This window comes from Rhodococcus sp. 27YEA15 (assembly GCF_049739425.1).
In the GTDB taxonomy this organism is placed as follows: Bacteria; Actinomycetota; Actinomycetes; order Mycobacteriales; family Mycobacteriaceae; genus Rhodococcus_F.
Window position 1 is genome coordinate 865,257 of the sequence record NZ_JBMHHW010000001.1, and the last position, 57,671, is coordinate 922,927.

Genomic DNA, 57,671 nt, shown 5'->3' on the forward strand with positions numbered 1-57,671 from the left:
GATGGTCGTCGGGGCGGGTGACGCACCGTCCGCGCCCTTGACGACGAGTATGTCGTGCTTCCGGCTCGCACCGGATCGGCAGTACGCGTGGCGAAACGGGGATCCCACGTACTCGGGTGGCATGCAGACGCTCGCTCCGAATGCGCTCTCGATCAACATTCGAGCTACCCGAAACGTGTCGGACTGCACCTTCAGCCATGCGGGCGGGCACGTGGACATGGAGTCGGTGTCGAACGCGGTGAAGATCGCTGCTGGGCTGGTCGGGACCGACGTCACGATGGAGACAGGTTTTTACTTCGGCGAGCAGTGACCAGCTCGAACGCTGAGCTTTCCCGGCACCCCCTACCCTTCGAAGCTATTCTTCAGTAAACAATCCGATAGACTGTTTTCGATACCGGAATGGGTCTTTCGGTCGAAACGGGTCCGACTCGGATCAACGCACACAGGCGGGGAGGAGGACACGGACATGGCAGGACTGAAGTTGCGTGTGCTGTACAGCGCAGGCGACCAGGTTTTGTCCAGCGTCAGCAACGCGCTGATCCTGTTTGCCATGGCCGGGCCCTCGTCCGTCAGTGCTTTCGGTCTTGCGATCTTGGTGTTCTCCATTCTCACCGCCGCCCTGGGTTTCGTGCGGGGCGCTGTCGGCACTCCCTTGCTGCTGATGAGCGCGTATACCGGGAAACGGATTCGTGCCGAGAGTGCCCACGCCGTCACGGCAGCAGCCGCGTTCGGGGTTCTCATCGGTGTCGTCGCGTTCGGTGTCGCGTTGGCCCTCCACGAACCGGCAGTGGGGATTGCCTATGCGGTTGCGGCCCCGGTGGTGCTGGCACAAGATGCTCTCCGGTTCACCGCGATGTCGATAGGGGAGCCGGAGCACGCGTTCTTCAGTGACGGATTGTGGACGCTGGTCGCGTTCGGCGTGTTGGTCGTGACGTGGATTCGACCGGACGCCCTGTCGATTACCCAGATGATCTGGCTCTGGACGGCGGCAGGCACACTCGCCCTGGGGTATTTGATGGTCAGGATTCGGGTTCTTCCGCGGTTGCGCGGGCTGTACCGCTGGTGGACGTCGTTCTGGACGCACCGAATCCGCTTCGGGTTCGAAAGCGGGATCGATCAACTGGCCGCGATTGTGATCGTGGCGATTTCGACGGTGTTCATCGGCACTGTCGCTGCGGCCTCGTTACGGGGAGCGGTCACAGTTCTCGGCCCGTTCGCGGTTCTTATCAGTTCGCTGCCGCTGATCGTGATCCCTGAATCCGTCCGTGCCGGACACACTCCCAAACAGGTGTGGAGTACTTTGCGCTACGCGGCCTGGCTGACGTCTGCGATGGCAGCGACAATCGGATTCGCAGCACCGTTTCTACCCGAAGTTCTCGGTCGTCTCATTCTCGGGGAATCCTGGGCCGAGGCCAGACACGTCCTGCCTTTCCTGGGGCTCGAGTACGCAGCTGTGTGCTGGATAGCCGGCGTCTACAACCTGTATCGCACACAGGGTGCCAGCGGACGTCTGCTCAAGATGCGGATCATCCAGAGCCTCACGGCAATCATGATCTGCAGTTCGGCTGCTTTCCTCATGAAGACCGCGGTCGGTGTGGCGATCGGTTTGGCGTTGTCCTCGATTCTCGTGGCGCTGTGTCTGGTCGTTGCGGCGCAGCGCACCGTCCGACGCACCGGCTCGGTGCCCTCGCGATCGCCGAACAAGCACCGTTCGTCCGGCGATCACACGCAAGCCGATGACCGACGACGAACCGGGACCGGCACATTGGCAGGGACGACGACATGAGTGTTCCGGTCAACAGGCGTAATGCGGACACCGCGTTCACCGAGTTCGACGCGCACCGCCGCGCGTCGCTCATGCCACCGCTGGTCGCGGTGTGGACTGCGGTGATCATGGTCGTCGTCGTGCCGTACACCGTCGTCTCGTTCACGCCGTCTCCTCCGAGTCGACTCTGGGTGATGGTGCTGGCCGTCACCACAGTCGCCGGTCTGCGGTACGCGTGGATCGTCGGAGAAGGCTTTCGTCGGTTGGTCGAGATGTCCTTCTGGGTGTTCACGTACGTGTTCATGGGACTGGCACCGCTCGCTCAGCTGCGTATGCGTGCGATTCCGCCGACGACGCCGCGAGTGGATCCCACTCTCAACGCGAGAGCGCTGATCATCGTTCTCGTCGGGATAGCGGCGTTTCTGGTGGGGTTGGTGATATCGGCTTACGTGTGGCGCAGGATCCGCGACACCAGGTGGGGAAACCCTGCCGGCGTCCGAATCGATCCGGTCCGAGTGTTGATTCTGGCAGCGTGTGCGCTGGTCGCCAACGCGTACTACATCAAGAAACTGGGAGTGGGAACGCTCCTGTCCAGCCGTAGCGCAGTCGTGGAGCAGGCCGGTGCGTCCCTCGGCCAGTCCACGGTCGCCAGCATCATCGGTGCGGTGGCGATGATGTCGTTGCTCGTGGCTTTCATCGCCACCGTCAAGTATCGCGACCAGAACCCTGCCGCTGATCGGTTGTACCTGCTGGTGATCGTGGTTCTCGGTGCAGTGTTGCTTCTCACCTTCAATCCGATCTCCAGTGCCCGCTATCTGTTCGGTACCGCTGCACTCGCGGTGGCCGCGCTGTTCGGGTTGTTTGCCACTCGTGCCAGGTTTCGGGTGGTCGCTCTGCTCGCCGTTGCTGCCCTCGTGCTCGTCTTTCCGCTCGCTGATGCCTTCCGGTACAGCACCTCAGCCCAGTTCAAGACAAGCTCACCGCTCGAATCGTTGACCTCGCCGGACTACGATGCCTTCGCCCAGGTCAACAACACCGTCAATTTCGTGAACAACCACGGTGTGACCGACGGTAAACAGGCCCTGGGAGTCGTTCTGTTCTGGATTCCACGGACCATCTGGCCGGGGAAGGCCACCGATACCGGAATCCTGCTCGCCGAGAGCCGAAATTACACGGTGAAGAATCTCTCGGCACCGCTCTGGTCGGAACTGTTCATCAACGGCGGATGGATTGCATTGATACTCGGCATGACCGCGTTGGGTGTTGTTGCCGGGGTGCAGGATCGGCGAATCGAGATCTCGTTGCGGCAAGCCAGGGCGCCTACCATCCTCGCGTGCATCCTCCCGTTTTATCTGATCATCTTGCTCAGAGGATCACTCTTACAGGCGATGTCCTACTTCTTGGTGATCGTCGGTTGTGCGCTGTTCGTCTCGCGGCGGGAGCGCGCGCATGGCTGAGTCGAATACGCTGTCGTATCGGCTGCGTAATCGCAGTCCACTCGAATACGTCGCGGTCGTTCTGGTACTGACGTTGGTGGTATGCGGTACGGTTTTGGCCTTGCGGCAGAGCGCCGCAGCCGAGAACGGGCGATCTACCACCCCGTCGGAACAGGTGATTGCGCGCATCCCGCCGGACACCGCACCGACGGCACTGTGGTTCGGTGACAGTTTCACCGCCGGTATCAACGGAATCGGGTTGGGCGCCTATCCGCGAATAGTGTGTGTGCGAATGGGATGGGAATGCAATGTCGACGCCCAGGGCAGCACCGGATTTCTCAATGACGGCGCGCCGGAATACCAGGGGACGACAACCAGGTTGGCGAATCGACTACCGACGTCCATTGCGCGTTACCGGGCGGATATCGTGTTCGTCGACGGTGGTAGGAACGACCTTCACATGAGTCCGGCGGAGTTGTTCCCCGCGATCGCAAGCTATGTCGACGCGGTGCGGAAGGCGTGGCCGAATGCGCGTCTGGTTCTCATCGTGCCCACATATGTGACACCGGTTCCCTACGAGGGGCACGACGGGTTCGTGGCGGCTCTCGACGAGTACGCCGCTACTGTCGACGCCACCGTGATCGATCCGGTCGCGGACCGATGGTACGACGACGTCGACCTGAAGTCGTTGACTTTCGAGGACGGTGTGCATCCCAACGCCGTCGGGAACGCCTTGATCGCGCAGAAACTGCTGGCGTCGTTGGCCGTGCGTGGTGTCATCCGCGACGGCGGACCGAACGGAGGGATCGTCAGATGAACCCGGCCGGATTTGTCGCCGTTTTGCGAGCCAGATGGATTGTCGTCGGTATCGCCTCGACACTGGGTGCGTTGGCGGGCGTCGTTTTCACTCTTCTCACCCCCACGACCTTCAGTTCCTCGACCCAACTGTTTCTGACGACACCGGGCTGGGGGTATCCGACGACTCTCGGAAACTCGGATTCGAGTCCGTTCCAGGGAGATCAATTCACTCAGCAACGAGCGGGCACGTACACGATGCTGGCAGAAGGATCCGACTTCATCGAGCGGGTGGCCGCCCGATTGGGCGAAAGCGGTTTTCACGGCGTGGAGGGCTTGTCCGTTCGGGTAGTGCCCGACACCGTGCTGCTCGAGATCACGGGCACCGCCGACAGCGCCGACCGGGCATTTCAGATCACCAACGCGGCGTCGGCGGAAATGGACGAAACCGTCCGTCGGCTCGAGACACCCAGCGGAACCCTGATCCCCATCGTGCAACCGTTGACCGTCGTCACCGCGAAGCCGGCGAGCGAACCCGCCGGCCCCGCCGCAATTCCGAACGTACTTCTGGGATTGGTCCTCGGATCGGCCTTCGGCGCCACCTGGGTGACGTTCGCTGCGGCACGGTCACGAAAGTTCACCGACGTGGGCCGGTTGGCTTCGTGGACAGGTTTACCGGTACTCGAGTTCGTCCGGCGCCCGCCCGTCGACGATCAGGTGGATTCGGACTCCCGAGGTTCTTTCGCCCGATTGCAGTTCAATCGTGAACTGATCGGCGGTGGTTCGGGTGCCAGGGAATCTCCCGTGCTGGTGACGGCAGCTGAGGAGGGACCGAACAGCGCGTACGTAGCGCAGGGAGTCGCCGAGGCGTCCTCGGCGCTCGGTTACTCGGTGGTGCTCGTCGACTGCGATTTCCGTACCCGACGTGCGCACGTCGAACCGGGAGTTACCGACATAGTTCTCGCGCACGCGGATCTCGAGGAGGTTCTGGTTCCGGCCCGACTGCAAGGGCCGGCCCGATTGACGTCGGGTTCGGCGACGGCGACGCCGGAGGCAGTGCTCGAATCCGAGTCGTTCCGCCGGTTGATGGGAACTTTGAGTACTCGTTACGATCGCGTCGTCGTCTTCGATTCGGGGGGGACCGAATATGTCGACTCGGGCCGACTGGTCCAAGTATGTGCCTCGGTCATCGTCGTGGTGGAGTCCAACTCCACGGAAAGACAGACGTTGGTTGGAAAGATCGACGATCTGAGGCTTGCCGGCGCGAGAATCGAAGGTTCCGTGCTAGTGGGAAATCCGAACGAGCATGAACGTCGGTCGGCTTTCGTCTCCGGTACGCAAGATGCCGCTGCTGTATCGGGCGCCGTCGGGACGACGGACAGACCCACCCCACCGCTAGAAGGAGACACGCGGACACGCCGGTCTCGAAGGAAGGCAAACACATGAACGCGCTCGGAAATGCCCGGCGAATCCTTGCCAGGGGGTGGGCGATACTTGTCTTCGGAGTACTGGGCCTCGCAATCGGCGTGCTGATTTCCATGGCCGGCCAGGCGTCGTACACGTCGACGACGGTTCTGTTCATCGGGTCACCGGTCAGTGCCGACTCGGCCGGCGCCTATCAGGGCGACCTCTTCTCACAGCAGCGGGCAGCTACCTATGCCCAGCTGTTCTCGAGCAACGATCTCGCCGTGAAAGTGGTTGACGATCTGAACCTCCCGATGAGTCCCCACGAGCTGGCCACACACGTGTCGGCGGCTGCGGTCGAGAAGACGGTTCTGCTCCAGGTGTCCGTCAGCGATTCGACGGCAGAACGGGCAGCAGACATCGCGAACGCGTACGCCAAGAACTTCGCTCAATACGTCGGCCAGTTGGAAAAGCCCAACGGCGGCGGTCAGCCGAACATGTCGGTACAGGTTGTCACCGAGGCCAATCCCGCGGATGCGACCGGTGGATCGAGTCTGGTGACCACTGCACTGATGGGGACTGTGGGCGGAATCGTCGTCGGAGCCGGGGTGATGATGCTCCTGCGTCGGTTGGACCGCTCGGTCAAGTCCGCGGCGATGATGACCGCGGTTGTCGACGGCCCGATACTCGCGACGGTTCCGGTATCTCCTTCGCGAGGATCTCGTGCACTTCAGCTACCTGGCGAGGGTTCGACTCCGTATGCGGAATCGGTCAGGAAGTTGCGGACGGCAATCGAATTCGCGGATTCGACCGCACCACTGCGCTCGGTACTGATCACCTCACCTCGCTACACCGAGCCTGCCGGCCTACTCGCGGTGGACCTCGCCGTCGTGATGTCGGAGGCGGGCCGGCGGGTGGTGGTGGTCGACGGTGACTCGAGATCGCCGAGTCTGGATTCGTACCTGGGTGTCAAGCCCGGGGAAGGTCTGTCCGATGTGTTGGCCGGATCGGCAACGCTGGAAAGCGTGCTGACCGAAGTTCCCGGACGATCGCTGACGGTGGTGACGGCTGGGTCGAAGCGTTTCGACTTCGGAGATGTCGTCGCATCACCGGAGACACAGAAGTTGTTCATCCGACTCAGAGAACAGTTCGACTACCTCATCGTTACCGGGCCGCCGCTGGCGATCTACTCGGATTCCGCGGTGATCGGGGCAGCTGTCGATGCCGTGGTGCTCGTTTCCTCCCTGGGCGTCTCCACTACGGAGGACGTGGAGATGTCGGTGTCCCTTCTTCGTTCGGCAGGTGCGAATCTGTTCGGAACGGTGTTGTCCGGCGGCAGGCAGGTCCGCGCGGAGGGTCGTCGCTCGTTGCCGGACTCCGGCGAGGCCACTCCGGACCAAACGATTGCGGATGACGTCGGTGCGGGCGAAGAAGGTCCGGTGAGTGCGTGGCCGCCGGTGAAGAGTTCGTCAGCGGCGTCGCATCGTAAGAAGGCCACGAGTCCGAATTCGGCCTCGGCACCGGCTGTCCCCGACGAGGTGCCCGATCCTGCGAAACTGCTGCTGCCGGCCAAATTGGCCGAGCCTGCCATGCGGGATCTGCATCTCGATTTCAACAATTGGGAGCCGGTGACGGACGAACATCGCTACACCCGGAGCGATGTGGAGAGCCCAACGGTCGTTTTTCCCCGTGTGACGGCGAACATCGTCGGAACTCGACCCGAGGGAGATCTCGACGGCCCCACGGTGGCTATTCCTCGATCGAAATTGAGAGTCAACGGCCGTGAGGGTGCCGACGGATCGGAAAGAGGAGTTGCCGAACCGTGACCGACAGGTATGATCGGCACGCCGAGTCGACGACGATCCGGGGAGGTTCCGCTGTCAGCCGTATTGCCGGATTTATTGCAGCGGAACGACGTTGAAGCCGGTCGATCACGATTTGGCTGACCGGCGTACAGGTTTGCGACGTGCGAGTCGGCGAACCAGGGGGTTGACGGGTTTCGTGAACGCAGACGGCCGAAATCGGAACGATTCGAGTAGTGAACGTTCGCCGGGTAGGTCGTCTCGTGTGGTGTCGGTCGGGGCGGTGCTCGTAGTGTCGGCACTGCTTGCGAGCGTGGGATTGTGGAGTGCGGACGGAGCCGTCCGATCCGGACACGTCGACGTGTCGTCTGCGCATCATCTGGCATTCGACGTTCCGGCGGACGGGCGACCCACCGACAAACTGGTGTTCGCCCATTACTTTCCGCCGTACCCCATCTCGATCGACAACAAGCCGTCGAGCACGGACTATTACGCGTCCGAATATCTCAGCCCGCGCGGGGAAGAAAGTGCGTACGCATCGGTGGGGGGATTTCTTCGGGACAGACCACAGCCGCGCAGCGTGTCCACCGATCCGGAGTGGAAGGTGCGCGATCTGGAGAACGAGGTTCGTCAGGCGATCGACGGCGGAATCGACGGTTTCACGGTGGACATTCTGACCAAGTCCTCGAATCCCTTGTGGTCGTCCTCGGTACCCGGTGATCTGCTGGCTGCAGCGGCGGCGGTGGACCCCCGCTTCAAGATCATGCTCATGCCGGACATGAACAGCGAACTCGGAGCGTTGGATCCGGAAGAATTGGCAGACGAACTGTCGCAGTACACTGCGGCGCCGGCGGTGTTCCATCTGCAGGACGCCAGGTTGGTGGTCTCGCCCTTCCTGGCGGAGCGACACGACCCGGCGTGGTGGTCGAGTTTCATGGATGTCATGAAGAACCGGTACGGCATCGATGTCGCCTTCGTTCCGATGTTCTTGGATTCCACCCCGAACATGGAGACGTTTGCCCCGATCAGTTACGGCATGTCGACGTGGGGTGGGCGAAACGCGGCATTCAATCCGGTGACCGATACCGGCGTGGGATCACCGATGGGTCAGGTGAATCGAGCACATCAGCTCGGTAAGGTCTGGATGCAGTCAGTTTCCTTTCAGGATGCACGGCCCAGTCAATCTGTCTTCGACGAGGCGGACAACACCGAGAATCTTCGAAACATGTGGCAAATCGCTCGGGACTCCAATAGTGAATGGGTGCAGCTGATCACGTGGAACGACTACAGCGAAGGAACGTCGTTCGCCCCGAGCGTCGGGCACGGCCAGGCACTTCTCGATCTGAACGCCTACTACGTCGATTGGTTCAAAGCGGGAGTAGCGCCGAACGTGACCCGCGATGCCGCCTACCTCACGTACCGAGGCCAGTTGTCGACGGCGCAGCCGTCCGATCCGTCGGCGTCGCCGATGGTTCTCCGGGCAGGTTCGGCGCCGGTGAGTGACACCGTGGAAGTTTTGACCTACCTCGTCGCGAGCGCAGCCGTGGAAGTCACCACGGGCGGAATCACCACCACATGTCAGGTCGGTGCCGGTGTGGACGTGTGCACCGTTCCGGCCGGGGTGGGTTCGGTGTCGGCCCACGTCGTCAGAGATGGCGTGCAGGTTGCCGTGGTCCAGGGACACTCCGAGATCACGTCCACTCCGGCGGTCCAGAACATGGAGTACCTGATGGATTCCAGCTCGAGGTGATCATCCACGCCGACCGCATGGATCTTCAGCAATCCGACGGTGGTGCTTCACCCCGGAAGCGGGCCTGTAGCCAGATGGCTGTCTCGGCCCCCGGATCCAAGTTGTTGTGGGTTTGCCCGGCGCGGACGATGTGCTGCACGGAATCGCCGAACGCACAGGCGTTGTCGACTGCGGTTTGCACCCACTGTGGTCGAATCGTCTGGTCCGCGTCCCCGTTGACCACCAGCAGTGGGCCGCCGGCCGGACGCTTGGGCAGTGCGATGGATTTCAGCCAGTCGCGCAGGGTCGACGCGGCTTCTGCCGTGCGCGGCTGTGTATCCGACGGATTGAGCAGTGCGGCTTGTTGGGCTCGTTGCTGCAACGCCGGTCCGGAGCACGCCAGCCACATGGCCGAGTTGGTTGCCAATTCACCGCCGAGATAGTTGGCGGGATCGATTCCCGGCCTGGCGGAAGCCAGCCCGGAAATGACGTAGGACATCATGATCTGCTGTTCGTGACTGAGCCATTGTGTCTCGGCCAGATCGACGAGTTTGGTCAAGTCGGCGGCGGGGGCCAGTGCCACCGAGCCCACGAATTTCAGTTCAGGCGCGTAGAAATCGGCCAGTTCCGCTGCCGCCCAGGTAGCCTGCCCGCCGATCGAGACACCAAGTCCGGCCCAACTTTCCGATGTACCCGGCACCAGCTCCCGGGCGGCACGAACGCCGTCGATGAGGTTGTAGGCACTGGTGTCCGGATCGAGATACGGATTGGTTCCACCGCCCGAACCGAGTCCTTGATAGTCGCTCATGACGACGACGTATCCGAGCTTCATCAGCGGAACGATCGTACTGGCGTATCCGAGCAGATCGGGGGCCGTCGACGGTCCGCATTCCGGGGCGAGACCGGTCGTGCCGTGGCCTACGGTGACTACCGGGCGTCCACCGGGTGGGCTGTCACCGTTCGGCACGAATACCGTGCCGGACACCGATGTCGCACTTCCGTCGATGCCCGACGTGGATCGGTAGACGATTTTCTGGGCAGTGGCGCCGACGTCGACGATCGTCGGATCGACGTCGTCGAAAGGCTCCGAGCTGACGAGTTGGCCGCGGACACTGGCCGCGGCGTCGCTGATGGTCGGTAGCGCGGCCGGTGTCGGGGTGGGGGCCGATGGTTCCGTCGCGGGAGCGCAACTGGCGAGAATGGCTGTCGCCGCAGCTGCGGCGACCAGAACCCCATGGACGGGTCGACGTGACTTCCGGTTGAGCCTGCCGGTCATACTTCGAGTCGCTCGTCGTCGCGGGTGTGTGTTTGTGCACTGCGATTGCCGAATGCGTCGAGGACGGAGATCATGATCTGTCGTCTTGCCTCGATTCGGGAGCCGCGGTGAAACAGATTGTGATCGCCCTGCGTGGAAATGATCTGTGGAGGATTCGACGTGGTGACCAACCGTGCGGCGCCTTGCTCGCCTCGATTGGCCTCGAACCAGGCCATGTCTTCGACGGCGAGCGAGACGGTGGTCTTGATTCCGCGCCGTGTCAACGTGCGAAGCATCGACTCGGGCGCGTTGGCCAGCCCGGCATAGCTCAGGCCGAGCCACACCCGATAGGGAATCAACTGCTGGGCAACCCGTCCGGCATCACGAATTTTCTTCGCTATCGAGAAGAGCCGATTTGCGACGTCGGATTCCATGGCATCGACGTGTGCCTTCTTGACGGGTGGGCGTCGATTGTTGACGGACCAGTTGACGACGTTGAACAGCATCACCGACCGGGCGCCTCGCCGGCTCGCGGCATAGGCGCTCATCCAGGCTCCTGAGCACATCCCGATGTGAATCCGTTGCAGCGGTGACGCTTCCAGTGTGTCGAGGATGTCGAGAACATTGCGACGTGCCTCCGGAGACACGATGGACGTGTTCTCGTCCGGGATCACGATGCCGCTGTCCCCGGTTCCGGTTCGGTCGAAGCGCATCGCGCGAACCCCGAATTCCGCTGTGGAACGCGCAGATTCGACCCACAGTCTGGCCGGGCCCACTCTGTGCTCGTTGGCAGTGTTGTGGAAAATCGCCGTCGGTGCCGTGATCGGGGTGGAACTGTTCGCGGTGGTGATGGCGAAAAGTGAACCGTCGGTGCGACGTTGGAGAGTCTCCCAGATCTCCTCGCCCGTCGATGTGGTCGCCACCTGCGCTGTGCTTGTGATCTGCGGTTGGACGACTGTGGTGTCGACGTCGAACCGGTCCGAGATCCAGGTCGAAATCCGCTCGACGTCGTACGTCGGCACCGACAGTACGAAGCTGCTCGGCGAGACGAACTGATTCTGCCGTTCCACGACGATGGTGTCTGCCCCCGAGCGTTCGATCATTCGTGTGGTTCGCGGTGACTCGGCGTTCTCCGGCCGAATCGCGGCAAGGACCTGGGTCGACGAGGAGGGTTCGAAGCGGGTGAGGTCCAGTCCTGACAGGTTGTCGACCGCTTCGGCGGCGAGCACGCCACCGATGACGGAGACACGATCGTCTTCGGTGTCGTCGGCACCGACCGTGATCCGGTACAACGACGTCATCTCTCGGACGTATGCCTTGCCGGAGATGATCGGATCCCACAAGACCAATGCGCGAAGGTCCCCGAGTGTGTCGGCGGTCGACGCTGCCAGCAGTGCCCCGGCCCTGAGGCCCACGACGGCAACGGACGAGGCGCCGGTGCCTCGGGCATAGGAAACAGCGGCCGCAACACTGGCCTGCCACTGGGAGACGGCGTTCGGATCGTCCTGGCGTCCGGCGGAGTCGCCTTGACCTGCATAGTCGAATCGGAGGGCGAGAAAGCCGCGGCCTGCCCAGTTCCTGTGCGAGTTGGCGCAGGCCACGGTAGGTGTTGATGTGTTCCTTGGCCAGTGGCGGACAGATGACCACCGCGCCCCGGACGGCGCCGTCGGTGGGTAGATGCATCGACGCGAACAGGGCTTTGCCATCCGGGCCGGGAATCCAGGACTCGATCGTGTGAACCCCGTCGGGAGCTTGGCGGTCCTTGCGGCCCCGTGCGGTCGCTTCGTCCAGGTGCGGCACGTGGGCTGCTACCCACGACCGCGTCATCCGGGTCATCGATTTGTTCAACGAACTCTCCACATGTTGGGTTCGGGTGTCAGTTTCGCGAATTTCTCCTACTTTCGGAGAATCCGGTAGGCTGCGCACAGTAGAGAACATACCGTAAGTACGTTTAGGTGCACGTAGACAGTCCTGTAGTCGGATGTGAGGTGGGCGCAGCGGTGAGTCCAGTTTTCGGTGCGTCGTTGGGTGCTGCATCGGTACGTATCGTCCGAGCCGAAACCGAGCCCGAAAACGGTGCCGAGGGTCACAGTCGATTCCTGGCCAGAACGGTCGATGCAGACGACGCGTCCCCGGCTCGAGTCGCCGCGGTGGCGCTCGTTGCAGCTGTGAACGGCGATACCGCCAAGATGGTGGTCGCCGTACCGGACGAGCGACAGAACGTCGCGTTCCAGTCCGAGCTTCGATCGCGCGGTGTCGAGCGGGTGGTGACCGTGCAGGAGGCTGTCGCCGTCGCCGAATTGGTGCGAGTCTCGGGAGCTGCCGACGAGTTCCGCCTGCTGATGGTCCTGGACATCGGACGCACCGGCCTGACCGTGTCGATGGTGGAGCTCGGGGCGACGGTCACGATGGCCAGCACGCGGTCGACCGCGCTTGCCGGGGACACTCTCGACGACGCTGTGGCGGGCATGCTCGAGGATGTGGCAGGCGCGGGGGACATCGACCCTCGAACGGTCAAGGAATTCCTTGCCGGCGGTTCGCACCGTGCGTACATGATTCCGTTGCCGGAGTCGATGTCGACACGTTTCGATGCCCTCGTCGGTAGGGAAGTCGAAGATTCTCTGATGATTGTTCGCGAGGTGGCGGCCAGAGCTCGCTGCGTGCCCGACGCCTTGGTCCTGGTCGGTGGCGGCGCACGGATCTCGCTCGTCGAGGGCCTCCTCGAACAGGAATTCTCGGTTCCGGTGATCAGCCCCGCCGAGCCCGAACTCGCCTCGGCGAAGGGTGCGGCTCTCATCGCCGAAATTTTGATGCAGGAGGCGCTGCCGGTTGCGCAGCGTAAGCCCGAGAACTCCATGGGTGTTCGGGTGAGCCCGATGGTCGAGGATCGCGGCACGGGTACCCGCGCTGTTGTCGATGCATCGTCGACCGGCGGCGACAACACGAAAATCGTCGTGGAGTCCACCGTGGACGACCGAAGCGTGGTCCGCACCGCCCAGGGCGGTGGCCTCGGCAGGATGCAGATCATCGTGGGCGTCGGCTTTTCCGTTGTCGCAGTGTGCAGCTTCCTCGCGTGGGTGCTTTTGCAGCCGTTCTCCGATCCGGTTCAGTCGGCACCGACAGATCCGTCGGTGAGCGAGATGGTGCAATCGACTCCCACCGAGGTGACGTCCGCACCGGAGTCGGGTACTGCCGACGCGGTCGATTCCTCTACCGAGTAGAACCGGGCGGAATCGGGTTCGGCGGGTTCACTCGACCGACGGGCCGACGGTCCTTGCGATCACGCGAACAGCGCCGACCCCCAATAGTCGCCGCCGCGCAACCCACCCGGACAGGCGAAGACGGCCGAACCGACGTGCTGGATGTACTCGTTGAGGGCGTCGTGGCGTGAAAGATTGAGCTGCATGGGTACGAACTGATCGATCGGATTGCGGCAGTAGGCGATGAAGAACAACCCCGCGTCGAGATGCCCGAAACCGTCGGACCCGTCGGTGAAGTTGTATCCGCGACGCAAGATCTCGATGCCGCCCAGTTCCTGGGCGGATGCCAGGCGCACGTGGGAGGTCGCCGGAATCACGTAGTCGTGGCCTATTTTCGAGTCCAGGTCGAGCTCGTCGAATTCGTCCTTGCCGCCCAGCGGTGCACCACTTCGCTTCGAGCGCCCGATGACTGCTTCCTGCTCGTGGAGCACGGCGCGATCCCACGGTTCGATGTTCATCCGGATGCGGCGAGCGACCAGATAGGAACCGCCGGCCATCCACGCCTGATCGTCGCCGGCGTCGACCCAGACGTGTTGATCGAGTAGTCCAGGCTCCTCGGATTTGAGGTTCGCGGTTCCGTCCTTGAATCCGAACAGGTTTCGCGGCGTCGCCTGTGTGGTCGACGTGGAAGAGGTGCGACCGAACCCGAGCTGTGACCACTTCACCGACGCAGTGCCGAACGCCACGCGAGCGAGGTTGCGGATGGCGTGCACGGCCACCTGGGGGTCGTTGGCGCATGCCTGGATGGCGATGTCGCCGCCGCTGCGAGCCGGATCGAGGTTGTCGGCCCGAAAGTGTGGAAGATCTTGCAGTGCTGCGGGTTTCCGGTCGGTCAGTCCGAAGCGTCCGTCGAAGAGCGACGGACCGAACCCGATGGTCAGGGTGAGCCGGGACGCGGTCAGGTCCAGGGCCTCGCCGGTGTCACTCGGAGGAGCGTAGGTGCCCGCGCCGGTCGCACCGTCCTCGGTGGCTTCCTCGCCGGCCGTCATGCGCTCTGCCATCGCCGTCCACGTCTGCAGCAACGTGATCAGATCGTCGCGCGAGGTCGTCGTCACGTCGAAGGCGACAAAATGCATACGGTCCTGGGCGGCCGTCGAGATACCGGCCTGGTGGTCGCCCCGAAAGGGTACCGCTCCGTCGCGGTCGTCGGTGCTCTCGCCGGCGGCGGTGGCCCGGCCTACGACGGCGCCGGCGCCGGCCAGCACGGCACCGGCGCCCACGGCACCGAACAATCGACGCCGGGACAGGCCGGTGCGCGTGTTCTCCGGCGTGGGCGTGCTCTGCGGTGAATCGGTCATCTATTGTCCTGCAACAACTTCCTGAACCTTGCTCACCTCGGCGGAGAGCGCGTCTATCTTACGGGAGAGGTCTTGGCGCTGCGGTTCGGTGACGGTGTCGTAGAAGACGAATCCGTCCCCCTGGCGGAACTGGGCGAGTGCGGTGTCGAGATCGGCGAAACGATCCGCGATGCGCTTGGCCAGATCCGGATCGCGTTCCTGCAGAATCGGGTTCAGAGCGGCAATGGCAGCTTGCGAACCGTCGACGTTGGCCTGGAAATCCCAGAGATCGGTGTGGGAGAAGATATCCTCCTCGCCGGTGATCTTCGAGTTCGCGATCTCGTCGAGCAGCCCCTGGGCGTCACCGGCGATCTTGGTGGGGTCGATCGTGTACGAATCGGCGTTGACCTGGTCGGCCAGGTACGCGATGTCCTCGGTCAGCTGGTCGGCAACCGCAGTGGTGTCCGGCTGGATGCCGGTGACCCACAGGTCTTTCTCCAGCCGGTGGAAGCCCGTCCAGGCCTGGCCGGGCTCGAGGTCCGCCTCGCGTAGATCGAGCTTGGGATCGAGTTCCCCGAAGCTCTCCGCTTCGGGTTCGATGCGCTCGTAGTAGGTACGTGCTTGCGGGAACAGCGCTTTGGCCTGGTCCACGTTGCCGGCTTTGACAGCTGCGACGAACTGCGCCGTCGTGTCCTCTAACGCGACGATCTGACTGCGAATGTATCGGCGGTAGCCGTCGGCAGCTTCGGCGAGCTGACCGTTCTCGTCGGTTGCGGCCTGGGAATCGCCGGTGACGACGAAGTCCTGGCGGATTCCGGTGCCGACCATGCCGGGCTTGCAGGCGAGCTGATACGTGGCGGCTTCGGGGAGGGAGACGATCAGCTGGCGGGTCAGACCTGGACCGATGTTCTCCACTTCGCCCATTGCGCGGTCACCGTCGGCGAAGACGTAGAACTCGGTGATCTTGCTGCCGTTGTTGGTCACCTGGAAGGTGGACGTTCCGGTGGTTCCCGTCTCGGCACTGACGTCGCAGGACGTATCCGTTGCCGTGACGGTGATGTCGCCGTCGGCGGCAGTCGACTTCTCGGTACACGCGGTCAGAGCGAGGGGAAGGGCCGCGGCCGTGGCCAGGAGCAGGATGGATCTACGCATGTCTGCAGTGCCTCTCAGGCTTGTTCGGTATCGGAAACGGGAACGGCACGATCGGTTGCCACCGCGGTGACCTTCGATTTCTGCGGCCGAAGAAACAGTGCGAGAACGACGACGAGGTAGACCGCCCACGCCGTGGCCTGCAGGACGGTCGGGTCGGGGCGGAAATTGAAGATGCCGGCCAGGACGGTGCCGTACCAGGTCGACGGGTCGTAGCCCGACGTCAGATCGAAGGCGAGCGATGATCCGCCCGGCAGGACGTTTCCGGTCTGGAGGGCTCGTATCCCGTACGAGAGGATTCCGGCGGCGACGACGACGAGGAAGATCGCGGTGTATCGGAAGAACGTCGTCAGGTTCAGTCGTAATGCCCCGAAGTACATGGCCACGGTGACGACGGCGGCTACCACGATGCCGAGCAGCAATCCGATCAACGGCCAGGAACTGCCTGCGGTGTTCTCCGCGTAGCCGACCATCAAGAGCGCAGTCTCCACCCCTTCGCGTCCGACGGCGAAGAAGGACAGGGACAAGACGGCGACGGGTCCGGCGATCAGGGCCTTCTCCATCCCGGCCTTGAGTTCACCGGAGATGTTCTTCGCGGCGGTGCGCATCCACAGGACCATCGCGGTGACGATGACGACCGCGACGAGGGAGGCGACACCCGCGATGACCTCGGCGGTCAACCCGTCGACGGTGGAGGTTCCGTAATGGATGACGAAGAAGATGACCGCCACCATGGCCACCGCGATCGCAACGCCGAGCCACACCCATTTGAGAGCGTCCTTACGCTCCGCTTTCACCAGGTACGCGGCCAGGATCATCACCACGATGGCGGCCTCGAGGCCTTCGCGGAGACCGATCAGGCCGCTGCCGAACAGTTGAGTGGCAACTGACGGTGTGCTCGCGGCAGCGAGTACCGGCACGGACACGATGGACTCCTGACATTCCGGTGCGGGCGGACGTGGCGGTGCGAGCGAGGCAAGGCCAGCCTCAACTCAGACGAAGATACTCCACAAAATGCTCGACGGCGTGTCTCACCAGCACTTTTGTATTTCTTTACCATTCGGATCCGGGCTGATCGGGCGTCGTATGGATGATGGACATGTGCATCGATACTCGGTTCGACGAAGAGGTCCGCGACGTCGGGCGAGCAGTGGCGTAGCGGTAGCTGTGTCCATGACAGTGATGGCGGTGTGCGTTTCGGCCTGCGGATCAGGCGCACCCCAAATCCCGATCCCGGACGGAATTCCGCCGGGTGTCGGTGCGCCGGTGCCGCCGATCGACATCAATGCCCCTGGCCGAAGCGCGAACCAGTTGGCAGAGTGGGCATCGGAACTCTCGGGAAGCACCGGGATCGGAAAAACCGCGCTCGAGGCATACGGATATGCCGCAGAGGTGATGACGGTGACGTTGCCGGGCTGTGGCATCGGCTGGACGACGCTGGCAGGTATCGGCAGCGTCGAGAGTGGGCACGGCACCCACGCCGGTTCGAGCGTCGCCGCCGACGGGCAGGTGACGCCGCCCATTCGTGGGATCGCGCTGGACGGCAGTCCCGGTGTCGCGGAAATTCCCGACACCGACGGCGGCGCTTTGGATGGCGATCCGGAGTTCGATCGGGCGATGGGGCCCATGCAGTTCATCCCGGAGACGTGGCGCCAGTGGGGCGTGGACGCCAACGGGGACGGCCGGGTCGATCCGGACAATATCGATGACGCGGCACTGACCGCGGCCAGATATCTGTGCGCGCGGGGCGGAGATCTCACCACCGCCGCCGGTTGGCAGCAGGCACTCATGGCTTACAACCTGTCAGGGGAGTACCTGACTCTGGTACGCGATCGGGCTTCGGCGTATTCGGTGGGGGTCCGACCACGGTCCTGACACATATGCAGGTGACGGCGATGACAGTGCGTCGATAAAGAACGGTGGAGCTCCTGCGGTTAGGCTGTGTGCTGGCACTACAGAGACCCGATGACCATCGGTAATTTCTGTCGACCGGCGGGGTCGAACCGAAGTGTCACGCACGCAGCGCGTGCCCCAATGCGAAGCCCATCGAAGGAGAACCACACAGTGGCCAGTATTGAGCAGGTCGGAGCTCGCGAGATCCTCGATTCCCGTGGTAACCCCACGGTTGAGGTCGAGGTTCTGCTCGAAGACGGAAGTTTCGCCCGGGCCGCCGTGCCCTCCGGCGCATCCACCGGTGAGCACGAGGCCGTCGAACTGCGTGACGGTGGCGCACGGTACGGCGGCAAGGGCGTCGAGCAGGCAGTCGAGGCGGTGCTCGGCGAGATCGCTCCCGCCATCATCGGTATCGACGCCACCGAACAGCGCACCGTCGACCAAGCGCTGCTCGACGCGGACGGTACCCCGGACAAGTCGCGCCTGGGCGCCAACGCGCTTCTCGGTGCTTCGCTGGCCGTCGCTCGCGCCGCTGCCGAGTCCTCGGGACTCGAGCTCTTCCGTTACGTCGGCGGTCCCAACGCCCACGTTCTGCCCGTGCCGATGATGAACATCCTCAACGGTGGCGCGCACGCGGACACCGGCGTCGACGTCCAGGAGTTCATGGTCGCCCCCATCGGAGCACCGAGCTTCAAGGAATCGCTGCGCTGGGGTGCGGAGGTCTACCACTCCCTCAAGTCGGTCCTGAAGGAGAAGGGTCTGTCCACCGGTCTCGGTGACGAGGGCGGATTCGCTCCCGACGTCGCAGGCACCAAGGAAGCACTCGACCTCATCACGGTCGCCGTGAACAAGACCGGTCTGAAGCTGGGCACCGATGTCGCGCTCGCCCTCGACGTGGCTGCCACCGAGTTCTACACGGACGGCACCGGCTACAAGTTCGAGGGCAAGAACCGCACCGCAGCCGAGATGGCGGCCTTCTACGCCGAGCTCATCGACGCGTACCCGCTCGTCTCCATCGAGGACCCGCTCGACGAGGACGACTGGGACGGCTGGGTCTCACTCACCGACCAGATCGGCGGCAAGGTTCAGCTCGTCGGCGACGACCTGTTCGTCACCAACCCCGAGCGCCTCGAAGAAGGCATCGTCAAGGGTGCGGCCAACGCACTGCTGGTCAAGGTCAACCAGATCGGTACCCTGACCGAGACCCTCGACGCCGTCGACCTCGCACACCGCAACGGTTACAAGACCATGATGAGCCACCGCTCCGGCGAGACCGAGGACACCACCATCGCGGACCTCGCCGTTGCCGTCGGCAGCGGCCAGATCAAGACCGGTGCTCCCGCCCGCAGCGAGCGCGTCGCGAAGTACAACCAGTTGCTGCGTATCGAGGAAAACCTCGGTGACGCCGCCCGGTACGCCGGCGAGGTCGCGTTCCCGCGTTTCGCGTTCGAGGCCTGACGAAGACGTAAGAGCAGGTAGGTGTCTGCACAGCGCGGTAAACCACGATCCCCCGGTGGAAGCCCGGGGGGTCGTGGTTCCCGTCGTGGGGACACCACTTCGCGGGCACGGCGAGAGGGCGGCAGGCGGACGCGGACGAGGGAATCGGCTACCCCGGCAGCGGAGTCCGCTTCGGTCGGTGGGGCGGCGAAGGTTGCCTCCCGCAAGTCGAAGCGGCCGGCCGGCAAGTTCTGGTCCAAGCTCCCCAGCTCCGACAACAAGATCTTCGGTATGTCCACCAGCCGGGCTGTCGTGCTTGCCGTTGTCGTTCTCATGCTTGCACTCACTTTGGCAGTTCCGTTGCGCACGTACATCACCCAGCGATCCGATGCCGCGCAGGTGGCGGCCGAACGTCGGGTGCTCGAAGACGAGGTCGCCGAGTTGCGGGGCCAGAACGACCGCTTCAACGACCCCGCTTACATCGAAGCGCTTGCCAGGGAACGGCTTCGGTACGTGAAACCGGGTGAAACGCCCTATCAGGTGCAGTTGCCCGGCGACTACAAAGAACCCGTGAAAGAGCAAGAAAAAGAAACCCCGCTGACAGGTCCGTGGTATCGCGATCTGTGGCAGTCGATCTCGGAGCCGGTAGTAGCGCCCGAGACGACGCCGGCGCCTGCTCTTCCGCCGCCGCCTCAGCAGCCAGAACTAGAAGGAGTACCCCCCGGGTGAGTAATCCGTCCGACAATTCCCCGCAGGTTCCCCAGGCGGACCTCGACGCCGTCGCTGCGCAACTCGGGCGTGAGCCGCGCGGAGTGCTCGACATCGCGTACCGCAGCCCGGACGGTACGCCGGGCGTCGTGAAGACCGCCCCGAAACTCCCCGACGGAACCCCGTTCCCGACGCTGTACTACCTGACCGATCCCCGGCTGACCGCCGAGGCCAGCCGCCAGGAATCGGCCGGCGTCATGCGCGAGATGAGTGAGCGGCTCACCCGGGATCCGGAGTTGGCCGCCGCCTACCGCCGGGCCTACGAGTCGTATCTCGCCGAGCGTGACGCCATCGAATCCCTGGGCACCGATTTCGCCGGTGGCGGGATGCCGGACCGCGTCAAATGCCTGCACGTCCTCATGGCCCATTCACTCGCGAAGGGCCCGGGCGTCAACCCGCTCGGCGACGAGTCGGTAGCACTGGCTGCGCACGGAAAGCTGCGGGGAACAGCGATTCCCGCCGACTGGCCCGGCATCGACGACGCCGCAGCGAAGCAGTGACTCGTCGCGTCGCCGCCGTCGACTGCGGCACCAACTCCATCCGCTTGCTCATCGCCGACGTCGGCGCGGACGGCGCTCTGACCGACGTCCGTCGCGAGATGCGGGTGGTCCGGCTGGGCCAGGGCGTCGACGCCACCGGGTCCTTTGCGCCCGAAGCCATCGAGCGAACTCGGGTGGCGCTCGTCGAGTACGCGTCGATGATCGAAGAAGCCGGTGCGACCGCAGTGCGCATGGTTGCCACCTCGGCAACCCGTGACGCCGCCAATCGTGACGACTTCTTCGCCATGACGCAGACGGTGCTGGGCGCAGTCGTCGCCGGGGCCGGAGCCGAGGTCATCAGCGGCGACGAAGAAGCCAGACTTTCGTTCAGCGGCGCTGTGGGTGAGCTGGATCCGTCGGAGGGTCCGTTTGTGGTCGTCGATCTGGGCGGCGGTTCCACCGAAGTTGTTCTCGGCGACGCCGACGGTGTGCAGGCTGCCTACTCCACCGACATCGGTTGCGTGCGGGTCACCGAGCGCTGCTTGCCGTCCGACCCGCCCACCGCCGAACAGGTGAGCGAAGCGCGGGCTTTCGCAACCGAGAAACTTGCCGAGGCATTTGCCGCCGTTCCGGTGGGGCAGGCCCACACCTGGGTAGGTGTTGCCGGCACCATGACCACGCTGGCGGCAATCGCGCAAGATCTTCCCGAGTACGACGCGGAGAAGGTACACCTGTCGCGGATCTCGTTCGACCAGTTGGCGGAGGTCTGCAACCGGCTGATCACCATGCCGCGCAGCGAGCGCGCTGCGTTCGGACCCATGCATCCGGGGCGCGTCGACGTCATCGGTGGGGGAGCGATCGTCACCACCGTCTTGGCCGACGCGCTGAGTGAGAAAGCCGGGATCTCCGAACTGGTGGTCAGCGAGCACGACATCCTCGACGGTATCGCACTCTCGATCGCCTGAGTTCGCCTGTACCACAAGACTATGCCGGATGGATTCCGGGAAATCGGTAGGGCCTCTCACCGGCCCGGAACCCACCCGCTAGTCTGAGACCGTCCCCGAGCAACCGGGGCGGTGAGCCCCTATAGCCCAATTGGCAGAGGCAACGGACTTAAAATCCGTCAAGTGTCGGTTCGAGTCCGACTGGGGGCACGCTATGCGCGCAGCATTCGAGTTCGTCTAGGTGCGACGCCGCACTGAGTGGGGTCGCGGGGCTCCTGCCCAGATCGGGCGAGCCGCGCAGACGAAGGCAGGTGGCCAGGTCGGTCGATGCTTCGTACACGATCGACCCTGCGAATACTACAGCTGTGACGACGGCCTATCGGGCGATCCGAATGAAGACTGTACCGAGAATCAGAAAAGCCGCCGTCTGCGTGAGCGAACGGCGACTTCTCAGGAATCCTCTGGGAGGAATGATTCGTCCAAGACAGTAGCGTGCGCGTGAGTCCATGTCGATATCGGGTGTGCTTGTCGCCGCTACTTCGAGAGTATCCCGAGATCGACGGGCGACAGCACAGCACGAAAGCCCACGTTTGTCGCGGAACACACTGGTGGTGTTCTGATCTGAATCAGAGCGGAACGATAATTCGCGCTGGCGGCGCTTGTGGAAATTTCAGTGAATTCGTACATACTCGTTCTATGGAGGCCGGTGAACTTACAGCGCTGTCGTTGTGCCTTTCCGCAGGGACGGTGATGTTGGTAGCGGTCGGGTTCTTCATGCCGAGGTTCATCGGCGATCAGCCGAGCGCTGTGATCGGGATACGAACGGCCGCAACGATGGCCACACCGCAGGCCTGGCAAGTCGCACACCGTGTCGCAGCGCCGTACCTGAGGCGCACGGGATATGTCGGCACGTTCGGCCTCGCCCTCCACCTCGTAGTGGCACTGGTGGTCGGGTTCGGGTCGATCTCGTCGGTGGTGACAGCAGTAGTCGCGTTCACTGTCGTGACGGCGATGCTCGTCGATGCAAGTCTGCGCGGAGACCGGGCCGCCCGCCCATGGGGTTAGCGCCACGGCATCCGACGATTCCACCAGGGAAGCGCTGACGGTGCGCCGTTTTCGACGGTCACGTCTCGGTAGCGATCGTCGAGTCGGGCCACCTCCGCCGCCAATCGATGGGCACGTCTGCCGCCGCCGCGGATCAGAGCTTCGAGACGAGCGCGAGGATCGTGCCGGACCTCGCCGTCACATGCCGGACATCCGGTGGGGCCGCTCTGGTCCTGCCACCGCGAGGCAGGAGGTTCGTTACCACGACGAACTCGGTCTTCGGTGCGTTGGACGTGGCTGCGCCATTCGGCCAGCAATTGCAGTGCCGCGCCGTCCGATCTGGGGGTGCGCGGTCGATGTCGCCTCATCGGCGGGAAAAGACTGAGGCCCGTTCGTGGAGAATTCTCATGTGGAACGCCGTGACGTGGCGCAGGCGGTGCAGGGACGGCCGAAATGCCGACGCGATCAGTGTAGCCGCAATGGTTTCGGTGCTGCGACGAACACTGAAGCTGAACGGTTCGTCGACGTCGGATCTGCGCACCAGCTAATCGGAGTCGAGAAGTTTCGTGGGATCGTCCTCACCTCGCCTGGCGGGTAACGCCGGCTCGGCCAGGTGGAAACCAGAAAAGATCTGTCACGGCGAAGCCGATCATCGAGAACCGGTCGTGCCCGCGAATACGGTACTGATGGCATCGAATTCGTTCCCGTCATGACTGTCGAACGCAATCAGTAGCAGCATTGACACCGAGAGAACTACCGATTGTGAGTGTGGTTTGCAGGATTCCGGCCGTGATACCGGTGCCCTGTAGTGCGGTACTCGACACGATGACGACGGAGAACGGGACGAGGGCAGTGCCGACCCCTAGTCCCTTCACCATGAGCTGCGCGAACATCCCTGTCGAGTACTCGGCGTCGGCGTCGAGCAGTGTCAGCCATCCGAGTGCCACGGCAACGACGACGAGACCGATCAGCCCGCGCACCTGGAGGTTGCTCGATTGCATGATCTTCTCGACAACCTGCGTTGCAACGAGAATGGACGCCGCGAACGGAAGAATCGAGTTATCGGTACTTCTCGTGCCTCCTGACCACGGCTCGGCCGCTCTGGTCACGGGCGGGATAGGCGAGCCTGCCATCGGTGTTGGCGTCAGATGAATCCGAGAGAGTGCGCTTTCGCGATCGCTTCGTCGCGGTTGTGCACGTCGAGTTTCTTGTACAAGGTTCGCAGCTGACTCTTGACGGTATTCGCGGAGACGTACAATTCGACGGCGATAGCTGCCGACCCCATGTTCCGGGAGAGGAAGGTCAGGACCAGCTGCTCCCGATCGGTCAGACTGACGATGTGTACGGATCGCGGAAATATTTCGAGCGCAGACGTTTCCATGAAATCGGCAAGGGCGCACGAGTGGGTCGGTGCCGCCGATTCCAGTCTATCGATATCTGTGTACGCGATGGTCGAGAAGGGTCGAAGCAGTCCCGTTTGATCTGCGATGGCACATGCTTTCGACCAGGCGTCGGACGCGCGAGATTCGTCACCCAGTTCGGCGTACGCAACAGCTTGGATCAACAGCGATTCCATATGCGCTCGGGGGTACGGCTCACCTGCCCAGTCGAACTGGTGGCACAGGGCGATTGCGGAATCGTTGTTTCCGGACCGTTGCCGCAGGCGTGCAACGGAAACCAACGTCCAAGGGTTTGCCGACGGGGTATCGACGGTGGCAGCCAGTGCCTCGGCCCGGTTGCCTTCTCCGAGCGCGATCAGCAGATCGATCTCGGCAGAGCGCATCAGTGGCAATGCGAAGGACGTGGGATTGCATTGCGCTGTATGAGCGGCAATGGTCCGGTGCAGTAGCGACAGTGCTGCGAACGCCTTGTTGCGGGCAAGCGCGAACTGGCTGTGCGCGTACACGACGAACGCCCACGATTCCCCCACCCAGAGTTCTTCGCTCGCGGTCGGATGGCCCAGTTCGGCGAGCGCGCGCTCCGCGGCGTCGAGGTCGAGGACGTCGACGGACGTCAATACTCGTGCCGTCAGACCGGCGACCTTGACTACCGGCTCCAGGTTCGTCTTCGCGCCCAGGTGTTTGTTCTCGAGGTCGGACCAGTATCGGGCCTGAGTGGGTTCGCCGACTATTGCCCAGTTCATCGCGACGATGCCCGCGGCGTTGCGGGCGGCGAAATCAAGACCGTGGGAGATGCTGCCCCAGTATGCTTCTCGCGCCTTGGCGCTCGAGTCTGTGAATCGGCCGGTCAATTGATACGTGACGGCCCACTGCATTCGCATCAGGGGGAGTTGGGCGCTGATCGACTCCGAATCATGCTCCAGGACACTCTGGCTGAGGACGATCAGGCGCCCGGTGGTCTGTGCTGCACGGTCGTACTCGCCGAAATGGATCTGCATGAGTGCCTGAACGCAACCGTTGATCAGCGCGATTCCGGCACCTGGACTTGCTCCGAGAGAGCGTAATTCGGTGATCGATTCGGGAAGAGTGCTGTCCATGCTCATGTGATCGGCCTGGTATCGCGTGAACAGGTTGCGGCCGGCCTGGACAGCGGGATTCCGGTCGGCGACTGCGGCGGGTATCTGCTGGTACGCCGATCGTACCGATGCCAGGTCGTCGACGATCAGGGACACCCAGTGCTGTTCGATGATCTGGGCGGCCAGGTCCCAGTTCTGTGCCTCGACCGCGTAGTCGAGCGCTGACGTCCGGTTTCCGGCCTCGAGCAGGTAGTACGCGAGATCGGTCAGGCGTTGTGGCAGGTCGAGTCCCGTGCGAGTTTGGAGTGCGAGTAGTGACACGCGGATCGGTGCCGCGAACGCCCAGGTTTCCTGAGTTTCGGTCGGAAGGTGCAGGAGGATGCCCGACGCTTCGAGTGCGAGGAGTCGCTCCCGCGTCTGCTCGACACTGTCCGACGATTCGTAGAGGTGTCCGGCGAGCTCGACGGTCAGGGTTTGTGCGATCGACGTTGCGAACGCAAAATCGTACTGTCCGAACAGCTTTGCTTCGCGCAGGACGAATTCATTGGTGTAATGTTCGAGCATCTGACGAAGATTGTGCTCCAGAACGGGTTTACGACCAGCTGTGGCCGGAAGATTCTTGACCACCGAAACTGCGCGACGCACCAGAACGGGTAGGCCACCGACTGTCGAGTGGATGCACTCCGCTTCGCCCGAATGGAGCTTTGCGCCCGCTCCCGTGATCACGTTCTTCGTGTCGTCGAGACTGTGGAGTAGGTCCGTCGCCGTGACGGATTCCTGTTCGACGTCGAGTAGATGCGGTTCGGGAAACGAGGTGCGGCCGGTGAGCGTCACGATGATGCTGAGTTTCGGGCAGCGGTTGACGATGTCGACGAGTTGATCGTCCACTCTTGCGTCGATTTTGTCGGGTCTGATCAGTACGAGTGCGACGGGGCGCACTACAGTGCTCAGGGCACCGATGATGTCGGCGACAGGATCGTGATCCGGTTCGGCAACCGGCGTCCGGAGATCGATTCCGGCCTCGTGGAGGTGACGTCGCACGCGGTTGAAGTACTGCCGCGCCGTCATGTGCGGATCAGGTTCGGCGATCCAGACGAAGACGCGTTCGGTGACCGGGACCGTGCGCAGCCACGAGGCGATCAGGGTGGTTTTACCGTAGCCTCTAGGTGCGCGGATGACGGTCAGTGATGCGTGGCGATCAAGTTTGGCCAATTGTGCTCGCCGTGGCACCCCTTCGGTGCCGAAAGGTAGTTCGGGAAGGTCTGCGCGGTTAGGCCGGTAGCTGCCGAGCATGAGCATGGCCTCCCTGTGCGTCGCCGATCGCCGCGTGCGCGCGAACAGTCCGCTGAAGAAGTTACAGGTAATGCCGGCATGTAACGGATTGCCGTGGAGTGTTCCAGAAAAAATTCACCCCCGATTTCACCTCGTATTCGTGTCTTCGGGTAGGAGGCTGCGGCCGAACTCGATCCGGTCGACCACCTCCGGATCGAGAACGTCGGCGCCGCTCTCGGATGCGGCGGTGTAAGCCGCGAGGTCGCGTGCGTCGCGTTCGTCGGCGGTGACGCTGTATTTCCAGTACGCGTACGCGTGGAGTGAACTCAGCGGAATTTCGCAGTCGTTCAACAGATACCGGCGAATTCTTTGCACAACTCCGGACTCGGCCGCAAGCCAGAACTGAGTACCGGGAGGGAACGGTGGCTGCTCGAGCACGAGTTGCTCGAGGCTGCTGCCGAGGCCTGCCGACGAGTTTTCGCACACCAGCCAGTGTGTCGACACCGACTCCGGAACGAGGCGGAAGTCTTCGCTGTGCGGGACTTCGAGAAGGGCGTGAACGTACGGAATTTCCGCGGAGGCCCCCAGCACGGCACTTGCGGCGGGCAACGCGCAGGCGTCGGCAATCACGACGAGTCCGGTCGTCGACGGATCGAGCGCGAACTCCCTTCGGATTCCGATGAACTCGACGGCCGATCCGATGACGATGGAGCCCAGCCAGTTCGCAACCAGACCGTGTGCATGGTCGAGTACGTCGAATTCGAGTGTGCGGGATCGACGGTCGAACGAGTGCACGGTGAAGGCCCGCATCGAAACACGGGCCGGAATGCCTTCCTCGCCGGTCGGTGATGCTCGAGCATGCTGGGGGAGGAGGAGCCTGAAGGCGTCGGCCGGGGCGGGCGTGTACCGGTCGAAGCCGGGACTGGTCAGCTGTATTCGAATGAAATGTCGGGAGATTCTGGACACCTTCGTCACTGTCGCCGTGCAGGTCAGCCGTTCGCGATCGCCCTGGGCGCAGGCGCGAACCATCTCTCGAATCCCTTGCATTGTCACCCTCCGTACGTGTGAAGTGTTATTTAGTTTAACCTAACTAAACTAATGTTGGATTGGGAACGAAGGATGGTGTCGGCATGGGTACGAGATGGAAGTCGTGGACGGCTGTCGTGGGACTGGCGGTGATCCTGGGTGCGACGTTGTCCGCATGTGACTCCGGGGGTGACTCGCGTGGCGACGCTCCGGCATCGGCGACGGATGCGGCGTTCCCGGTGACCGTGTCGACGACGCATGGTGACGTGACGATCCCGACGCGGCCGACGCGGGTGATCGCACTCTCCGACGACTATCTCTCGCCGATCGTCGCGCTCGGTACGATGCCGGTGGCGTACCGAACCGACGGACCCAATGCAGCCGTGCCACTCGGGCCCTGGGTTGCCGACGCTCTCGAAGGCGCGGATGTCGAGGTCATTCCCGCCGGTCAGATCAACGTCGAACAACTTGCGGCGCTGGAACCGGATCTGATCGCAGGGCCACAATGGCTGATCGACGACAACATGTTCGCCGTGCTCGACGCGATAGCGCCAACCATCACCCACACCGATTCGGGCAAGGGAACCGAGCGCGGGGCATGGGAAGGCCAGACGCGACAGATCGGTCTCGCTCTCGGAGTGAGCGACGAAGCCGAGGCGCTGATCGGGCGGGCGAACGACGCGATCGACGGGATACGAACGTCGAATCCTCAGATTGCCGGAAAGTCCATTGCCGTGGCGTACGTTCTCGGGGAGCAGGTGGCATTCGTCAACAGTCCAGACGCTTCCGCGGGTAGATTCCTCTCCGCTCTCGGGTTCGCCACGGCGACGATCGATCCGTCGCGGTCCGACGAACGGGTGGGGGTCTCCCGTGAGCAACTCTCGTTGTTGGACAACGCCGACGTGCTCGTCGTCTCGGGCACCAGTCCACAGAGCTTGTCCGATCTGGAAGCTGATCCGCTGTATCGCAACCTCGACGTCGTGCGCGCCGACCGTGTCCTGGCCACCGATATCACGGTCAGCGCGGGATTCAATTCGCCGAACGCGGCGAGCATTCCCTACCTGATCGATCTCCTGAAGCCGTACGTGGGAAGACTCTAGAGGTCAACCGGTCGCGGATCGTCGTCGGCCAGTTGGGTGAGGCATCCCCGGATCAGGCCGCGCACGCCCCATCGGAAGACGGCTTCGTCCCCGAGAGCATGGGCGTGGGCGTGTTTGATCGGTAGCACCTCGAAATCGTCGGTGAGTTCGGCCAGAACACCGCTGCGGTGCTCGCGCGACGTTTCCGTGTCGAAGACCGCTGTCACCCCGAGTGCGTACTGGGCGACGGTCGACGCCATCCAGGACGACTGCCACGGTTCGAGCCCCAACTCGACAAGCCGGCGCTGGGTCGCCTCGAATTTCATCAGACTCACCCGTGATCCCGATTCCAGGCGGGCCAGATAGTCGGCAATTCCGGGGTGGGAGATCACGAGTTCACGCAGGGATATCGCGATATCGGTGAGATAGTCGACCAGGTCGACGGTGGACGGCGCGGGCGGCTGCCACTGTTCGAGGATTCCCTCGGCCACCAGAAGGCGCAGATCGCGCTGTGAGGGAACGTGCTTGTACAGCGCGACGGAGGAGACGCCCAGCTCTGCCGAGATTCCAGCGATCGTGACGGCGGGCAAGGTTGCCTTGATCCCGGCGGCCACCAACGCTTCGCGCGTGATGGTTCGGGGCCGGCCGCGTGGCGGCTGTCGGGTCTTTTCGTTGCCCGCCACACGTACCTCCGTTGTCCGATTCGCATCGTGTCACATTCTACGAGGTGTGTACTGCATGCAGGATGCGGAGCGGGCGTCGCCGCCGTTTCGGGTGCGACGGTTTCGGGCTCTACGTGTGGATATCGAGGACTTAGGTCGGAATAGCCGCAAATCTGAGTATTGGATGGCTCGGACGGTTTTTCCGTTCCGCAGCGAATGCTGTTGACCTGTAAGAGGAAAGGTCGGCACGGCCTGGCGCGTAGTTCGAAGGGCCGCAGGAAATCCTGTCCGAATTGCGAGCCGGTGCTGAATGGACAACGCGATCGGCTCGTGTGATTCTCGTGAGGCGCTGTGGCCGGGGAGTGGCTGCAGGGCAGCGATGTGGCTGTGGATATTTCAAGTGTAAGTGGACCTGGGGGACCGTTCATGACTGCGACGACAAGACCGCTCTGGTTGAGTCCGCGTGCGGATGTAATTGCAGCCGAAGATGTTTCGGTATGGCGTAGTGGTAAGCCCGACTACACCTTGACGATGGACCGGTTGGCGGCGGAGCGTCAGGTGAACTTCGAGGAGGGGAGCCTCGAGGATTCGGTTACCAACCTCGTGAGGGTGTTCGAGATGGAGGCGTCGTACAAGGCTGACGCGGCCACGTGGATATCGGTCGATCCCACAGTGTTCACGATGAAGACCAACGGTGGGCCGGCGGTAACGGCGCAGGAAGTCGCCGACAAGGGTGCATACAACTGGTTCATCGGTGAACGTCCGGACTATCGGGCGTCCGAGCACGACTTCGATTCATCGGAAGTAGTTTTTCACCAGGCTTTCCCGGAGGGTTTCCTGTGGGAGTTGACCAGGTTGACCGTCGCGCTGCCGGTTGCAACTCTGCAGTGGCGGCACTGGGGCACGATGACCGGAGTCTTCGACGGCGTGGCCGGCGACGGCGGTGAATTCGAGATGTTCGGCACGTCGGTGGTGACCTTGAACGACGACCTGAAGATCGTCTCCTCCGAGCATTACTTCGACGTCGGCATCATGTTCGATCAGCTGAAGGGCCGTTGCCCAGTAGCGCACTGAGCGCTCATGGCAGGTGTTTCAGTTGCCGGCGACGATCGCGGAGGTTGTGGTGGAGCCCATGGAGATGTCCTGGTTGCGATCCGGGTCGGCCGCGTGGGCACCCAGCAGAACGAGTGCTGTGACGGCTACAGCGCCGGCGACGTATGCCACGCGCGAGCGCAGTGACGGGTGGCGAGTGGCGGTGTCGGGCATGGGCTGTCTCCATCGGCTGGATGATCGGGCAAAAGTAGTTTAACAATCAACTAGCAGTTTGTCCTCATCATCCACAACTGCAGATCTGCCTGGAATCGAGGGGAATCCAGGGAGATCTGCAGTGTGCTGATGTGTCTACTGTCGGCGGTACACACCGAACGCGGTGTTTACCGCCGGTGGTCTACTTGCGGCCTGCGGTCCAGTTCAGCCCCCAGCTGTATGCACGGTCGAGATCCGACTGACTGCCGTTGATGTACTGAACTTCGCGTGTGACGGTCACTCCCTGCCCCGAGCTCTGAATCAACGCGATGGCGCAGATGCGCGCCTGGTCGACCGCAGAATCGAGCCGCACCTCCACCTGAGGACCGCTGGTGGGAAAGAGTGTGACCACGCCGTCGACCGCTGCCCAGTTCGGTGCACCGTCGTAGATCATGGCGAATACGAGAATGCGCCGGAACACGCTCGGATCGGCGAGGTTGACATGCATGTTCTCGCCGCCTGCGCCCGCGCCGCTTCGATCATCGCCGTCAAGACTGATGAACGGGGCACTCGAAATCGAACCGAAACTGTTCCCCAGTGCTTGGACAACTCCTTTGGTGCCGTCGGCGAGCTCGTACAGACACCCGAGATCGAGATCCACGGCTCCGGACGGCGCCCCGATCGCGGCGAGTTTCGCGAGAAATCCGGTCTTCTTCGGGGCGACGCCCTGCGACCAGTTGAGGTTCACACGCATGTTCCCCTGTGCCTGCCCGGCCTTGGACAGGCTGACCGTCGGGGCTGATTTGCTGAGTGTGATCTTACTCAGGCTGACCGGGGCAGACTGTGGATCGTGCCCGTTCGATGGACGGTTGTAATCGATAGCCATGACGCGAGTCCTTCTCTGAACTACTGAAAGTTCGATCGTGGTGCGAGCCGACGGCGTACGTCGACGTGAGTGGCGGTCGCGTTCCATTGTCCCTGAGAGGATGCCGGTGCCGTCACTGCGCGACACGCCGAGATCAAGCTGGTCCACGGAACTTCAGTTGCGATTACTGCGGGCGATACGTTCCGTTAGTACTGTCGATCGGCGGCGTTCAGGTATCGGTTCGAGTCTGCCGGCGGGCGAGCCCCGCGTTTGCCGGCTAATGTTGGGAGGAGCAGTCCAGGCCCTTTTCGATGCGTCCGGACTCGCGCAGGGGGAAGAGTTGTCGCGAATTACGCAACAATTGCCATCGATCAGCTCGCGGCGATCGTGCAGGCGCAGGACATGACGTGGAGGCGGGGCATGGCATCCGAACGTCGTCCGCCCGGAGTCTCGAACCAGTACGCACTCACGCGTAACCAGCGTTCCGAGGTCGCCCACGAGCAGGTCAGGGTGACACTGGGGCTGTTGCCGTGGGCGGCAACGCTTCACCTCGTGACCGTCGCGGGACTACTTTTCTTCCTCATTCCCCCCGACGCCGGTCTCTACGGCAAGCTGTGGCCGTGGATCGCCGGCTCGATCGGTGGTATCGGCCTGGTGGTGGGGATCCGGATCCGGCGAGGAACGATGGCGTTCTCCCACGTGGTCGGGCACGCGTTCTTGATGGTTGCCTTCGTTGTCGTCGGACTTCTGTACTCCTCGCTCGCGATCGTGCTCTATCCGAGACTCGATCATGCGGGTGATCTGGTGCTCAGCGTCGTACTTGCGGTGATCATGGCGGCGGGTGCCCTGGGCACGGCAATGCTGAGATCGCTGGGCACCACCTGGGTGTTGTCGAACATCGTGTTCCTCGGTGTTGCGTTCTGGCAGCAGGGTACGCCCGAGTTGTCGAAGCTGATGATCGCGATGATCGCCTACGGGAGTGCACTCGTCGTCGGCGCGGTAGTGGTCTCCGGAAACTTCGAGGCTCGGTATCGGGCGGAAGTGGGTGCCGAATCCGAGCGGGCAATGTCGCGGATCCTGCTCGACGACCTCCACGGAAACGCCGGGGATTTCGTTTGGGAGATCGACATGAACGGGACCCTGTCGCGGATACCCACCAAACTGGCAGTCGAGGTGGGAACCGACCCCGATCGCGGGGTCGGGGCGCAATGGCAGGACTTGTTCTTGGAACTCGGAACTCACAAGATAGCCGGCGGTATCGACGCACTGATGCAGCTGCGGGCGGCGCGGCAATCGAAATCCGCGTTCTTCGACGTCGTCATCCCGGCTCGGCTGCGAGGGGAGATTCGATGGTGGCAGCTCAGCGGTCGACCCACCGAAGGTATCGGCCCGTCGGATCTGGTGTGGCGAGGAGTTGCCACCGACATAACCGACGCCAAGATCCAAAGTGACCGGATGATCCGTATGGGCAAGATCGACGCCTTGACCGGTATGCCGAATCGACACAGTTTCTGGACCGAACTCGAGCGTCTGCTGCGCACGGCACCTGCCGGTCCGAACCGGATAGCGTTGGCAATGCTCGATCTCGACGACTTCAAATCGGTCAACGACACGTTGGGACACACGATCGGAGACGACGTGCTGCGTGAGGTGGCATCGCGGTTGTCCGACGTCGGTGGAATGGCGCAGTTGTGTGCCAGGCTCGGCGGTGACGAGTTTGCCATCCTCTTCACCGATGTCGACGACGAAGCGCAGGTCCTGCGCATCCTCGAACGCTATGTCGACGCATTGCACGAGCCCATTGCGGTGTTCGGGACTCGCTTGGAGATCGGCTGCAGCATCGGCTATTTCGTACCGACCGAACGGTCGGCGACGGCGGACGAATTGACCACGGCTGCCGACTTGGCGCTGTTCGCGGCCAAGAGTTCCGGCCGTGGCACGATGCGCCGCTACAGCGATGATCTTCGAGCGATCGCGGCTCGGCGTGCGCACCTGCTGGAAAACGTCGGCGCGGCGATCGCGGCCCGGAAATTCGACGTGACCTATCTGCCTCAGGTCAGCACTCGAGGTGAGCACGTCGTGGCCGCTGAAATCAAACTCGTGTGGAACGATCCGGAACTGGGCCCGATCGAGCAACCCGAGTTCACGCGGGCCGCCGAGGACGCGGGTCTGACCGGTTCGCTCGGTGAGATGACGGTCGATCTGGCCTGCCACGCCGCAGCGCAACTACCGTCAGACGTGCGAGTTGCCTTTGCCGTCACCGCGCGGCAACTCGATTCCACCTCGTACATCGCCGCAGTCGACTCCGCACTGAGGCGCTGGGGTGTGGCAGCGCAGCGGCTGGAGCTGGAGCTGACGGAATCGTCGGCGATCGAACAGAACGTTCCGGCATCCATCCGAGACGTGGCCCAGCTCGGTGTCGTGCTGACCGTCGACGAGTTCGGCATCGGTTTTTCCGCTCTCGCCACACTGTCGGAACTGCCGTTCGCCAGGGTGCGCATCGACAGATCGTTTGCGGGTGCGATCGGCGACAGCGAACCGGGTACCCCGATCCTCGAGGCGATAGTGGACTTGGTCGGTGCGCTCGGAATGCAGTCGATAGTGCTCGGCGTCGACTCCGACGAGCAACTGGACAGTGCACGTCGGGCCGGTGCGGACGCGGTCCAGGGCAATATCGCCACCGGTGGTCCGCTCACACTCGGCGAGTTGAAAGAGCACCTGGCAGGTACGCGTGGGTGAACGACCGATCACGCGTCGACCGAGGCAGGCGGGACTGCTCCGGCTGATCGACCCGCGGTGGTCGTCGGGGACGGCCTCGCTGTACGAACAGCGCACGTTGTTCGATCGTGGTGTCCTGTTCGCCGCTCGAATGATGCCGCCGACGTTTCTCGTGGTCGCGGTATCGCTGAGCGTGCTCATGGTGGTCCTGCCCGTGGAGGCAGGATGGTTCCAGTGGTTCTGGCCCACGACCGTGGTCGTCACCAATGGTGCGTTCATGGCCTTCTGGATTGTCCGGAGACGAATCGGCGGCCGCTCGGCGACAGTCGCGGACTTCGGGGTCCTCCAATTGCAGGCCGCAGTATGGGCGCTCCTGCTGGTGTGGTTGGCCCGCAGGTTGTTTCCGGATCTCGACGACGACGACCAGTTGGTGTTCGCCTCGACCGTGGTCGGCGCGGTGTCGGTAGGGCTGTTCGCGCTGTCGATGTTCCGAATCGCAGCGTTGTCGTGGGTGGTCATCATGGGTGCGGGACTGGGATGGACCTTCTGGCTCGAGCCGGCGCCCACCCGTTACGTCCTTCTCGGAACTCTGGCGGTGTACCTGGTTGCACTCTACGGCGGGAGCCGGGCACTGGCGGATCTGTTCGTCACCAGAATACGAGCAGAGGTGGCCTCTCAGGACGAACGAGACCTTGTCGACCTACTGCTCAGCGACCTCGAGGACGAGGCCCGCGACTGGTTGTGGGAAGCCGACCGGCACGCCGTGCTGCCCGCGGTGACCTATCGCTTCGCCGAGCACGTCGGTCTGCCGGCAGCGAAACTCCGCGGACGGACCTTGCGTGAGATCCTGGTCGGGATCGGCGCGGACACCTTCGCCGCAGGTCCGCAGACACTGGAGCGACTCGATACCTTCTTCGCCGACGGCAGCAGCTTCCACGACGTGCGAATACGGGTACGTGTCGGCGGTTTGAGTCGGTGGTGGTCGTTCTCCGGTCACCCGGTGCGAGAGGCCGGTGTGGTGTCCGGCTGGCGTGGGGTCGGTTCAGATGTCACGCACTCGCATCAGCAGCGCGAGAACATCCTCAGACTGGCCGAGATCGATTCGCTGACAGGTCTGCGGAATCGCTACAGCCTCACCTCTCGACTGTCCTCGATGATCGAGGGCGATCGAGTTGTCTGGTTCGCGATTCTCGATCTCGACAACTTCAAATCCATCAACGACAGATTCGGCCACAACGTCGGTGACGACGTGCTGCGTGACGTCGCGGCACGTCTCGACGACGTGGTGCGACCACCGGCGATATGTGCACGGCTCGGTGGTGACGAGTTCGCAATCGCATTCGAGGAGTCGGGTGCCGACATCGCCGCGCGTTTCCAGGCTGCACTGGGCATATTCGACGAACCTTATGCGGTGGCAGGAAACGAGATCCGGCTCCGAGGGAGCCTCGGGTACGGGTCGTATCCGGAAGACACGAACAGCCTCGACGGCCTGCTGATCGTGGCCGACCTGGCCCTGTACCAGGCAAAAGCCGCGGGCCGGAACAGGATCGGACGGTTCGACTCGACGCTGCGAGAAAAGGCGAACGGTAGAGCCCGTGCACTTCTCGATCTGCGTCGTGCATCCAACGCGGACGAATTCTCGCTGGCGTATCAGCCGCAGGTGGCAGCCGGAACGGGCGTCCTGGTGGGGTTCGAAGCGCTGCTGCGGTGGAACCACCCCACCTCGGGAACCGTGGCGCCGGCCGACTTCATCTCGGTGGCCGAGGAGACCGGTCTGATCGTGCCCATCGGCGCGCAGGCGTTACGCAAGGCATGCGCCGAGGCAGCTTCATGGCCTGTCGACATTCGGATCGCGGTGAACGTCTCGCAGGTGCAGTTACGATCGAGCGGCTATGTCGAATCCGTGCGTGAGACGTTGACGCAATACGGAATCGATCCACGGCGGCTGGAAATCGAGGTGACCGAGTCGCTGGTGATCGACGCGGCAGATCGCGATGTTCTCGTTCAGCTGTCCGAACTGGGAGTCGCTATTGCCATGGACGATTTCGGAACGGGGTTTTCGTCGGTTGCGAGTCTGGCCGACCTTCCACTCGATCGCCTGAAGATCGATCGTGCGCTCGTGGACCCATTGGGGACCGAAGGCTCGGAATCGAGAATCGCGGTCTTCCGGTCGATCGTCGTGATCGCCTCGTCCCTGGGCCTGGAAACCATCGCCGAAGGAGTCGAGACCGAGCGTCAACGCACAATCGTGGCAGACTGCGGATGCACCGTGATTCAGGGATACCTCGAAGGCCAACCGATGCTTCCCGACGACGTGCACAAGGTCATCGCCGAGTATCAGGCCAGGGCTGTGATCGCGGAGAACGGGTGACGACGGCGGCCCGCCGTCGCGATCGAAGACGTGCCGATCTAGGGTGCGAACAGCGGACCAACTGTCGAGTGAGGAAACCATGGACGAGATTTCCGGTACGAGTGCGAACTTGGAATCGTTGTTGGACGGGCGGACAAGCTGCCGTGCGTACCAGGACCGTCAGGTACCCCGCGCGGTGATCGAGGAGATTCTGCGCCTGGCGCAGAAGACCCCGTCATGGTGTAACACACAGCCGTGGCAGGTTTCGATCACCGAGGGCGAGGGGACAGAGCGATTTCGGGCGGCCCTCGGCGAGTACGTGATTGCCAATCCGCAAGAACCCGACTTCGAGTTCCCTCGCGCGTACGAAGGTGAATACAAGGCCCGCAGATTCGAGTGCGCGATGGCCTTGTACGACAGTGTCGGGATCGAGCGCGGTGATCGCGCGGCGTCCGCTGCGCAGACCATGAAGAATTTCCAGCTCTTCGGCGCCCCGCACGTCGCCATCGTCACCACGGAGGAAGCGCTGGGCACGTACGGAGCCGTCGATTGCGGGTTGTACGTCGACACGTTTCTCCTCGCGGCCACGAGCCTGGGTGTCGGGACCATTCCCCAGGCCGCGTTGGCAGGCAGCTCTACTTTCATCCGCCGCTACTTCGGCATCGACGACACCCGCAAAGTGGTGTGTGCTATTTCGTTCGGTTATCCGGACACCGAGCACCCGGTGAACAAGTTCCGCACCACCCGCGAGGACGTGGGCAACGTCGTGCAGTGGATGACCGGCTGATTGGTCGAGTGCCCGGCATCTTCCTGGGATACTTGTTCTCATGTCCGACCCCACAGCAGTGTCCGATCCCACAGCAGTGTCCGATGCTTCAGAAATGTTCGATCGTCTGCGTCGGTTCCCCGATATCGAGGCACCCAACCTTTTCGCTGTCGATGCCGCAGATCGCCTGATCCTCGACGAGGCGGCGCCAGAGCTCGCCGCCGCCGAAACCGGCTCGGTGGTCGTGATCGGAGACCATCACGGTGCGCTCACGGCCGGAGCTGCCGTTCTCCACGGCGCGTCGGGTCTGCGGGTGCATCAGGACGGGCTCACCGGTGAACTCGCGTTGGCGAACAATGCCCGCGAACTCGGTATCACCGAGTCCTACACGTCGGAACAACTGGGCTCGGACTTGTTGAGCGGTGCGAAAGTTGTTCTGATGCAACTCCCTCGAAGTCTGGCGGCGCTCGCCGAGATAGGCCAGTTGATTGCCGTCCACGCCGATCCCGAGGTGCGTGTGTTCGCCGGCGGACGTGACAAACACATCACAACGGCAATGAATCAGGTTCTCGCGGAATCATTTTCCGAAGTACGTGCCTCCCGTGGCCGGCAGAAGTCTCGGGTGTTGATCGCCGAGACCCCCAGGCCGGATGTCACGGTGACGTTCCCGACAGCCGCGCGGCTCGACGAGTTCGATCTCGAGGTGATCGCCCACGGCCCGGTCTTCGCGGGCGCAGCCCTCGACATCGGCACCCGGTTACTGCTCGAGAATCTCGACAAGATCGAGTATCGCGATCCGTCGGTGGTGGTCGACCTCGGCTGCGGAAGCGGCATCCTGGCCACCGCCTTGGCTCAGCGACTACCGAACGCGAAGGTGATCGCCACCGATCAATCGTCGGCCGCCGTTGCGTCGGCACTGGCTACTGCAGCCGCCAACGGCGTCGGCGATCGAGTCAGTGGGCTACGCGACGACGCTGCGAGCACTCTCGCCGACAACAGCGTGGATCTCATTGTGCTGAATCCGCCATTCCATCTCGGTGCCGCCGTCCATGCCGGGGCAGCGCTGGCGATGTTCGCCGCTGCCGGCCGAGTTCTGCGACCCGGTGGACAGCTGTGGACCGTTTTCAACAAGCATCTCGGTTATCGCGGAGCACTGAAATCGGCGATCGGCCCCACCGAGACCATTGCGTCGAATGCGAAGTTCATCGTCCTGCGCTCGACCAAATCCGCCTAGGATCGAGGGCGGGCAGGGACATCCTGCGGGGTTCGGGAACTACACGAATTTCTCCGACGTTGTAGATTACGAGTGCTTTACTTTTTCAAGTACGCGGACCGTGTCTCCAACTCGGGTCCGCCCGGCGAACCTGAGACCGACCGTCACAGGTCACCACGATGAAGGGATGATCACGGTGCGCACCACCAGCAACCCGGTGTTCCGCAACCTGCCCAAGCAACAGGGCAGCGGATACGCTTCGTTCGGATCTGCGGCGGCGGGCGCCTCGCAGGCCACCCAACAGTTCGGTCAGGCGCAGTACGCTCCGGCCGATCCCTACCAGACCGGTCCCGACACGCGGACCATGACCATCGACGACGTCGTCACCAAGACCGGCATCACTCTCGGTGTTCTGACCCTGTCGGCGCTGGTTTCCTACTTCCTCGTCAACAACAACGCCGACCTGGCCGGTCCGTTGGTCATCGGCGGCGGCCTCGTCGGCCTCGTTCTCGTCCTGGTGGCAACCTTCGGTCGCAAGATGGACAACCCGGCCATCGTGCTGGCATATGCGGTCGCCGAAGGTCTCTTCCTCGGTGCGCTGTCGTTCATGTTCACCAACGTCGCCTTCGGTGGTGTCGGTGGGTCGGGCCTGATCGCTCAGGCGGTACTCGGCACGTTCGGTGTGTTCTTCGGCATGCTCGTCGTCTACAAGACCGGTGCCATCCGGGTCACCCCGCGGCTGACCCGCATGATCGTCGGTGCGCTCATCGGCGTCGTCGTCCTGGCGCTGGGCAACCTCGTCGCCAGTTTCTTCACCGACGGCGGCTTCGGCCTGCGTGACGGTGGTCCGATCGCGATCATCTTCAGCCTCGTCTGCATCGGTATCGCAGCGTTCAGCTTCCTTCTCGATTTCGATGCCGCTGATCAGTTGATCCGGGCGCAGGCTCCCGAGAAGGCGGCCTGGGGCGTCGCGTTCGGCCTCACCATCACTCTGGTCTGGCTGTACGTCGAGATCCTGCGTCTGCTGAGCTACTTCAACAACGACTGACGCTTACCGACAGTCACGAAAAACGCTCGACCGGAACTTCCGGTCGAGCGTTTTTCGTGACGGGAGACCTCGTCTCGGTTCAGCGCATCAGCTCAGGCGCTCGAGTACCATCGCCATACCCTGTCCGCCGCCGACACACATGGTCTCGACACCGAAGGTCTTGTCCTGCTCACGCAGGTTGTTGAGCAGGGTGTTGGTGATGCGAGCACCGGTCATGCCGAAGGGGTGTCCCAGCGCGATGGCGCCGCCGGAGATGTTGAGCTTGTCCTCGTCGATGCCGAGCTCTCGAGCCGACCCGATGACCTGCACGGCGAACGCCTCGTTGATCTCGAACAGGTCGATGTCCGAGACGGACTTACCGGCGATCTTCAGAGCGTTCTTGACGGCCTGGATGGGGCCCAGACCCATGATCTCGGGGGACAAGCCCGACACACCGGTGGAGACGATGCGAGCCAGCGGAGTCAGGCCGAGGGCCTTGGCCTTGGTGTCGGACATGATGACCAGGGCCGCAGCACCGTCGTTGAGGGGGCAGGCATTGCCGGCGGTGACGGTACCGTCAGGACGGAATACCGGCTTGAGACCGCTGATGCCTTCGTAGGTGGTGCCGGCCCGGGGACCGTCGTCCTTGGTGACCACGGTGCCGTCCGCCAGGGTGACCGGCGTGATCTCACGTTCGAAGAATCCGCGCTTGATGGCTTCTTCGGCACGGTTCTGGCTGCGGACGCCCCAGCGGTCCTGGTCTTCGCGGCTGATACCGGTGGCCGATGCGACGTTCTCGGCGGTCTGGCCCATCGCGATGTACACGTCGGGGACCAGGCCTTCCTCACGCGGATCGGTCCAGGCGACCCCGCCTTCGGCGAGCTTGGCGGTGCGCGCCTGAGCTGCGTCGAAGATCGGGTTCTTGCTGTTCGGCAGGCCGTCGGCGCTGCCGTGAATGAAGCTGGACACCGACTCGACACCGGCGGAGATGAACACGTCGCCCTCACCGGCGCGGATGGCGTGCAGCGCCATCCGCGTGGTTTGCAACGACGACGAACAGTAGCGGTTGACGGTAACGCCGGGAAGGAAGTCGTAGCCCAGAGCTACGGACACGACGCGCGCGAGATTGTATCCGGACTGGCCTGCGGGCTGTCCGACGCCGAGCATGAGGTCGTCGATCTCGGTGGGGTCCAGCTCTGGGATCTTCGCCAGGGCAGCAGCAACCATCTGAGTTGCCAGGTCATCGGGGCGGATGTCCTTGAGCGAACCCTTCATTGCGCGGCCGATGGGCGACCGTACTGCTGAGACGATTACTGCCTCGGGCATGAAAACTCCTTAGGTGTACTCGCCGTCGGCGCAGACGATGCCCTGACGACGAAGTAAGTTGAATGCAGTTTCGACTCTCAATTTACGTTGCCTCCCCGGCGCTGCGGTCGGGCAGTCGCATTGCGCGATGGTCGAGGCTGTGAACTGCGGTTTCCCTGATCGATGCAGTCAGGCCCAGGTGCGTGAGCATCCGGGCGAGGCGGGCGGCGAACGTGCGCGCCTGTGCAGCTGCGGAGACGTCCGGAAGGACGGGAAGAGGTCCGCCGCGCCACTCGCCCAGAGCCGACGCCAGTACCGGCACGATCTGCCGGGCGGCGAGTTCGTATCCGGCCGCCGACGGGTGGAAGCGGTCCGCGGAGAACATGGTGTCGGGCGAGGCGAGGAACTCCTTGGCCAGGAGATCGGCAAGCGGCACCGGATGCCCGCCTGCGGTGCGCGTCGCCGTCGATTGCGCTGCGGCAAGGCGGCGACCCCACTCGCGCACGACGCTGCGGAGCGGCTGCGGGATCGCTGTCACCACCCCCAGATCAGGGCAGGTGCCGACAACCACCACGGCGCCTCCGGCGCGTAGGCGTTCCACGGCGTCACCGAGTCGGCGTGCGGAAGCGTGGATCGCGTTCTTGGCGGTGACGTCGTTGGCGCCGATCAAGATGACGGCGGCGTCCGGCGGGGGACCGGCGACGAACATGGCGTCGACCTGTCCACTCAGACCTCGTGACGTCGCGCCGCCGATCGCTTTGGTGCTCAGTCGGATTCGTTTGCCGGTTTCCTCGGCCAACAAGATCGCGATGCGTACGCCCGGCACTTCCGCCGCGTCGAGCGCGCCGACGCCTGCCGCAGAGGAGTCACCGAAGATCATCAGGTGAAGGTCGAACGGCACTTCACGCCACCAGCGTTCCGGCGTCGTTTCGCCGGGCGCGTACACGCCATCTGCTTCGGGAGGTTTGGCCACGTTCCGGCCGATGACTCCGCGCGCGGCCCCGGCCTGCGACATCAAGTAGTTGTAGCCGAACCATGACAGTGCGCCGCCGCCCGAACCTGCCACCGCGGTAGCCACCGACGCTTTCACCAGCCGTCTCACAGAAGCCAATCTAGCCCGACTGAAGCAGGCGTGTCGGATGTCCGTGCGCGGCAATTCGCCGCATCTGGGAACATGGAGAAATGCGCATCGCGGAACACGTCGTCGACCTCATCGGCAATACGCCACTCGTCAAACTCACGTCCGTCACCGGCGAGAACTACGGCACGGTGGCCGCCAAGGTCGAGTACCTCAACCCCGGCGGAAGCTCCAAGGATCGAATCGCCGTCAAGATGATCGACGCCGCCGAGGCGTCCGGTGAACTGAAGCCGGGCGGCACCATCGTGGAGCCGACCTCGGGAAACACCGGAATCGGTTTGGCGCTCGTCGCCCAGAAACGCGGGTACAAATGCGTTTTCGTCTGCCCGGACAAGGTCAGTGAGGACAAGCGCAACGTCCTGCGCGCGTACGGAGCCGAGGTGGTCGTCTGTCCGACGGCGGTCGCACCGGACAACCCCAACAGTTATTACAGCGTCTCCGACCGGCTCACCCGTGAGATTCCCGGAGCCTGGAAGCCCAACCAGTACTCGAACCCGGGTGGACCGGAAAGTCACTACGAGACCACCGGCCCCGAGATCTGGGCCGACACGGACGGCAAGATCACCCACTTCGTCGCGGGCGTGGGCACCGGCGGAACCATCACCGGCACCGGTCGCTACCTCAAGGAGGTGTCCGGCGGCACGGTGAAGGTCATCGGCGCCGATCCCGAAGGATCCGTCTACTCGGGCGGTACCGGGCGCCCCTACCTGGTGGAAGGTGTCGGCGAGGACTTCTGGCCGTCGGCATACGATCCGTCGATTCCGGACGAGATCATTGCCGTCTCCGATGCGGATTCTTTCGAGATGACCCGTCGTCTCGCCCGCGAGGAAGGCCTGCTCGTCGGCGGATCCTGCGGCATGGCCGTCGTCGCCGCTCTCGAGGTGGCCAAGCGTGAAGGTCCCGACGCGCTGATCGTCGTTCTGCTTCCGGACGGTGGGCGCGGCTACCTGTCCAAGATCTTCAACGATCAGTGGATGGCGTCCTACGGCTTCTTGCGGACTCCGCTCGACGGCAACACCGCAGTACCCACCGTCGGCGACGTGCTGCGCGGCAAGTCCGGTGAACTCCCGGACCTCGTTCACACCCACCCGTCCGAGACGCTGCGTGACGCCATCGAGATCCTGCGCGAATACGGTGTGTCGCAGATGCCGGTGGTCGGTGCCGAACCGCCCGTCATGGCCGGTGAGGTCGCAGGCAGCGTTTCCGAACGGGACTTACTCAGTGCGGTCTTCGAAGGCCGTGCGCACCTTGCGGATTCGGTGGAGAAGCACATGAGCAAGGCGTTCCCGCTCATCGGTTCCGGCGAGCCGGTTTCAGCGGCCACGACTGCCTTGGGCGATACCGATGCCCTGATGGTGGTCGACGACGGCAAGCCGATCGGCGTCATCACCCGCCACGATCTGCTCGGATTCCTCAGTTCTGATTCCTGATCGAGATCACGAGATACCCGGACGGGTCGTCTGCCGAGTGCAGGCGGCCCGTCCGGGTATCCGGACACCGGCGCCCGACGGTACCGATATGCCTCTATTAGGCTGGTACCCATGAGTGAGCAACGCAGCAAGGCCGACAGCATCAGTTGGCAGGGTTTCTCCACCAAGGCAGTCCATGCCGGCTACGAACCGGATCCGTTGACCGGCGCGGTCAACGTCCCGATCTACGCCAGTTCCACCTTCGCGCAGGACGGCGTCGGCGGCATGCGCAGCGGCTTCGAATACGCTCGCACCGGTAACCCGACCCGGCGCCCGCTCGAGGCGAATCTCGCGGCTCTCGAATCCGGAACCTACGGGCGTGCCTTCAGCTCCGGAATGGCGGCCACCGATTGCCTGCTGCGCTCGGTGCTGCGCCCCGGCGATCACCTCGTCATTCCCGACGACGCGTACGGCGGAACGTTCCGGCTCATCGACAAGGTGTTCACGCAGTGGGGGATCGAGTACACCCCGGCCCCGGTCTCGGACGTCGACGCCGTCCGCGCCGCAATGCGACCGAACACCAAGCTCGTGTGGGTGGAGACGCCTACGAACCCGCTCCTGAATATCGGTGACATCGAACTGCTCGCCGAGGTGGCGCACGAGGGCAACGCGAAGATCGTGGTGGACAACACCTTTGCGTCACCGTACCTGCAGCAGCCACTGCAGCTCGGCGCCGACATCGCACTGCACTCCACCACCAAGTACATCGGTGGGCACTCGGACGTGATCGGCGGCGCACTCGTCTGCGACGACGAAGAGCTCGATACCGCGTTCGCGTTCCTGCAGAACGGTTCCGGTGGGGTACCGGGCCCGTTCGACGTCTTCCTCACCTTGCGCGGCATCAAGACCTTGGCTCTGCGGATGGAACGACACAGCGACAACGCGGAGAAGATCGTCGAGCTGCTCGACGGCCACCCGGCTGTCGAGAGCGTGATCTATCCGGGTCTCGCCTCACACCCGTCTCACCAGGTCGCCGCCAAGCAGATGCGCCGCTTCGGCGGCATGATCTCGGTTCGGCTCAAGGGTGGAAAGGCGGCCGCGCTCGATCTGTGCTCGCGCACGGAGATCTTCACCCTGGCGGAATCGCTCGGTGGCGTCGAATCCCTCATCGAGTTCCCCGGCGCGATGACGCATGCGTCCACCGCCGGATCTGCCCTCGAGGTTCCCGACGATCTGGTGCGCCTGTCGGTGGGCATCGAGGACGCATCGGATCTCGTCGGCGATATCGAACAAGCTCTGTCCTGACTTCTTGCTGTGCTGTGCGCCTGTGTCGACCGCGGGCGGTCGGCACAGGCGCACAGCAGATTGGTAGACATGCACATCGACCAGATTCACGCTGCCCGTGAACTGCTTGCACCTGTCATGCGTCGAACACCGGTGGTGGCCTCACGAGTTCTCTCGGAACTGACAGGTTTCGATGTTCATCTCAAGTGCGAGAATCTGCAGCGGACCGGATCGTTCAAACCGCGCGGCGCCTTCAACCGCATCGCGAATTTGTCCGAGCCGGAGCGGGCCGCCGGTGTGGTCGCGGCCAGTGCCGGTAACCATGCGCAGGGCGTTGCCTGGGCGGCAAGCGAATTGGGCATCGAATCGACGGTGTTCATGCCGACCGGTGTGCCGTTGCCCAAGCTGGTGGCCACCAAGGCCTACGGTGCCCACGTACATCTGATCGGATCCACCGTCGACGAGGCGTTGGTGGCGGCGCGTGAATTCGCGGACCGGACGGGCGCCGTCCTCGTTCACCCCTTCGATCACGACGACGTAGTGGCCGGGCAAGGCACAGTCGGGCTCGAAATCCTCGACCAGCTTCCGGACGTAGGCACCATTGTCGTTCCTACCGGCGGCGGCGGGCTGATCGCCGGAATCGCGGCAGCGGTCAAGGCGATTCGCCCCGATGTTCGGATCGTCGGTGTGCAGGCGGCGTCGGCAGCCGCGTGGCCTGCATCGTTGGCGGCGGGTAAACCGATCGCGCTGGCGTCGATGTCGACGATGGCCGACGGTATCGCGGTAGGACAGCCGGGTGCGGTGCCTTTCGTCGAAGTGGCCGCCTATGTCGATGCCGTGGTGACGGTAAGCGAGGATGCGCTGTCGAAGGCGCTCCTGCTGTGCCTCGAGCGCGCCAAGCTGGTGGTGGAACCGGCCGGCGTCGCCGCAGTAGCGGCATTGATGACCTGCACTCCGGCAGAACTCGGGCTGACCGGTCCGGTGTGCGCGGTGCTGTCCGGTGGCAACATCGATCCGCTTCTGCTCACCCATGTCATTTCGCACGGACTGCGCGCAGCCGGCCGGTTTCTCGGCGTGCACGTGACCATCGCCGATCGACCGGGAGCGCTCGTCTCGCTACTCGAAGTGGTGCGTGCGAACGGGGCCAGTGTGGTCGACGTCATCCACTCCCGTACCGGTGCTGAACTCGCGGTGGACGAGGTGGAGGTGTTCCTCACCGTCGAAACGCGGGGTCCGGACAACAAGGCGGAATTGTTGGCGGCATTCGACAGTGCGGGTTACACGGTTCGCCTCCAGAACTGAGCTGGGTCACTCGTCCGGCCATCCCCCGAGAACAGTCACCCGAAACTCCTGGTCCACGAGCCGGGCGGGTACTGCGAGCTGGTGCAGCCAGTCGATGGCGGAACCACCCATCGCGGCACCTGCGCGGCTCACCGCCGCTGCTTTCGCACACGAGTCGGCGATCACGGACACCGTGCGCCACATGGATGTTGCGCTGGACTCCCGATGGAGCGGTTTGACGGTGCTGGCCGTGGCGACGCCGCCGTCGGACGTGAGGGCGACTTGGCACGTGGGGTCGCCCGGCAGATCCTGAACCTGGATCTGCCAGCCATCTTCGGGCGGTGGACCGGACACTGCGATGTCACCTCCGAGAGCGACGAGGACCCCGCACCCGAGCAGTTGCGAGGTGGAGGCAGCACAGTGATCCGCGGAGCTCGCTCGCGCCGTAGCCGACAGATCCAGCGTCGACCCGTCCGGTGTGTGGACACGCCCGTCGTGGAGTCGGATCTGCCACCACGAGTGGGGATCGGGTGAGCCGGCAGTGGGATTGATCCTTCCGTCGGTCAACCGGGCCACGGCGAGGGCGTCGGCGAGGAAGTGGGCGAACATCGGTGTAACGGACACTCCGTCCGGGCTGACAGCCTGGCTGTCGAACTTCCGGATCTCGGAATCGGGCCGATCACGATTGGTTGCGGCGTCGGCGGCGGTGAGATATCCGCGAACCAGGCTGGCAGCAGATGCCAGGGCGTCGGGTTCGGTGACCACTACTCGGGCTTGAACTCCCCAGGTAAGCCATTCCGTTGCCGGTCGGGTAGCGGTCACGAACCGTTGGAGACGGCGTCCGGCGTCCCGACACCACGACCGACCTGTGGTCTCTTGGTTGCCGGTTTATCGGTGTGCGGTGTCGCGGCGACACTGGTGACGGCGGCAGCTGCCGGTGTTGCGGAAACAGACAAACCGCCACTGGCCAGGGCGCCCGCGACAGCTGTGGCGGCAAGCGCGAATCGAACAGGGCGGGAGACTGTTGGGCGCGCCCGATCGAATCGAGGGCGGTCGTCGCTCATGTGCTCAGCATGCACTCCGAACCTGAGAAAAACCTTGGCGTCCGTAGTCATTTGTGTAACGCACACCGCAGAAGGTGGGACATTGGTAACAGGTGTGGGCCATCGAGGCGACATCGAATGCATGTTCGAAAAGTAATGGTTCCCACCGACACGTTCGGTGGACGGGAACTTCAACACCGAACGGAGATGCGGATGGCTGTGCGAGTCCTGGCAATCACGGCGATCGGAACAGCGTTGGGAGTGCTCGGCGCAACTCTCGCCGTCACCTCGTTTGCAGAACCTGCTCCCGATGTGTCGTTTGCCGCCTCGAGCAGTCCACTCCGAGCACAGGACGGTTCCGGCGCAGTCGTGCCTTCCGTGCCGTCGAACTTCCCCGGCTCGGCGCTGGCGCCGGTAGGGGCAGTCGCTGTTTTCGCTCCCTGGGTGAAGAAGGCCGGAGCTCTCTGCCCGGAGATCACCCCGCCGATGATCGCCTCGCTGTATTCGGGCGAGAACGGTTTCGAATACGGACCGGCGAGTGCGGAGACAACGGACGGGCGCCGCGGCCCCGGCCGATTCACCACGGCCGAGTGGACCGCATACGGCAGGGACGGTGACGGCGACGGAAAGATGGACATCTTCGGGGTCGCCGATCCGGTCATGACGACCGGGTACAGGTTGTGCGAACTGGTGGGGCAGGCGCGGAACTGGCTGAACTCCGGCGAGGCGGACGGCGACGTGGCCGATCTGGCCTTGGCGGCGTACGACGTCGGCCCGGACGCGGTGCGAGCGGCCCACCGCGTACCTGCGGACCAGGCAGTCCAGTACGTGGCGCGGATCCGCTCGCTGCAGGATTCCTTCGCTCTCATGCTCACGCCGTTCGACTACAACACGCTCGCCGGGGCCGTCGGTGGCGTGGTGCAAGCCGGCCTGAAGTTTCTCGGATTGCCGTACGTGTGGGGTGGCGGCAACGTCAACGGTCCGTCCATGGGCGGGTTCGACTGCTCGGGCCTGACGTCGTACGCGATGTACGCGGCTACCGGCATCACGCTGCCACGAACATCGGAGACACAGTGGGGTGTCGGCGTCGAAATTCCCCTCGACCAGGCGCAACCAGGTGATTTGCTGTTCGGGAACTGGCAGGCGGGCGGGCCGGGGCACGTCGCCATCTACGTCGGTAACGGCCAGATGCTCCACGCCCCCACCTTCGGGGACGTGGTCAAGGTCGGGCCGATCTTCGCCGGGATGAAAGCGCGCCGGGTCCTCTGACGAAGGAGGTCCGAGAACAACACGAGCGCCGCCCACGGATGTGGGCGGCGCTCGGGCGTATCGGATCCGTGCGGTGGATCAGCTCTGGTAGGGCTCCGCGCTGATCAGCGTCACGCTCATGGTGCTGCCGTTGGGCAGGTTATACTCGCGCGTGTCGCCGACCTTGGCCTCGATCAGGGCGCCACCGAGCGGTGAGTTGGGGGAGTAGACCTCGAGCTTCGCGTCGCGAGCACCCTCTTCGCGGGTGGCGATCAGGAAGGTCTCGGTGTCACTCTCGTCACCGTCGTAGTAGACCTTGACTACCGATCCGGGCAGTGCGATACCGGACTGAGTGGGTGCTTCGCCGACCTTCGCGCTGTTGAGCAGCTCCTGCAGCTGGCGAATGCGGGCTTCCTGCTGACCCTGATCTTCGCGGGCCGCGTGGTAGCCGCCGTTCTCCTTCAGATCGCCCTCTTCGCGACGCTCGTTGATCTCGGCGGCGATGACGGGGCGATTGGCGATGAGTTGGTCGAGTTCGTTCTTGAGCCTGTCGTGTGATTCCTGGGTAAGCCAGGTCACCTGGGTCTCGGTCATCTCGATCACTCCCTAGTAGTCGGAGCCGGGGGCTCCCTCGACAGTTCACGGCAACAGCAGTGAACAACGGCTCGGCCGGGCCGTTGAGGCACAACCTTGCCGTCAATGCAGCAATACACGGCTCCACCCGGAACCGTGTATCACCGAATTCTATCACGCATGGGTGTGTCGCCTCGTGAGCGCGACATGCCGAGGGCGGTCGATCAGGACTTGTTCAGGTACTCCGGAACGACGAAGCTGCATCCGTAGACGTCTGCCATCCCCGGCGGCTGAGATGTCTTGATCTCGGCGTTGAACTCGAGGGTCTGGTGCGGGGAGGGTGCGACGTACACCTCCCGGCGGCCGGTCTCCGAGCCGTCCTTGGAGCGGGCGCGCACGATGCAGACGGCTTCCTTCTCGGAGTCGTCGCGAGTGACGGTGAACCGGATCTTGACCGTGGCGTCGTTGACGATGTCGAAGGAGATCGTCTCGGTGTCGATGTCCTTGACCGCGAACTTCTCGTAGGCGTAGTACGCGATTCCGCCGCCGACGACGATGACGAGTGCGGTCAGAACCCACACCAGCCATTTGCGGGAGTCGCCGATGCGCGTCGTGGTCGGGTAGCGGTCGGGGGGAAGCGCGTTACTCATTCACTCTGCTCTCGAAGACGCGAGTTCGTGTGCCCGCGCGTCGTTCGACCGGGGTCACGGCTGCACCAGGAACTCTCGGGTGGAACTATAGAGGACGTGCCCGAACACACTGGCGGTACGGGCCTGCTGACGCTGTCGGTAGGTTTGACGGTACCGACAGCGCGCGCAGGCGGAGAATGTCGGGCGGTGCACAGTGTGTGTTGCGACAATGCCGGCAACGGCTACAGGTGAAGTTGAGGTGAACGAACTCGTGAGCGGATTCAGGCTCATGGCCGTCCATGCCCATCCGGACGACGAGTCGAGCAAGGGTGCGGCCACCACCGCCCGTTACAGTGCCGAGGGCAATGACGTCATGGTGGTGTCCCTCACCGGTGGTGAACGCGGCGACATCCTCAATCCGGCGATGGACGTCCCCGGTGTGCGTGATCGGATCAGCGAGGTCCGCCAAGCCGAGATGGCGGAGGCCGCTCGGATTCTCGGTGTGCAGCATCGCTGGCTCGGTTTCGTCGACTCGGGTCTACCGGAGGGTGACCCGCTGCCGCCGCTTCCGGAAGGCTGTTTCGCGCTGGTGCCACTCGAGGAATCGACGCGAGCACTGGTGAAGGTGATCCGAGAGTTCCGTCCGCACGTCATCACGACGTATGACGAGAACGGCGGCTATCCGCATCCGGATCACATTCGCTGCCACGAGGTTTCGATGGCCGCGTACGAGGCGGCGGCCGATCCGGAGTACTTCCCGCAGGACGGTGCGGCGTGGGAGATCAAGAAGGTCTACTACGGGCACGGGTTCATCCGGAAGCGTCTCGAGCTGTTCCGTGACGAATACGAGCGTCGCGGGGAACCGTTCCCGATGGCGGAGTGGCTCGAGCGGTGGAAGACCGAACGCGGCGATTCGATGGTGCGCGTCACCACGCAGGTCACCTGTGGTGACTACTTCCCGCAGCGTGACGACGCGTTGCGGGCGCATGCGACGCAGATCGATCCCAACGGTTCGTTTTTCGCGGTTCCGCTCGACATCCAGCAGAAGATCTGGCCGACGGAGGAGTACGAGCTCGCCAAGACTCGAGTGACGACGTCGCTTCCGGAAACCGATCTGTTCGCAGGCCTCGACGAGGGTGTGGCGCAATGAACGCCCTCGCGGCCGAGCTCGTTCTCGGCACCACGCAATTTCTCGCGCAGACCCCGAGTAATCCTTCGGGGCCGGAATTCGGCAAGTCGTCACCGGTCGGTCTGGTGGTCGTTCTTGCACTGCTCATCGGTGTAATTCTGCTGGTTCGCTCGATGAACCGCCGCCTACGCACACTGCCGGAGACCTTCGAGCCGGATCATCCGGAGCTGGATCAGCAGGCGGACGAGGGTACTGACCGCGGGGGTGTCAGGACGTCGACCCCCGCGGATTCGGGCGTCGACGAGAAGTCTCCGAAGACCGAATCCTGAACCGAACGAGGTAGCGCGGATGGACCCACTCATGCGTAACACGTTGGATGAGTCCACCAGTCCGTACCTGCGCCAGCACGCCGATAATCCGGTCCACTGGCAGCAGTGGGGCAGCGCCGCGATGGAATGGGCTCGTGAGCGGAATGTGCCTGTTCTGTTGTCGATCGGATATTCGGCGTGTCATTGGTGTCACGTGATGGCGCACGAGTCCTTCGAGGACGCTGACGTCGCGGCGATCATGAACGCGAACTTCGTGTGCGTGAAGGTCGATCGGGAAGAGCGCCCGGACATCGACGCCGTCTACATGAATGCGACTGTGGCCATGACAGGTCAGGGCGGCTGGCCGATGACGTGTTTCCTCACTCCGGACGGTGCGCCGTTCTATTGCGGTACGTATTATCCGCCGACGCCGCGTAGTGGAATGCCTTCGTTCACACAGCTTCTCGAAGCGATAGCGGATACCTTCACCAATCGGCGCGACGACGTCGATTCTGCGGCTCAGTCCATCGTGGCGGAGTTGACGCGGGCGTCGGGAGGAATGCCGTACGGTGCGATACCGGTCGATGCCGCGCTGCTCGATATCGCCGCCCGCGCGATACTCGGTGACGAGGACGTCCCGCGCGGTGGATTCGGTGGTGCCCCCAAGTTCCCGCCGTCGGTGTTGCTGGAGGGGTTGTTGCGGCAGTTCGAGCGGACCGGGTCGGCTGGTGTGCTCGGTGCTCTGGAGCGCACTGCGGAGGCGATGGCGCGTGGCGGGATCTACGACCAATTGGGTGGCGGATTCTCGCGTTACTCGGTCGACGCCGAATGGGTGGTTCCGCATTTCGAGAAGATGCTTTACGACAACGCATTGCTGCTGCGGTTCTACGCGCATCTGGCTCGTCGCACCGGATCGGCGTTGTCCACCCGGATCGCGGTGGAGACGGCCGGATTCCTGTTGGCCGATCTGCGCACCGAGAACGGATGTTTCGCCTCGGCTCTCGATGCCGATACCGCAGGCGTCGAGGGCCTGACGTACGTGTGGACACCTGAAGAACTCGTGGACGCGCTCGGTGTCGAGGACGGACGGTGGGCTGCGAAACTGTTCGAAGTCACGGAGTCGGGGACATTCGAAGAGGGCGCGTCGGTCCTGCAACTTCTCGATGATCCGGACGACTGGTCTCGGTGGCGCAACGTGTGCGACGCGCTGCGGCTGGTGCGTGGCACACGTCCGCAACCAGGGCGCGACGACAAAGTGGTGACGGCATGGAACGGTCTGGCGATCACCGCGCTGGTCGAAGCTGGTGTGGCGCTCGGGCGCGGCGAGTGGATCGATGCCGCCGCCGAATGTGCCCGTGCTCTGTTGGACCTTCACCTGGTGGACGGTCGGCTGCGGCGAGCATCGTTGAGCGGTTCGGTCGGTGAGTCAGCCGGTGTGCTCGAGGATTACGCGAACCTCGCAACCGGGTTGTGCGCATTGGGACAGGCCACGGGCGATCACCGCTGGATCGAGGACGCGCAGCAACTGCTCGATGTGACCCTGCGCCACTTCGCCGACCCGGCTGAACCTGGAAGCTGGTTCGACACTGCCGATTTCGCGGAATCTCTGGTGACCAGGCCACGTGATCCACTCGACGGTGCGACGCCGTCCGGTGCGGCAAGCGTCACCGAGGCATTGCTGACGACTGCTGCACTCGCCGATCCCGCTCATTGCGCGCACTATGCGCAGGCGGCCGCGGATTCCCTGGCGCGTGCCACGCTGGCACTCGAACGGGCTCCACGTTCGGCCGGTCACTGGCTTGCGGTGGCCGAGGCGTCGTTGAGCGGACCGATCCAGGTGGCGGTCGTGGGCGGCGGCGAACTGCTCGACGTTGCCAGGCGGCTCGCGCCGGGCGGTGCCGTCGTTGTCGGTGGCGAGCCGGATTCGTCACCGCTGCTGGCCGATCGGCCGCTCGTGGACGGGGAGCCCGCCGCGTACGTGTGTCGCGGTTTCGTGTGCGAGCGTCCCGTCACCGATCTGGTTGCGTTGGCGTCGGCCCTCGTACCGACCAGTTGACGGGTGCGGTCGGCGTCAGGGCTTGGCGTGTCGTTTCCCGAGCATCCAGCGAGCGATCTTCATCTCGCGTGCTTTCCGCTCGATGGTCGGCAGGTTCAATGGTGCGTTGAAGTTTTGCACCGTAAGTGATTTGACGATGCTGAATTCGCGCCGCCCGTCGGCCCACACTTTTCCGGTCAGTTGAAGACGACGAGCCACACCGCAATGTAGTGGCAGATTGCTGCGACGACGGTAGCGGCGTGGAAGAACTCGTGATGCCCGAAGGTGGTGGGCCACGGATTCGGCCATTTGGTGGCGTAGAGGACAGCGCCGACGCTGTAGAAGATTCCCCCGATCAGCAGCAGCACCATCGGTGCTACACCGACCTGGTGGATCAGCTCGCCGACCACGGGGACTATTGCCCACCCCAGCAGCAGATAGAGGGGCACCCCCACCCATTTCGGCGCGGTAGGCCACAACATTTTCAGCGCGACGCCCGCCAGCGCCCCGGCCCAGACGATCACCAGGATGACTGTGCCGGTGTGAGAAGGCAGGCCGAGCATCGCGAACGGGGTGTAGCTGCCGGCGATGAAGAGGAAGATCATCGAGTGATCGGCGCGCTTCATCCAGGTGCGTGCGTCGACGGTTTTCCACTGGATACGGTGGTAGGTGGCGCTGATTCCGAAGAGACCGCAGATGGTGATGCTGTAGATGGCAGTGGCCCATGCTGCTTTGGCTCCCACCTGGGCACCGGCCACCGACACGAGTACGGTGCCGGCGACGACGGAAACTCCGACCGCCCACAGGTGAATCCATCCGCGCATGCGCGGTTTGACCGGAAGTTCGGCGAGCCCGAATGCCGTCACGTGCAACCCCTCTCCTGCCGTGTCATGGCAGATCGCGGAACCTACGGTCCCGTAAGTTACGTCCTGGTAGCTTATCTCACCTGCGAGTTGTCCACGTGAACTGATTGCGTGACGGCTGTCGCAGCGCCGGTATCGGCCGGGCGTACTCTTTGACACCATGGTGATGTCACGGTGAATCTGCGCGGACTGCTGTACAGCATCTACGAGCGTCGACTGCTCAGTGACCTGAACGGGCTGTCACACCCGAGGCACGTAGCGGTGATGTGCGACGGCAACAGACGGTGGGCGCGCGAGAACGGCTTCACGGACGTCAGTCACGGTCACCGAATGGGTGCACTCAAGATCGCTGAACTTCTCGAATGGTGTGACGCCGCCGGCATCGAGATGGCGACAATTTATCTGCTCTCCACCGAGAACTTGCGCCGTGAACCGGAAGAGTTGGACACTCTCCTCGAGATCATCACGGACGTCGTCGAAGAGATATCCGGTCCGGGTAAGAACTGGAGCGTGAAAATCGTCGGCGCGCTGGACCTTCTTCCGGCCGATCAGTCTCGGCGACTGCGGGAGGCGGCTGCCGGAACCAGCGGCCGCACCGGCACCCACGTCAACGTGGCGATCGGATACGGCGGTCGTCAGGAAATTGCCGACGCCGTGCAATCGCTCCTGCGAAAGAAGATCGAGGAGGGTATCGGCGTGGACGATCTCGTCCAGTCGGTCACCGTCGACGAGATAGACGGGCACCTCTACACCTCGGGTCAGCCCGATCCGGACCTGGTGATCCGGACCTCGGGGGAACAGCGGCTCTCCGGATTCCTGTTGTGGCAGAGCGCCTATTCGGAGATCTGGTTCACCGAGGCGTACTGGCCGGAATTCCGTCGCGTCGACTTCCTCCGAGCGTTGCGGGACTATGCGGCCCGTCACCGTCGGTTCGGTGCGTAGCCACCTGATCGGTGTCTAGAGTTTGCGCAGTCGGAGTCGATTGATGGTGTGATCGGCGTCTTTGCGCAGCACCAGGGTCGCTCGGGGCCGGGTCGGCAGGATGTTCTCCACCAGGTTCGGATGGTTGATCGAATTCCAGATCCCTTTCGCGGCGATCGTCGCGTCGTGGTCGGACAGATCCGAGAAGTGATGGAAGTGCGCGTTCGGATTGGCGAAGGACGTCTTGCGCAAGGCCAGGAAACGTTGGATGTACCAGGCCTCGATGTCCTCGATCCGGGCGTCGACGTAGATCGAGAAGTCGAAAAGATCCGAGACCATCAGCCGTGGTCCGGTCTGCAGGACGTTGAGGCCCTCGATGATGAGAATGTCCGGTTGCCGGATCAGGTGATACTGGCCGGGGATGATGTCGTACGAGGTGTGTGAGTACACGGGCGCGGCAACCTCTTCGGCGCCGGACTTCACCTCGGTGACGAATCGCAGTAGTTTGCGCCGGTCGTAGCTTTCGGGAAAGCCCTTGCGGTGCATCATTCCTCGGCGATCGAGTTCCTTCGTCGGATACAGGAATCCGTCCGTGGTGACCAGGTCGACACGGGGATGGTGTTCCCACCGTGCCAGCAGTGCCTGCAGCACGCGAGCGGTGGTCGACTTTCCGACCGCCACGGATCCGGCCACGCCGATGACGAACGGCACCTGCCGATCGGGATGCTTCTCGCCGAGGAACGTCGCGGTGGCTGCGAACAGTCGTTGGCGCGCTGCCACCTGGAGATGGATGAGACGGGCCAACGGTAGGTAGACCTCGGCTACTTCGTCCATGTCGATCTGCTCGCCGAGGCCGCGCAGCCCGTACAGCTCGTCTTCGGTCAACACCAGCGGCGTCGACTTTCGCAGCGTCCGCCACTGCTTACGGTCGAACTCGATGTAAGGACTCGACTCGTTGGTGCGCGCCATCAGGCAGTCTCACCCGTACAGCCGGCCGCGGCAACCCGGTCGACAATTGAGCTGTGCAAGCGAGCCAGGCGCGAGTGCGCACGATCGAGGTGCATAGTCGGATTGTGCTTGGTACAACGCCGCGGACTTTCGTCGGGTCTGGTTCTGCGTCGAACAGCTAGGCTTGCGTGTTATGGATTCCGACACACTTGTTCGCCGATACCTGCTGCTGGGCCTGGGTTTCGACCGGCTCGAGGATGGTTTCGTCGATGCATTCACCGGCGATCCGGCCCTGCGTCGGCAGGTGGAGAACGCTCCGACTCCCGATCCGCGTGAACTCGCCGCGACCGCGGCGCAACTACGCACGGAGTTGCCGGGAAGCGACCTGTCGGCCGAGCGGGCGCAATTCATCGACGTACACCTGCGTGCGCTGGAATGTTCGGGCCGCAAATTCGCGGGTGCGGACATCGGGTTCGTCGACGAGGTACAGGCGTACTTCGACGTCCGGATCGAGAAAGGCAACGAGGACGACTACAGCGACGCGCATCGACGGATGGGCGAGGTTCTGCCAGGTCCCGGTCCGCTGGCGCAGCGAGTGGCCGAGCACAGAAAACTGGACGAGATTCCGGCCGCCCGGCTGAACGAGTGTGTCGACGCCATCTCCAGTGCGCTGCGGGACCGGGTCCGTAATGTCTTCCCGCTGCCGGCGTCGGAGACCGTGGAGTACGAAGTGGTGGGGGACAAGCCGTGGTCCGGGTTCAACTACTACCTCGGTGACTACCGTTCCAAGGTCGCCATCAACTCCGATCTGCCGCAGTTCATGGCCAACCTGCCCCGGCTGATCGCCCACGAATCCTATCCAGGGCACCACACCGAACACTGCCGCAAGGAAGCCGGACTGGTCGGCACCGGGCAGCTCGAGCAGACGTTGTTCCTGGTCAACACGCCGCAGTGCCTGATGGCTGAGGGGCTGGCGGATCTGGCACTCGAAGCGATCGTCGGACCGGACTGGGGGCTGTGGGCACAGGAAATCTATGCAGACCTCGGCCTGGCATTCGACGGTGCCACCGCGCAACGGTTGTCGGCGGCGTCGGGTCAACTTCTCGGCGTGCGTCAGGACGCTGCGCTGATGTTGCACGACGAGCGCCGAACCGAGGACGACGTCGCGCAGTTCCTGCAACGGTGGTCGCTCTCTACACCGGAGCGGGCGCGCCAGTCGTTGAAGTTCCTGTCCGCACCGCTGTGGCGGGCCTACACCAGCACGTATGTCGAGGGTTACCGTCTACTCGGAGGTTGGCTCGGCGAAGTCCCGGTTGGCGTAGAACGCACCGATCGCTTCCGCCGACTCCTCGACGAGCCACTGGTGCCGAGTTCCTTGCGATAGCTCCTGTACCGAGTGGAGAACCCCGGGACGAAGTTCGTAGACTGGTAGTACTCGTTACCGCATCCAGCTTGGAGAATCTTCGATGACCGCTGTGCCCGGCTCCGACCTCAACACCGCCCCGCTCGCCGAACTCGATCCAGAGGTCGCCGCAGCGATGGCCGGTGAACTGGCTCGTCAGCGCGACACCCTCGAGATGATCGCGTCGGAGAACTTCGTTCCCCGCTCGGTTCTGCAGGCTCAGGGCAGCGTCCTGACCAACAAGTACGCCGAGGGGTACCCCGGTCGCCGCTACTACGGTGGCTGCGAGCATGTCGACGTCATCGAGGACCTCGCCCGCAACCGCGCCAAGGAGCTGTTCGGTGCCGAGTTCGCGAACGTACAGCCGCACTCGGGCGCACAGGCCAATGCAGCAGTGCTGATGGCGCTGATGAACCCGGGTGAGAAGCTGCTCGGCCTCGATCTCGCCCATGGCGGTCACCTCACGCACGGCATGAAGCTCAACTTCTCCGGCAAGCTCTACGACGTGGCGTCCTACGGTGTCAGCAAGGAAGATCACCGGATCGACATGGACGAGGTGCGCGCCATCGCCCTCGCCGAGAAGCCGAAGGTCATCGTCGCCGGCTGGTCGGCATACCCGCGTCAGCAGGACTTCGCGGCGTTCCGTGCGATTGCGGACGAGGTCGGCGCGTATCTGTGGGTCGACATGGCGCACTTCGCCGGGTTGGTGGCTGCCGGTCTGCACCCGTCGCCCGTTCCCTACGCGGACGTCGTCTCCTCCACCGTCCACAAGACCCTCGGTGGACCCCGCTCCGGTCTGATCCTGGCGAAGAAGGAGTGGGCCAAGAAGCTCAACTCCGCTGTCTTCCCAGGCCAGCAGGGTGGACCGCTCATGCATGCCATCGCAGCCAAGGCGGTCACCTTCAAGATCGCGGCAGGCGAAGAATTCAAGGACCGTCAGGCTCGCACACTGTCCGGGGCCCGGATCCTCGCCGAGCGTCTGGGTAACAAGGATGTCGCGGATCAGGGCATCAGTGTCC

The 57,671-nt window shown here is 63.6% G+C and carries 52 protein-coding genes and 1 tRNA gene (2 of these 53 cut by a window edge); 32 read left to right on the forward strand and 21 right to left on the reverse strand.

Annotated elements, in window-relative coordinates; genetic code table 11:
- From ABH922_RS04055 to ABH922_RS04085, 7 genes are all read left to right on the forward strand, one after another.
- A protein-coding gene (locus tag ABH922_RS04055) for a hypothetical protein (RefSeq protein WP_424805702.1) crosses the window boundary here: on the forward strand, window positions 1–310 show its end. The gene continues 968 nt to the left of window position 1, outside the view; 310 of the gene's 1,278 nt are visible here — the last part of the coding sequence; the start codon falls outside the window, past its left edge; its stop codon occupies window positions 308–310.
- A gap of 156 nt (window positions 311–466) precedes the next feature.
- Complete coding sequence (locus ABH922_RS04060; RefSeq protein ID WP_424805703.1) at window positions 467–1,786, forward strand: hypothetical protein; 1,320 nt, start codon at window positions 467–469, stop codon at window positions 1,784–1,786.
- Window positions 1,783–3,222, forward strand: coding sequence for an oligosaccharide repeat unit polymerase (locus tag ABH922_RS04065; RefSeq protein ID WP_424805704.1), 1,440 nt, complete (start codon window positions 1,783–1,785; stop codon window positions 3,220–3,222). The genes ABH922_RS04060 and ABH922_RS04065 overlap by 4 nt, the downstream gene beginning before the upstream one ends.
- Window positions 3,215–4,018, forward strand: a complete 804-nt coding sequence (locus ABH922_RS04070; RefSeq protein WP_424805705.1) for an SGNH/GDSL hydrolase family protein — start codon at window positions 3,215–3,217, stop codon at window positions 4,016–4,018. The genes ABH922_RS04065 and ABH922_RS04070 overlap by 8 nt, the downstream gene beginning before the upstream one ends.
- Complete coding sequence (locus ABH922_RS04075; protein WP_424805706.1) at window positions 4,015–5,442, forward strand: hypothetical protein; 1,428 nt, start codon at window positions 4,015–4,017, stop codon at window positions 5,440–5,442. Before ABH922_RS04070 ends, ABH922_RS04075 begins: the two co-directional genes overlap by 4 nt.
- Window positions 5,439–7,226 carry a Wzz/FepE/Etk N-terminal domain-containing protein gene (locus ABH922_RS04080; RefSeq protein ID WP_424805707.1) on the forward strand — a complete coding sequence of 596 codons (1,788 nt, stop codon included), beginning with the start codon at window positions 5,439–5,441 and terminating at the stop codon, window positions 7,224–7,226. The genes ABH922_RS04075 and ABH922_RS04080 overlap by 4 nt, the downstream gene beginning before the upstream one ends.
- Window positions 7,227–7,494: 268 nt before the next feature.
- Complete coding sequence (locus tag ABH922_RS04085; protein ID WP_424805708.1) at window positions 7,495–8,952, forward strand: glycoside hydrolase family 71 protein; 1,458 nt, start codon at window positions 7,495–7,497, stop codon at window positions 8,950–8,952.
- Window positions 8,953–8,977: 25 nt separating this feature from the next.
- Here the strand turns inward: ABH922_RS04085 and ABH922_RS04090 are convergent, their stop codons facing one another.
- Both ABH922_RS04090 and ABH922_RS04095 read right to left on the reverse strand, forming a co-directional pair.
- Window positions 8,978–10,207, reverse strand: coding sequence for a lipase family protein (locus tag ABH922_RS04090; protein ID WP_424805709.1), 1,230 nt, complete (start codon window positions 10,205–10,207; stop codon window positions 8,978–8,980).
- The gene (locus tag ABH922_RS04095) at window positions 10,204–11,787 is read right to left on the reverse strand and encodes an alpha/beta hydrolase (protein ID WP_424805710.1); all 1,584 of its coding nucleotides are present in this window, start codon (window positions 11,785–11,787) and stop codon (window positions 10,204–10,206) included. The genes ABH922_RS04090 and ABH922_RS04095 overlap by 4 nt, the downstream gene beginning before the upstream one ends.
- 399 nt (window positions 11,788–12,186) lie before the next feature.
- On the opposite strand from ABH922_RS04095, the gene ABH922_RS04100 reads away from it, so the two are divergent.
- Window positions 12,187–13,407, forward strand: a complete 1,221-nt coding sequence (locus ABH922_RS04100; protein WP_424805711.1) for a hypothetical protein — start codon at window positions 12,187–12,189, stop codon at window positions 13,405–13,407.
- Window positions 13,408–13,466: 59 nt separating this feature from the next.
- Here the strand turns inward: ABH922_RS04100 and efeB are convergent, their stop codons facing one another.
- From efeB to efeU, 3 genes are read right to left on the reverse strand one after another with little or no spacing between them, the layout of a single operon-like run.
- On the reverse strand, window positions 13,467–14,744 hold the full coding sequence (gene efeB, locus ABH922_RS04105; RefSeq protein ID WP_424805712.1) for an iron uptake transporter deferrochelatase/peroxidase subunit: 1,278 nt from the start codon (window positions 14,742–14,744) through the stop codon (window positions 13,467–13,469).
- Complete coding sequence (gene efeO / locus ABH922_RS04110; RefSeq protein ID WP_424805713.1) at window positions 14,745–15,875, reverse strand: iron uptake system protein EfeO; 1,131 nt, start codon at window positions 15,873–15,875, stop codon at window positions 14,745–14,747. It lies immediately after the preceding gene.
- A gap of 14 nt (window positions 15,876–15,889) precedes the next feature.
- Window positions 15,890–16,792 carry an iron uptake transporter permease EfeU gene (efeU, locus tag ABH922_RS04115; protein ID WP_424809560.1) on the reverse strand — a complete coding sequence of 301 codons (903 nt, stop codon included), beginning with the start codon at window positions 16,790–16,792 and terminating at the stop codon, window positions 15,890–15,892.
- 166 nt (window positions 16,793–16,958) lie between these two features.
- Between efeU and ABH922_RS04120 the strand changes: the two genes are divergently transcribed.
- From ABH922_RS04120 to ABH922_RS04150, 7 genes are all read left to right on the forward strand, one after another.
- A complete protein-coding gene (locus ABH922_RS04120) occupies window positions 16,959–17,747 on the forward strand; it encodes a lytic transglycosylase domain-containing protein (protein WP_424805714.1) in 789 nt (262 codons plus the stop codon).
- Between the two features lie 189 nt (window positions 17,748–17,936).
- Window positions 17,937–19,223 carry a phosphopyruvate hydratase gene (eno, locus tag ABH922_RS04125; RefSeq protein WP_424805715.1) on the forward strand — a complete coding sequence of 429 codons (1,287 nt, stop codon included), beginning with the start codon at window positions 17,937–17,939 and terminating at the stop codon, window positions 19,221–19,223.
- 21 nt (window positions 19,224–19,244) lie between these two features.
- The gene (locus ABH922_RS04130) at window positions 19,245–19,931 is read left to right on the forward strand and encodes an FtsB family cell division protein (RefSeq protein WP_424805716.1); all 687 of its coding nucleotides are present in this window, start codon (window positions 19,245–19,247) and stop codon (window positions 19,929–19,931) included.
- Window positions 19,928–20,470: a DUF501 domain-containing protein gene (locus ABH922_RS04135; protein ID WP_424805717.1), complete on the forward strand. Its 543-nt coding sequence runs from the start codon at window positions 19,928–19,930 to the stop codon at window positions 20,468–20,470. Before ABH922_RS04130 ends, ABH922_RS04135 begins: the two co-directional genes overlap by 4 nt.
- The gene (locus tag ABH922_RS04140; protein ID WP_424805718.1) at window positions 20,467–21,414 is read left to right on the forward strand and encodes an exopolyphosphatase; all 948 of its coding nucleotides are present in this window, start codon (window positions 20,467–20,469) and stop codon (window positions 21,412–21,414) included. Before ABH922_RS04135 ends, ABH922_RS04140 begins: the two co-directional genes overlap by 4 nt.
- Before the next feature lie 115 nt (window positions 21,415–21,529).
- A tRNA-Leu gene (locus tag ABH922_RS04145) sits at window positions 21,530–21,603 on the forward strand.
- 486 nt (window positions 21,604–22,089) lie between these two features.
- Complete coding sequence (locus ABH922_RS04150; protein WP_424805719.1) at window positions 22,090–22,458, forward strand: SdpI family protein; 369 nt, start codon at window positions 22,090–22,092, stop codon at window positions 22,456–22,458.
- On the opposite strand, the gene ABH922_RS04155 is transcribed toward ABH922_RS04150, so the two are convergent.
- The 4 genes from ABH922_RS04155 to ABH922_RS04170 all read right to left on the reverse strand — a co-directional run bounded on the left by ABH922_RS04155 (window position 22,455) and on the right by ABH922_RS04170 (window position 27,232).
- Window positions 22,455–22,805 carry a hypothetical protein gene (locus ABH922_RS04155; RefSeq protein ID WP_424805720.1) on the reverse strand — a complete coding sequence of 117 codons (351 nt, stop codon included), beginning with the start codon at window positions 22,803–22,805 and terminating at the stop codon, window positions 22,455–22,457. The genes ABH922_RS04150 and ABH922_RS04155 overlap by 4 nt on opposite strands.
- A gap of 339 nt (window positions 22,806–23,144) precedes the next feature.
- Window positions 23,145–23,546: a hypothetical protein gene (locus ABH922_RS04160; protein WP_424805721.1), complete on the reverse strand. Its 402-nt coding sequence runs from the start codon at window positions 23,544–23,546 to the stop codon at window positions 23,145–23,147.
- 35 nt (window positions 23,547–23,581) lie between these two features.
- Window positions 23,582–26,206, reverse strand: coding sequence for a LuxR C-terminal-related transcriptional regulator (locus ABH922_RS04165; protein ID WP_424805722.1), 2,625 nt, complete (start codon window positions 26,204–26,206; stop codon window positions 23,582–23,584).
- 126 nt (window positions 26,207–26,332) lie between these two features.
- Entirely contained in the window at window positions 26,333–27,232 is a 900-nt protein-coding gene (locus ABH922_RS04170; protein WP_424805723.1) for a siderophore-interacting protein, read from the reverse strand.
- Between the two features lie 83 nt (window positions 27,233–27,315).
- On the opposite strand from ABH922_RS04170, the gene ABH922_RS04175 reads away from it, so the two are divergent.
- Window positions 27,316–28,311 carry an ABC transporter substrate-binding protein gene (locus ABH922_RS04175; RefSeq protein ID WP_424805724.1) on the forward strand — a complete coding sequence of 332 codons (996 nt, stop codon included), beginning with the start codon at window positions 27,316–27,318 and terminating at the stop codon, window positions 28,309–28,311.
- Here the strand turns inward: ABH922_RS04175 and ABH922_RS04180 are convergent.
- A complete protein-coding gene (locus ABH922_RS04180) occupies window positions 28,308–28,973 on the reverse strand; it encodes a TetR/AcrR family transcriptional regulator C-terminal domain-containing protein (RefSeq protein ID WP_424805725.1) in 666 nt (221 codons plus the stop codon). The genes ABH922_RS04175 and ABH922_RS04180 overlap by 4 nt on opposite strands.
- A 405-nt stretch (window positions 28,974–29,378) precedes the next feature.
- On the opposite strand from ABH922_RS04180, the gene ABH922_RS04185 reads away from it, so the two are divergent.
- Window positions 29,379–30,026: a SnoaL-like polyketide cyclase gene (locus ABH922_RS04185; protein WP_424805726.1), complete on the forward strand. Its 648-nt coding sequence runs from the start codon at window positions 29,379–29,381 to the stop codon at window positions 30,024–30,026.
- An 18-nt stretch (window positions 30,027–30,044) separates the two neighbouring features.
- On the opposite strand, the gene ABH922_RS04190 is transcribed toward ABH922_RS04185, so the two are convergent.
- Window positions 30,045–30,218, reverse strand: coding sequence for a hypothetical protein (locus ABH922_RS04190; protein WP_424805727.1), 174 nt, complete (start codon window positions 30,216–30,218; stop codon window positions 30,045–30,047).
- Between the two features lie 181 nt (window positions 30,219–30,399).
- Window positions 30,400–31,083 (reverse strand): TerD family protein, encoded by a 684-nt coding sequence (locus ABH922_RS04195; RefSeq protein ID WP_424805728.1) that lies wholly within the window; start codon window positions 31,081–31,083, stop codon window positions 30,400–30,402.
- 399 nt (window positions 31,084–31,482) lie between these two features.
- Here ABH922_RS04195 and ABH922_RS04200 point away from each other — a divergent pair, with 399 nt between their 5' ends.
- From ABH922_RS04200 to ABH922_RS04220, 5 genes are all read left to right on the forward strand, one after another.
- Window positions 31,483–33,801 (forward strand): putative bifunctional diguanylate cyclase/phosphodiesterase, encoded by a 2,319-nt coding sequence (locus ABH922_RS04200; RefSeq protein WP_424805729.1) that lies wholly within the window; start codon window positions 31,483–31,485, stop codon window positions 33,799–33,801.
- Window positions 33,794–36,151: a putative bifunctional diguanylate cyclase/phosphodiesterase gene (locus tag ABH922_RS04205; RefSeq protein ID WP_424805730.1), complete on the forward strand. Its 2,358-nt coding sequence runs from the start codon at window positions 33,794–33,796 to the stop codon at window positions 36,149–36,151. Before ABH922_RS04200 ends, ABH922_RS04205 begins: the two co-directional genes overlap by 8 nt.
- A gap of 79 nt (window positions 36,152–36,230) precedes the next feature.
- On the forward strand, window positions 36,231–36,917 hold the full coding sequence (locus ABH922_RS04210; protein ID WP_424805731.1) for a nitroreductase: 687 nt from the start codon (window positions 36,231–36,233) through the stop codon (window positions 36,915–36,917).
- 40 nt (window positions 36,918–36,957) lie between these two features.
- The gene (locus ABH922_RS04215) at window positions 36,958–38,130 is read left to right on the forward strand and encodes a class I SAM-dependent methyltransferase (RefSeq protein ID WP_424805733.1); all 1,173 of its coding nucleotides are present in this window, start codon (window positions 36,958–36,960) and stop codon (window positions 38,128–38,130) included.
- Between the two features lie 175 nt (window positions 38,131–38,305).
- Window positions 38,306–39,157 (forward strand): Bax inhibitor-1/YccA family protein, encoded by an 852-nt coding sequence (locus ABH922_RS04220; RefSeq protein WP_424809561.1) that lies wholly within the window; start codon window positions 38,306–38,308, stop codon window positions 39,155–39,157.
- A gap of 87 nt (window positions 39,158–39,244) precedes the next feature.
- Here ABH922_RS04220 and ABH922_RS04225 read toward each other — a convergent pair whose 3' ends face one another.
- Window positions 39,245–40,462: an acetyl-CoA C-acetyltransferase gene (locus tag ABH922_RS04225; protein WP_424805734.1), complete on the reverse strand. Its 1,218-nt coding sequence runs from the start codon at window positions 40,460–40,462 to the stop codon at window positions 39,245–39,247.
- 82 nt (window positions 40,463–40,544) lie between these two features.
- Window positions 40,545–41,552, reverse strand: coding sequence for an SGNH/GDSL hydrolase family protein (locus ABH922_RS04230; RefSeq protein WP_424805735.1), 1,008 nt, complete (start codon window positions 41,550–41,552; stop codon window positions 40,545–40,547).
- Window positions 41,553–41,623: 71 nt separating this feature from the next.
- Here ABH922_RS04230 and ABH922_RS04235 point away from each other — a divergent pair, with 71 nt between their 5' ends.
- The 3 genes from ABH922_RS04235 (at window position 41,624) to ilvA (ending at window position 45,574) form a co-directional block, all read left to right on the forward strand.
- Window positions 41,624–43,009 carry a cystathionine beta-synthase gene (locus ABH922_RS04235; RefSeq protein WP_424805736.1) on the forward strand — a complete coding sequence of 462 codons (1,386 nt, stop codon included), beginning with the start codon at window positions 41,624–41,626 and terminating at the stop codon, window positions 43,007–43,009.
- A 111-nt stretch (window positions 43,010–43,120) separates the two neighbouring features.
- A complete protein-coding gene (locus ABH922_RS04240) occupies window positions 43,121–44,293 on the forward strand; it encodes a cystathionine gamma-synthase (RefSeq protein WP_424805737.1) in 1,173 nt (390 codons plus the stop codon).
- Window positions 44,294–44,362: 69 nt separating this feature from the next.
- On the forward strand, window positions 44,363–45,574 hold the full coding sequence (gene ilvA / locus ABH922_RS04245) for a threonine ammonia-lyase (RefSeq protein ID WP_424805738.1): 1,212 nt from the start codon (window positions 44,363–44,365) through the stop codon (window positions 45,572–45,574).
- Window positions 45,575–45,580: 6 nt separating this feature from the next.
- On the opposite strand, the gene ABH922_RS04250 is transcribed toward ilvA, so the two are convergent.
- Together ABH922_RS04250 and ABH922_RS04255 are read right to left on the reverse strand one after the other, a co-directional pair.
- Window positions 45,581–46,375 (reverse strand): FAD:protein FMN transferase, encoded by a 795-nt coding sequence (locus ABH922_RS04250; protein WP_424805739.1) that lies wholly within the window; start codon window positions 46,373–46,375, stop codon window positions 45,581–45,583.
- A complete protein-coding gene (locus ABH922_RS04255) occupies window positions 46,372–46,617 on the reverse strand; it encodes a hypothetical protein (RefSeq protein ID WP_424805740.1) in 246 nt (81 codons plus the stop codon). Before ABH922_RS04255 ends, ABH922_RS04250 begins: the two co-directional genes overlap by 4 nt.
- Window positions 46,618–46,809: 192 nt before the next feature.
- Here ABH922_RS04255 and ABH922_RS04260 point away from each other — a divergent pair, with 192 nt between their 5' ends.
- Window positions 46,810–47,865 (forward strand): NlpC/P60 family protein, encoded by a 1,056-nt coding sequence (locus ABH922_RS04260; RefSeq protein WP_424805741.1) that lies wholly within the window; start codon window positions 46,810–46,812, stop codon window positions 47,863–47,865.
- A gap of 78 nt (window positions 47,866–47,943) precedes the next feature.
- Here the strand turns inward: ABH922_RS04260 and greA are convergent, their stop codons facing one another.
- Both greA and ABH922_RS04270 read right to left on the reverse strand, forming a co-directional pair.
- The gene (greA, locus tag ABH922_RS04265; RefSeq protein ID WP_424805742.1) at window positions 47,944–48,438 is read right to left on the reverse strand and encodes a transcription elongation factor GreA; all 495 of its coding nucleotides are present in this window, start codon (window positions 48,436–48,438) and stop codon (window positions 47,944–47,946) included.
- 203 nt (window positions 48,439–48,641) lie between these two features.
- Window positions 48,642–49,067, reverse strand: coding sequence for a DUF4307 domain-containing protein (locus ABH922_RS04270; RefSeq protein ID WP_424805743.1), 426 nt, complete (start codon window positions 49,065–49,067; stop codon window positions 48,642–48,644).
- Window positions 49,068–49,317: 250 nt separating this feature from the next.
- Between ABH922_RS04270 and mca the strand changes: the two genes are divergently transcribed.
- The 3 genes from mca to ABH922_RS04285 are packed head-to-tail and all read left to right on the forward strand — an operon-like array spanning window position 49,318 to window position 52,539.
- Window positions 49,318–50,196, forward strand: coding sequence for a mycothiol conjugate amidase Mca (mca, locus tag ABH922_RS04275; RefSeq protein WP_424809562.1), 879 nt, complete (start codon window positions 49,318–49,320; stop codon window positions 50,194–50,196).
- Window positions 50,193–50,504, forward strand: coding sequence for a hypothetical protein (locus tag ABH922_RS04280; RefSeq protein ID WP_424805744.1), 312 nt, complete (start codon window positions 50,193–50,195; stop codon window positions 50,502–50,504). Before mca ends, ABH922_RS04280 begins: the two co-directional genes overlap by 4 nt.
- Before the next feature lie 19 nt (window positions 50,505–50,523).
- Window positions 50,524–52,539, forward strand: a complete 2,016-nt coding sequence (locus tag ABH922_RS04285) for a thioredoxin domain-containing protein (RefSeq protein WP_424805745.1) — start codon at window positions 50,524–50,526, stop codon at window positions 52,537–52,539.
- A 15-nt stretch (window positions 52,540–52,554) separates the two neighbouring features.
- Here ABH922_RS04285 and ABH922_RS04290 read toward each other — a convergent pair whose 3' ends face one another.
- Both ABH922_RS04290 and trhA read right to left on the reverse strand, forming a co-directional pair.
- Window positions 52,555–52,737 (reverse strand): hypothetical protein, encoded by a 183-nt coding sequence (locus ABH922_RS04290; RefSeq protein ID WP_424805746.1) that lies wholly within the window; start codon window positions 52,735–52,737, stop codon window positions 52,555–52,557.
- Window positions 52,716–53,384 (reverse strand): PAQR family membrane homeostasis protein TrhA, encoded by a 669-nt coding sequence (gene trhA, locus ABH922_RS04295; RefSeq protein WP_424805747.1) that lies wholly within the window; start codon window positions 53,382–53,384, stop codon window positions 52,716–52,718. The genes ABH922_RS04290 and trhA overlap by 22 nt, the downstream gene beginning before the upstream one ends.
- 171 nt (window positions 53,385–53,555) lie before the next feature.
- On the opposite strand from trhA, the gene ABH922_RS04300 reads away from it, so the two are divergent.
- The gene (locus ABH922_RS04300) at window positions 53,556–54,323 is read left to right on the forward strand and encodes an isoprenyl transferase (protein WP_424805748.1); all 768 of its coding nucleotides are present in this window, start codon (window positions 53,556–53,558) and stop codon (window positions 54,321–54,323) included.
- Window positions 54,324–54,338: 15 nt separating this feature from the next.
- Here ABH922_RS04300 and coaA read toward each other — a convergent pair whose 3' ends face one another.
- Entirely contained in the window at window positions 54,339–55,271 is a 933-nt protein-coding gene (gene coaA, locus ABH922_RS04305) for a type I pantothenate kinase (protein ID WP_424805749.1), read from the reverse strand.
- A gap of 172 nt (window positions 55,272–55,443) precedes the next feature.
- Here coaA and ABH922_RS04310 point away from each other — a divergent pair, with 172 nt between their 5' ends.
- On the forward strand, window positions 55,444–56,634 hold the full coding sequence (locus ABH922_RS04310; RefSeq protein ID WP_424805750.1) for a DUF885 domain-containing protein: 1,191 nt from the start codon (window positions 55,444–55,446) through the stop codon (window positions 56,632–56,634).
- 82 nt (window positions 56,635–56,716) lie between these two features.
- A protein-coding gene (gene glyA / locus ABH922_RS04315; protein WP_424805751.1) for a serine hydroxymethyltransferase crosses the window boundary here: on the forward strand, window positions 56,717–57,671 show its 5' portion. Its footprint extends 353 nt past the window's final position; the window shows 955 of its 1,308 coding nt (coding positions 1–955); it begins with the start codon at window positions 56,717–56,719; its stop codon lies off the right edge, out of view.

What these genes read in the sequence shown, in the direction of transcription:
- ABH922_RS04200 (WP_424805729.1), top strand. Translation starts at nt 31,483, where the DNA reads ATGGCATCCGAACGTCGTCCGCCCGGAGTCTCGAACCAGTACGCACTC.
- ABH922_RS04260 (WP_424805741.1), top strand. Translation starts at nt 46,810, where the DNA reads ATGGCTGTGCGAGTCCTGGCAATCACGGCGATCGGAACAGCGTTGGGA.
- ABH922_RS04090 (WP_424805709.1), bottom strand. Translation starts at nt 10,207, where the DNA reads ATGACCGGCAGGCTCAACCGGAAGTCACGTCGACCCGTCCATGGGGTT.
- ABH922_RS04060 (WP_424805703.1), top strand. Translation starts at nt 467, where the DNA reads ATGGCAGGACTGAAGTTGCGTGTGCTGTACAGCGCAGGCGACCAGGTT.
- ABH922_RS04185 (WP_424805726.1), top strand. Translation starts at nt 29,379, where the DNA reads ATGACTGCGACGACAAGACCGCTCTGGTTGAGTCCGCGTGCGGATGTA.
- efeO (WP_424805713.1), bottom strand. Translation starts at nt 15,875, where the DNA reads ATGCGTAGATCCATCCTGCTCCTGGCCACGGCCGCGGCCCTTCCCCTC.
- ABH922_RS04310 (WP_424805750.1), top strand. Translation starts at nt 55,444, where the DNA reads ATGGATTCCGACACACTTGTTCGCCGATACCTGCTGCTGGGCCTGGGT.
- ABH922_RS04235 (WP_424805736.1), top strand. Translation starts at nt 41,624, where the DNA reads ATGCGCATCGCGGAACACGTCGTCGACCTCATCGGCAATACGCCACTC.
- ABH922_RS04165 (WP_424805722.1), bottom strand. Translation starts at nt 26,206, where the DNA reads ATGCTCGGCAGCTACCGGCCTAACCGCGCAGACCTTCCCGAACTACCT.
- coaA (WP_424805749.1), bottom strand. Translation starts at nt 55,271, where the DNA reads ATGGCGCGCACCAACGAGTCGAGTCCTTACATCGAGTTCGACCGTAAG.
- ABH922_RS04210 (WP_424805731.1), top strand. Translation starts at nt 36,231, where the DNA reads ATGGACGAGATTTCCGGTACGAGTGCGAACTTGGAATCGTTGTTGGAC.
- ABH922_RS04155 (WP_424805720.1), bottom strand. Translation starts at nt 22,805, where the DNA reads ATGAGGCGACATCGACCGCGCACCCCCAGATCGGACGGCGCGGCACTG.
- ABH922_RS04280 (WP_424805744.1), top strand. Translation starts at nt 50,193, where the DNA reads ATGAACGCCCTCGCGGCCGAGCTCGTTCTCGGCACCACGCAATTTCTC.
- ABH922_RS04080 (WP_424805707.1), top strand. Translation starts at nt 5,439, where the DNA reads ATGAACGCGCTCGGAAATGCCCGGCGAATCCTTGCCAGGGGGTGGGCG.
- ABH922_RS04065 (WP_424805704.1), top strand. Translation starts at nt 1,783, where the DNA reads ATGAGTGTTCCGGTCAACAGGCGTAATGCGGACACCGCGTTCACCGAG.
- ABH922_RS04255 (WP_424805740.1), bottom strand. Translation starts at nt 46,617, where the DNA reads ATGAGCGACGACCGCCCTCGATTCGATCGGGCGCGCCCAACAGTCTCC.
- ilvA (WP_424805738.1), top strand. Translation starts at nt 44,363, where the DNA reads ATGCACATCGACCAGATTCACGCTGCCCGTGAACTGCTTGCACCTGTC.
- ABH922_RS04285 (WP_424805745.1), top strand. Translation starts at nt 50,524, where the DNA reads ATGGACCCACTCATGCGTAACACGTTGGATGAGTCCACCAGTCCGTAC.
- ABH922_RS04190 (WP_424805727.1), bottom strand. Translation starts at nt 30,218, where the DNA reads ATGCCCGACACCGCCACTCGCCACCCGTCACTGCGCTCGCGCGTGGCA.
- ABH922_RS04225 (WP_424805734.1), bottom strand. Translation starts at nt 40,462, where the DNA reads ATGCCCGAGGCAGTAATCGTCTCAGCAGTACGGTCGCCCATCGGCCGC.
- ABH922_RS04150 (WP_424805719.1), top strand. Translation starts at nt 22,090, where the DNA reads ATGGAGGCCGGTGAACTTACAGCGCTGTCGTTGTGCCTTTCCGCAGGG.
- ABH922_RS04170 (WP_424805723.1), bottom strand. Translation starts at nt 27,232, where the DNA reads ATGCAAGGGATTCGAGAGATGGTTCGCGCCTGCGCCCAGGGCGATCGC.
- ABH922_RS04215 (WP_424805733.1), top strand. Translation starts at nt 36,958, where the DNA reads ATGTCCGACCCCACAGCAGTGTCCGATCCCACAGCAGTGTCCGATGCT.
- ABH922_RS04120 (WP_424805714.1), top strand. Translation starts at nt 16,959, where the DNA reads ATGGATGATGGACATGTGCATCGATACTCGGTTCGACGAAGAGGTCCG.
- ABH922_RS04240 (WP_424805737.1), top strand. Translation starts at nt 43,121, where the DNA reads ATGAGTGAGCAACGCAGCAAGGCCGACAGCATCAGTTGGCAGGGTTTC.
- ABH922_RS04195 (WP_424805728.1), bottom strand. Translation starts at nt 31,083, where the DNA reads ATGGCTATCGATTACAACCGTCCATCGAACGGGCACGATCCACAGTCT.
- efeB (WP_424805712.1), bottom strand. Translation starts at nt 14,744, where the DNA reads ATGACCGATTCACCGCAGAGCACGCCCACGCCGGAGAACACGCGCACC.
- ABH922_RS04075 (WP_424805706.1), top strand. Translation starts at nt 4,015, where the DNA reads ATGAACCCGGCCGGATTTGTCGCCGTTTTGCGAGCCAGATGGATTGTC.
- ABH922_RS04070 (WP_424805705.1), top strand. Translation starts at nt 3,215, where the DNA reads ATGGCTGAGTCGAATACGCTGTCGTATCGGCTGCGTAATCGCAGTCCA.
- ABH922_RS04175 (WP_424805724.1), top strand. Translation starts at nt 27,316, where the DNA reads ATGGGTACGAGATGGAAGTCGTGGACGGCTGTCGTGGGACTGGCGGTG.
- greA (WP_424805742.1), bottom strand. Translation starts at nt 48,438, where the DNA reads ATGACCGAGACCCAGGTGACCTGGCTTACCCAGGAATCACACGACAGG.
- ABH922_RS04270 (WP_424805743.1), bottom strand. Translation starts at nt 49,067, where the DNA reads ATGAGTAACGCGCTTCCCCCCGACCGCTACCCGACCACGACGCGCATC.